At 72.6% G+C, this 56,970-nt stretch carries 45 protein-coding genes and 4 pseudogenes (1 of these 49 only partly in view); 26 read left to right on the forward strand and 23 right to left on the reverse strand.

The genetic code is table 11. The annotated features are described in order from the left end of the window. Window positions 1–42 precede the first annotated feature (42 nt). Together ACFWA7_RS14245 and ACFWA7_RS14250 are read right to left on the reverse strand one after the other, a co-directional pair. The gene (locus tag ACFWA7_RS14245) at window positions 43–1,926 is read right to left on the reverse strand and encodes an ABC transporter ATP-binding protein (RefSeq protein WP_385823056.1); all 1,884 of its coding nucleotides are present in this window, start codon (window positions 1,924–1,926) and stop codon (window positions 43–45) included. A 296-nt stretch (window positions 1,927–2,222) separates the two neighbouring features. Continuing rightward, entirely contained in the window at window positions 2,223–3,506 is a 1,284-nt protein-coding gene (locus tag ACFWA7_RS14250) for a DUF6777 domain-containing protein (RefSeq protein WP_385823059.1), read from the reverse strand. A 363-nt stretch (window positions 3,507–3,869) separates the two neighbouring features. Here ACFWA7_RS14250 and ACFWA7_RS14255 point away from each other — a divergent pair, with 363 nt between their 5' ends. After that, window positions 3,870–5,093: a streptophobe family protein gene (locus tag ACFWA7_RS14255; protein ID WP_385823121.1), complete on the forward strand. Its 1,224-nt coding sequence runs from the start codon at window positions 3,870–3,872 to the stop codon at window positions 5,091–5,093. Window positions 5,094–5,133: 40 nt separating this feature from the next. On the opposite strand, the gene ACFWA7_RS14260 is transcribed toward ACFWA7_RS14255, so the two are convergent. The 3 genes from ACFWA7_RS14260 to ACFWA7_RS14270 are packed head-to-tail and all read right to left on the reverse strand — an operon-like array spanning window position 5,134 to window position 9,143. After that, window positions 5,134–6,132 carry a serine/threonine-protein kinase gene (locus tag ACFWA7_RS14260; protein ID WP_385823061.1) on the reverse strand — a complete coding sequence of 333 codons (999 nt, stop codon included), beginning with the start codon at window positions 6,130–6,132 and terminating at the stop codon, window positions 5,134–5,136. After that, the gene (locus tag ACFWA7_RS14265) at window positions 6,132–6,782 is read right to left on the reverse strand and encodes a hypothetical protein (RefSeq protein WP_385537545.1); all 651 of its coding nucleotides are present in this window, start codon (window positions 6,780–6,782) and stop codon (window positions 6,132–6,134) included. Before ACFWA7_RS14265 ends, ACFWA7_RS14260 begins: the two co-directional genes overlap by 1 nt. Before the next feature lie 9 nt (window positions 6,783–6,791). Then, window positions 6,792–9,143, reverse strand: a complete 2,352-nt coding sequence (locus tag ACFWA7_RS14270; RefSeq protein WP_385823063.1) for an FHA domain-containing protein — start codon at window positions 9,141–9,143, stop codon at window positions 6,792–6,794. A gap of 109 nt (window positions 9,144–9,252) precedes the next feature. Between ACFWA7_RS14270 and ACFWA7_RS14275 the strand changes: the two genes are divergently transcribed. Continuing rightward, the gene (locus tag ACFWA7_RS14275; protein ID WP_385823066.1) at window positions 9,253–9,549 is read left to right on the forward strand and encodes a hypothetical protein; all 297 of its coding nucleotides are present in this window, start codon (window positions 9,253–9,255) and stop codon (window positions 9,547–9,549) included. A gap of 78 nt (window positions 9,550–9,627) precedes the next feature. On the opposite strand, the gene ACFWA7_RS14280 is transcribed toward ACFWA7_RS14275, so the two are convergent. Genes ACFWA7_RS14280 through ACFWA7_RS14290 form a run of 3 tightly spaced genes read right to left on the reverse strand, consistent with a single transcriptional unit; the run spans window position 9,628 to window position 12,048 of the window. After that, the gene (locus tag ACFWA7_RS14280) at window positions 9,628–10,413 is read right to left on the reverse strand and encodes an amino acid ABC transporter ATP-binding protein (RefSeq protein ID WP_385823068.1); all 786 of its coding nucleotides are present in this window, start codon (window positions 10,411–10,413) and stop codon (window positions 9,628–9,630) included. Window positions 10,414–10,420: 7 nt separating this feature from the next. Further along, the gene (locus ACFWA7_RS14285; protein ID WP_385537556.1) at window positions 10,421–11,221 is read right to left on the reverse strand and encodes an amino acid ABC transporter permease; all 801 of its coding nucleotides are present in this window, start codon (window positions 11,219–11,221) and stop codon (window positions 10,421–10,423) included. After that, window positions 11,218–12,048: an ABC transporter substrate-binding protein gene (locus ACFWA7_RS14290; protein WP_385823070.1), complete on the reverse strand. Its 831-nt coding sequence runs from the start codon at window positions 12,046–12,048 to the stop codon at window positions 11,218–11,220. The genes ACFWA7_RS14285 and ACFWA7_RS14290 overlap by 4 nt, the downstream gene beginning before the upstream one ends. Window positions 12,049–12,270: 222 nt before the next feature. On the opposite strand from ACFWA7_RS14290, the gene ACFWA7_RS14295 reads away from it, so the two are divergent. Continuing rightward, window positions 12,271–13,098 (forward strand): SAM-dependent methyltransferase, encoded by an 828-nt coding sequence (locus tag ACFWA7_RS14295; RefSeq protein WP_385537562.1) that lies wholly within the window; start codon window positions 12,271–12,273, stop codon window positions 13,096–13,098. A 178-nt stretch (window positions 13,099–13,276) separates the two neighbouring features. After that, the gene (locus ACFWA7_RS14300) at window positions 13,277–13,948 is read left to right on the forward strand and encodes a DUF6445 family protein (RefSeq protein ID WP_385537564.1); all 672 of its coding nucleotides are present in this window, start codon (window positions 13,277–13,279) and stop codon (window positions 13,946–13,948) included. On the opposite strand, the gene ACFWA7_RS14305 is transcribed toward ACFWA7_RS14300, so the two are convergent. After that, window positions 13,949–14,746, reverse strand: coding sequence for a putative protein N(5)-glutamine methyltransferase (locus tag ACFWA7_RS14305; RefSeq protein ID WP_385823072.1), 798 nt, complete (start codon window positions 14,744–14,746; stop codon window positions 13,949–13,951). Between the two features lie 96 nt (window positions 14,747–14,842). On the opposite strand from ACFWA7_RS14305, the gene ACFWA7_RS14310 reads away from it, so the two are divergent. From ACFWA7_RS14310 to ACFWA7_RS14320, 3 genes are all read left to right on the forward strand, one after another. Beyond that, a complete protein-coding gene (locus ACFWA7_RS14310; RefSeq protein WP_385537570.1) occupies window positions 14,843–15,166 on the forward strand; it encodes a putative quinol monooxygenase in 324 nt (107 codons plus the stop codon). A gap of 151 nt (window positions 15,167–15,317) precedes the next feature. Continuing rightward, on the forward strand, window positions 15,318–16,040 hold the full coding sequence (locus ACFWA7_RS14315) for a class I SAM-dependent DNA methyltransferase (protein ID WP_385823074.1): 723 nt from the start codon (window positions 15,318–15,320) through the stop codon (window positions 16,038–16,040). Between the two features lie 170 nt (window positions 16,041–16,210). After that, complete coding sequence (locus ACFWA7_RS14320; protein WP_385537576.1) at window positions 16,211–16,396, forward strand: DUF2304 domain-containing protein; 186 nt, start codon at window positions 16,211–16,213, stop codon at window positions 16,394–16,396. A 2-nt stretch (window positions 16,397–16,398) separates the two neighbouring features. Here ACFWA7_RS14320 and ACFWA7_RS14325 read toward each other — a convergent pair. Next, a pseudogene (locus tag ACFWA7_RS14325) lies at window positions 16,399–16,570 on the reverse strand (carotenoid oxygenase family protein); the annotation flags it as partial. Window positions 16,571–16,864: 294 nt separating this feature from the next. Here ACFWA7_RS14325 and ACFWA7_RS14330 point away from each other — a divergent pair. Continuing rightward, window positions 16,865–17,281: an SsgA family sporulation/cell division regulator gene (locus tag ACFWA7_RS14330; RefSeq protein WP_385823076.1), complete on the forward strand. Its 417-nt coding sequence runs from the start codon at window positions 16,865–16,867 to the stop codon at window positions 17,279–17,281. A gap of 12 nt (window positions 17,282–17,293) precedes the next feature. Here the strand turns inward: ACFWA7_RS14330 and araD are convergent. The 4 genes and pseudogenes from araD to xylB all read right to left on the reverse strand — a co-directional run bounded on the left by araD (window position 17,294) and on the right by xylB (window position 22,157). Beyond that, window positions 17,294–19,025 (reverse strand): annotated as a pseudogene (gene araD, locus ACFWA7_RS14335) (L-arabinonate dehydratase). Next, complete coding sequence (locus tag ACFWA7_RS14340; protein ID WP_385537584.1) at window positions 19,013–19,933, reverse strand: dihydrodipicolinate synthase family protein; 921 nt, start codon at window positions 19,931–19,933, stop codon at window positions 19,013–19,015. Before ACFWA7_RS14340 ends, araD begins: the two are co-directional and overlap by 13 nt. After that, window positions 19,930–20,577, reverse strand: a complete 648-nt coding sequence (locus tag ACFWA7_RS14345; protein ID WP_385537587.1) for a GntR family transcriptional regulator — start codon at window positions 20,575–20,577, stop codon at window positions 19,930–19,932. Before ACFWA7_RS14345 ends, ACFWA7_RS14340 begins: the two co-directional genes overlap by 4 nt. A 113-nt stretch (window positions 20,578–20,690) precedes the next feature. Beyond that, a complete protein-coding gene (gene xylB, locus ACFWA7_RS14350) occupies window positions 20,691–22,157 on the reverse strand; it encodes a xylulokinase (protein ID WP_385823078.1) in 1,467 nt (488 codons plus the stop codon). Window positions 22,158–22,356: 199 nt separating this feature from the next. Between xylB and xylA the strand changes: the two genes are divergently transcribed. Next, window positions 22,357–23,526, forward strand: a complete 1,170-nt coding sequence (gene xylA, locus ACFWA7_RS14355) for a xylose isomerase (protein WP_385823080.1) — start codon at window positions 22,357–22,359, stop codon at window positions 23,524–23,526. Window positions 23,527–23,711: 185 nt separating this feature from the next. On the opposite strand, the gene ACFWA7_RS14360 is transcribed toward xylA, so the two are convergent. Continuing rightward, window positions 23,712–24,947 carry an ROK family protein gene (locus ACFWA7_RS14360; protein ID WP_385537595.1) on the reverse strand — a complete coding sequence of 412 codons (1,236 nt, stop codon included), beginning with the start codon at window positions 24,945–24,947 and terminating at the stop codon, window positions 23,712–23,714. A gap of 96 nt (window positions 24,948–25,043) precedes the next feature. Between ACFWA7_RS14360 and ACFWA7_RS14365 the strand changes: the two genes are divergently transcribed. From ACFWA7_RS14365 to ACFWA7_RS14380, 4 genes and pseudogenes are all read left to right on the forward strand, one after another. Further along, window positions 25,044–25,688 (forward strand): LUD domain-containing protein, encoded by a 645-nt coding sequence (locus tag ACFWA7_RS14365; protein ID WP_385823082.1) that lies wholly within the window; start codon window positions 25,044–25,046, stop codon window positions 25,686–25,688. A 347-nt stretch (window positions 25,689–26,035) separates the two neighbouring features. Further along, a pseudogene (locus ACFWA7_RS14370) lies at window positions 26,036–27,457 on the forward strand (alpha-amylase family protein); the annotation flags it as partial. Between the two features lie 99 nt (window positions 27,458–27,556). Beyond that, a complete protein-coding gene (gene pulA, locus ACFWA7_RS14375; protein ID WP_385823123.1) occupies window positions 27,557–32,947 on the forward strand; it encodes a pullulanase-type alpha-1,6-glucosidase in 5,391 nt (1,796 codons plus the stop codon). Window positions 32,948–33,093: 146 nt separating this feature from the next. Then, window positions 33,094–34,953 (forward strand): cellulase family glycosylhydrolase, encoded by a 1,860-nt coding sequence (locus ACFWA7_RS14380; protein WP_385823084.1) that lies wholly within the window; start codon window positions 33,094–33,096, stop codon window positions 34,951–34,953. Window positions 34,954–34,957: 4 nt separating this feature from the next. Here the strand turns inward: ACFWA7_RS14380 and ACFWA7_RS14385 are convergent, their stop codons facing one another. Beyond that, window positions 34,958–35,263, reverse strand: coding sequence for a MazG-like family protein (locus ACFWA7_RS14385; protein WP_385537604.1), 306 nt, complete (start codon window positions 35,261–35,263; stop codon window positions 34,958–34,960). A gap of 296 nt (window positions 35,264–35,559) precedes the next feature. Here ACFWA7_RS14385 and ACFWA7_RS14390 point away from each other — a divergent pair, with 296 nt between their 5' ends. From ACFWA7_RS14390 to ACFWA7_RS14415, 6 genes are read left to right on the forward strand one after another with little or no spacing between them, the layout of a single operon-like run. Then, a complete protein-coding gene (locus tag ACFWA7_RS14390; RefSeq protein WP_385537607.1) occupies window positions 35,560–36,924 on the forward strand; it encodes an ATP-binding protein in 1,365 nt (454 codons plus the stop codon). Next, window positions 36,921–37,343, forward strand: a complete 423-nt coding sequence (locus tag ACFWA7_RS14395) for a roadblock/LC7 domain-containing protein (protein ID WP_385537610.1) — start codon at window positions 36,921–36,923, stop codon at window positions 37,341–37,343. The genes ACFWA7_RS14390 and ACFWA7_RS14395 overlap by 4 nt, the downstream gene beginning before the upstream one ends. Then, entirely contained in the window at window positions 37,340–37,699 is a 360-nt protein-coding gene (locus ACFWA7_RS14400) for a DUF742 domain-containing protein (RefSeq protein ID WP_385537613.1), read from the forward strand. Before ACFWA7_RS14395 ends, ACFWA7_RS14400 begins: the two co-directional genes overlap by 4 nt. Then, complete coding sequence (locus ACFWA7_RS14405) at window positions 37,674–38,306, forward strand: ATP/GTP-binding protein (RefSeq protein ID WP_385537616.1); 633 nt, start codon at window positions 37,674–37,676, stop codon at window positions 38,304–38,306. Before ACFWA7_RS14400 ends, ACFWA7_RS14405 begins: the two co-directional genes overlap by 26 nt. Further along, window positions 38,303–39,550 (forward strand): cytochrome P450, encoded by a 1,248-nt coding sequence (locus tag ACFWA7_RS14410; RefSeq protein WP_385537619.1) that lies wholly within the window; start codon window positions 38,303–38,305, stop codon window positions 39,548–39,550. The genes ACFWA7_RS14405 and ACFWA7_RS14410 overlap by 4 nt, the downstream gene beginning before the upstream one ends. Beyond that, entirely contained in the window at window positions 39,547–40,776 is a 1,230-nt protein-coding gene (locus ACFWA7_RS14415) for a cytochrome P450 (RefSeq protein WP_385537622.1), read from the forward strand. The genes ACFWA7_RS14410 and ACFWA7_RS14415 overlap by 4 nt, the downstream gene beginning before the upstream one ends. A 138-nt stretch (window positions 40,777–40,914) precedes the next feature. Here ACFWA7_RS14415 and ACFWA7_RS14420 read toward each other — a convergent pair whose 3' ends face one another. Both ACFWA7_RS14420 and ACFWA7_RS14425 read right to left on the reverse strand, forming a co-directional pair. After that, the gene (locus ACFWA7_RS14420) at window positions 40,915–41,631 is read right to left on the reverse strand and encodes a flavodoxin family protein (protein WP_385537625.1); all 717 of its coding nucleotides are present in this window, start codon (window positions 41,629–41,631) and stop codon (window positions 40,915–40,917) included. A gap of 109 nt (window positions 41,632–41,740) precedes the next feature. After that, a complete protein-coding gene (locus ACFWA7_RS14425) occupies window positions 41,741–42,241 on the reverse strand; it encodes an Asp23/Gls24 family envelope stress response protein (RefSeq protein ID WP_385537628.1) in 501 nt (166 codons plus the stop codon). 281 nt (window positions 42,242–42,522) lie between these two features. On the opposite strand from ACFWA7_RS14425, the gene ACFWA7_RS14430 reads away from it, so the two are divergent. The 3 genes from ACFWA7_RS14430 to ACFWA7_RS14440 all read left to right on the forward strand — a co-directional run bounded on the left by ACFWA7_RS14430 (window position 42,523) and on the right by ACFWA7_RS14440 (window position 46,675). Then, window positions 42,523–44,073, forward strand: coding sequence for an FG-GAP-like repeat-containing protein (locus tag ACFWA7_RS14430; RefSeq protein WP_385823086.1), 1,551 nt, complete (start codon window positions 42,523–42,525; stop codon window positions 44,071–44,073). Between the two features lie 224 nt (window positions 44,074–44,297). Then, window positions 44,298–45,494, forward strand: coding sequence for a glycoside hydrolase family 64 protein (locus tag ACFWA7_RS14435; RefSeq protein WP_385537634.1), 1,197 nt, complete (start codon window positions 44,298–44,300; stop codon window positions 45,492–45,494). A 131-nt stretch (window positions 45,495–45,625) separates the two neighbouring features. Next, entirely contained in the window at window positions 45,626–46,675 is a 1,050-nt protein-coding gene (locus ACFWA7_RS14440) for a glutathione S-transferase family protein (RefSeq protein WP_385823088.1), read from the forward strand. Between the two features lie 30 nt (window positions 46,676–46,705). Here ACFWA7_RS14440 and ACFWA7_RS14445 read toward each other — a convergent pair. Continuing rightward, window positions 46,706–47,067 (reverse strand): annotated as a pseudogene (locus ACFWA7_RS14445) (serine hydrolase); the annotation flags it as partial. A gap of 202 nt (window positions 47,068–47,269) precedes the next feature. Here ACFWA7_RS14445 and ACFWA7_RS14450 point away from each other — a divergent pair. Beyond that, window positions 47,270–48,793 (forward strand): beta-ketoacyl-[acyl-carrier-protein] synthase family protein, encoded by a 1,524-nt coding sequence (locus ACFWA7_RS14450; RefSeq protein WP_385823090.1) that lies wholly within the window; start codon window positions 47,270–47,272, stop codon window positions 48,791–48,793. A 30-nt stretch (window positions 48,794–48,823) separates the two neighbouring features. Here the strand turns inward: ACFWA7_RS14450 and ACFWA7_RS14455 are convergent, their stop codons facing one another. The 3 genes from ACFWA7_RS14455 to ACFWA7_RS14465 form a co-directional block, all read right to left on the reverse strand. Further along, window positions 48,824–51,148: a glycosyl hydrolase family 18 protein gene (locus tag ACFWA7_RS14455; protein ID WP_385823092.1), complete on the reverse strand. Its 2,325-nt coding sequence runs from the start codon at window positions 51,146–51,148 to the stop codon at window positions 48,824–48,826. Between the two features lie 119 nt (window positions 51,149–51,267). Beyond that, entirely contained in the window at window positions 51,268–52,116 is an 849-nt protein-coding gene (locus tag ACFWA7_RS14460; protein WP_385823094.1) for an alpha/beta fold hydrolase, read from the reverse strand. Next, complete coding sequence (locus ACFWA7_RS14465) at window positions 52,109–52,702, reverse strand: TetR/AcrR family transcriptional regulator (RefSeq protein ID WP_385823096.1); 594 nt, start codon at window positions 52,700–52,702, stop codon at window positions 52,109–52,111. The genes ACFWA7_RS14460 and ACFWA7_RS14465 overlap by 8 nt, the downstream gene beginning before the upstream one ends. Window positions 52,703–53,129: 427 nt before the next feature. Here ACFWA7_RS14465 and ACFWA7_RS14470 point away from each other — a divergent pair, with 427 nt between their 5' ends. The 3 genes from ACFWA7_RS14470 to ACFWA7_RS14480 are packed head-to-tail and all read left to right on the forward strand — an operon-like array spanning window position 53,130 to window position 56,546. Further along, window positions 53,130–53,486 (forward strand): hypothetical protein, encoded by a 357-nt coding sequence (locus tag ACFWA7_RS14470; RefSeq protein WP_371650457.1) that lies wholly within the window; start codon window positions 53,130–53,132, stop codon window positions 53,484–53,486. Between the two features lie 34 nt (window positions 53,487–53,520). Next, window positions 53,521–55,269 carry a cation acetate symporter gene (locus ACFWA7_RS14475; protein WP_385537650.1) on the forward strand — a complete coding sequence of 583 codons (1,749 nt, stop codon included), beginning with the start codon at window positions 53,521–53,523 and terminating at the stop codon, window positions 55,267–55,269. Then, complete coding sequence (locus tag ACFWA7_RS14480; RefSeq protein ID WP_385823098.1) at window positions 55,266–56,546, forward strand: sensor histidine kinase; 1,281 nt, start codon at window positions 55,266–55,268, stop codon at window positions 56,544–56,546. Before ACFWA7_RS14475 ends, ACFWA7_RS14480 begins: the two co-directional genes overlap by 4 nt. Here ACFWA7_RS14480 and ACFWA7_RS14485 read toward each other — a convergent pair. Beyond that, window positions 56,527–56,970, reverse strand: partial view of a GNAT family N-acetyltransferase gene (locus tag ACFWA7_RS14485; protein ID WP_385537656.1) — the 3' portion only. It continues 90 nt past the right edge of the window; 444 of the gene's 534 nt are visible here — the last part of the coding sequence; its start codon lies beyond the right edge, outside the window; the stop codon is at window positions 56,527–56,529. The genes ACFWA7_RS14480 and ACFWA7_RS14485 overlap by 20 nt on opposite strands.

Below are 56,970 nucleotides of genomic sequence, written 5' to 3' on the forward strand. Positions count from 1 at the left end.
ACGCCGGCCCCTCTCCGTCAGGTCGTTCACAGACCTCGTGGTCTACCGGTCCTGCGACAGCGCGTGCAACTCGCTGAACAGGCCCCCCGAGTGCAACAGGTCCTCGTACGTTCCCTGTTCGGTGATGCGGCCGTGTTCCATCACCACGATCCGGTCCGCCATGCGGGTGTTCTCGATGCGGTGGGTGACCACGATCGTGATGCGGTCGCGGGCCATGTCCTTGAGGACCGTGAACATCCGGTGCTCGCCGCGCGCGTCCATCTCCGACGTCGGCTCGTCCAGGATCAGGACCGGTGGACGGCGGTAGAGCGCGCGGGAGCAGGCGATGCGCTGCCACTGGCCGCCGGAGAGCTCGCTGCCGCCCCACAGCTCGCGCGCCAGCAGGGTGTCGAGGCCGTGCGGCAGTTCCTCCACCGCCGTGCGCATTCCGACCGCGTCCACGGCGTCCCAGACGGGGGCGTCGTGGTGCGTGCGCGGCTGGCCCAGGGTGATGTTCTCCCGTACGGCCAGCGGCCATTGGCCGAAGAACTGCGGGACCAGGCCGGTGCGGCGCCACACCGTCTCCGGGTCGGCGGCCGCCACGTCGACGCCGTCCCAGGCCACCCGGCCCTTGTCGGGCAGATAGAGGCCGGTGATCAGGCGGGTGAGGGTGGACTTTCCCGAGCCGTTCTCGCCGACCACCGCGACGACCTCGCCCCGGCGCAGGGTGAGCGAGACCCGGTTCACGGCGGGCGCCGCCTTGTTGGGGTACTGGTAGACGACCTCGTCGAGGCGGATCTCCTCGGGTCGCGCGGGCGCGGTCAACGTGCCCCTCTTGGGGGCGCGTTCGGCGGCGAAGTCGAGGAAGGTGCGCATGTCCGCCAGGTACAGGCTGGTGTGGAACATCGCCGCCCCGTAGGCGACGACCTGCGACAGGGCGCTCAGCGAGCTCTGCACCGCGACCACCGCCGTGGCCGCGACGCCCAGCTCGACCCGGCCGGTTACGGCCAGCCAGGCAAGGGTGGCCCAGGTCGCGAGGAGGAAGGCGCCGCCGAGCGCCGAGGTGGCCAGCGCGATCCGCAGCAGCCGGGGTGCCATCGCGAGGGTGCGCCGGTCGATGCGCTCGGACAGGGAGCGGTACCAGAACATCAGATAGCCGGTCATGCCGTTCGCCCGCACCTCGTCCGCGAGCTTGGGCGTCGTCGCCCACCAGCGCATCATCCCGCGCACATTGCGGTCGCCCACATTGGCGTAGTGCGTCTCGTAGTCGACCCGCGCCGACATCACGGCGCCCGCGCCCGCGGGCAGGACGGCGAGCACGAGCAGGGCGAGCATCAGCGGGTGCAGCACCGTGAGGACGCCCGCCGCGGCGGCCATGCGGATCACCGCCGCCATGAACTGCTGGGCGTCGCGCACCATCAAGTTGGTGCGCATCACGCCCATTTCGGCCGCCTCCTGGCGGTCCGCGAACCCCTCCTCACCGTACGCGGCCGCCTCCACGCGGCACACCGCCTCGACCATGTCGGCGTCGGCCGCCGTCGTCAGCGGCGGGGTGATCCTGCCCTCCGCGTACGACGCGAGCGCGGACGTCAGGCGCGCGACGCCGACCGCGACGGCGATGACCACCAGCGCCGGTAACGCCGCGTCGATGCGGTCGGCCGCCCGGCCCTCGCCCAGGATCGGCGCCATGGCCCGGGAGGTGGCGCCGAGCAGCACCGCCGCCGCGAGCCCGATCACGATCTGGCAGACCAGCAGCAGGAGGACCGAGCCCCGGTCGATCCGCCACGCCATCCGGCAGGTCTGCCCCAGCACGGACGGCAGCCGCCCGCACATCTGCCGGAACGAGGCCCCGCCGAGCGGGTTCTTCCCGTAGTGCCCCGCGAACGTGATCTCGGCGGGCGGGGGCGGCGGCACCGGGGGTGCCGACGGCGTCGCTTCGCTGCTCATGCCCGCCTCCCCAGGTCCGTCTGATCGAACACCAGATGAACGTCTACGACGTGGGTACGGGCATCCATGGCGACTCCTCGGACGGCGGTTGCGGAACCTGACGTACGTACAACGCTGCTGATCAGCGCGACGTCACGGCCGAGCCGTCGAGAAAAAGTTCGACTCCCCAGGTGAAACGTTGCGGCGGCTGGTCTGGGCGCCCGTGATCCGTAGTTCGAATCACCCGGGAGTGGGCCGGCACTCGATACGGGGATTGCCGGGCGCCCTCGACCTGCCCTATGAAGGAGGGTCCCCGGTCAGTAACCGCCCGCTGCCGAGGGCGCGGTGCTCGTCACCGGCGCGTACGGGGTCGAGGTCTCCGGCTGCGGCGCCGACATCGTCGGGGGCTGCGAGGAAGGGGGCTCGGAGCGCGTGGTCCCGCCGGTGGTGGGCGATGAGCCGTACGGCTCCGACTTCCCCGGCGGCGGGGTCTTCTTGTCGCCCGCGCCCGTGTCGCCCTTGGGGCGCGAGAACCACTCGTCGCGGTCCGGGTCGAACATGACGAACGTGTCGACCGCATGGGTGGCGGGGGCGACGACGGCCACGTTCGACGGCCGGTACGCGGGCCACGGGTCACCCGTCGGCTTGGGCGTGCCCTGCTGGGCGACCGGCGGCACCAGCGGGTTCCCGCAGGCACAGCGCACCCTCGGCACACCCCGGTCGTCCACGAGCACCGCCGTACCGGCCTGCAGAACGGCCTGGTAGGGGCTCGCGGAACCGTTTCGGTAGCCATGGTTGGTCACCCGGGTGTCGACGCGGAGCTGTACGGGGGTGAGGGAGCGCAGATACGTGGGCACGGCGTCGGGGCCGATGCCCAGGGCGGACGCGAACGCCTTGTTCTTCGCCGGCTCCGCCCCCAGTGCGCTGATCTGCTTCTCCACGTCGCAGCTCGCCTTGTTCCGCGTACCGCCGTAGAGGCCGGGCGCCGAACCGTCCACGCCCCGCGTCACATTGGCCGAGGCCGGCGCCGACGCGCTGGGCAGGGACGGCGGGGACGGTGGCGGGGAGCTGTGGCGCGCGCTCGACGGGGTGAACGGCTCCGGGCCGTCCTTGCCCGCCGCCTGGAGGAAGACCTCGCTGCCCCCGCCCTTCTTGCCGGACGAGCCGTCGGGGCGGGTGAAGACGAGGATGAGCGCCACGGCCGCCACGATCACGCCGGTGGTGAGGGCGATACGGGGGGCCGAGCGCCACCAGGGGCGGTCGGTGCCGCCGTCCTTGCCGGGGGTGGCGCCGTCGCCCGGGCCCTTGCCGGAGTCCCGGTCGCCGGGGCCGCCGCCAGGTCCGGAGGGTCCGCCTCCGCCGCCCGGGCCACCCGTACCCCCCGGGCCCGACGGCCCGCCGCCTTCGCCCGTACCGACCGCGATCGTCTCGTCGTGGCCGCCCCCGCTTTGGCCACCGCCCCCGCTTCCGTCGCCCCGGCCCGTACCGCCCTGGCCGCCGCCGCTCGGCGGGCCCGTCGGCGGGCCGGGCTGCGAGGGGCCGGAGAGGGGGCCGGTCGGGGGGCCGGCGGGGCGGCCGGACGGGGGAGGTTCGACGCTCACGAGCTCTTCTTCCCGGCGTTGGGGTCCCGCGGGGGTGCGGGGCACTCGGCCGAGGGCTCCCGCGGGACCGCGTGCCCGCCGCAGCCCGGTGGGGAGCGGCGGCGCGCGGGGCGGTCCGGATCGTCCTTCGTGCGCGAAATGCGCGACGAGTCCGGTACGTCCTCGGCCTGCCCATTGTGTGCCCGGGCCCCGGCGGGCCCGCAAGCCGACGCGGTCGGCCCCCCATGACGGGCGGACCGCCCCGGCGCTGCTTAGCGTGAGAGCGTGAGCCAGGACAAACCGCCCGATTCGCCCGCAGGGCCGCGGCGTGCGCGCCACGGCTGGGTCGAGGCCCTGGTGACGGTGCTGACCGGTCTGCTCGCCATGGCCGTCGTCGCCGCGCTCGGGCTGCTCGCGGCCGGCGCGGCCGACCTGCCCGACAACGCCTTCCCCCAGGTCGTCGCGGCCGTCGTCGTCATGGCGGTCGGCGGCTCCGTCGACATCAAGGGCGACGCCGGTGTGATCGGCGAGACCAACGCCGATCTGACCGTGCTCCCGCTCTCCGTCACGCTCGTCGGCGCGCTGCTCGTCGCGGCCGGATTCCTGCGGCCCCTGCGGCACCGGGCCGTGGCGAGCGCCCGCGAACTGGCGGCCTGGGCCGCCCGGGTGGCCGCCCTGTGGCTGCTTGCGCTCCTCGGCCTCTCGTTCCTCGCCCGCAAGCAGTTCGCCATCGGGCTCGGGAACGGGACCATCGGTGACATCGGGGATCTGCTGGGCGCCTCGCCCAAGGCCGGCTTCGAGACCGATGTGCCGCTCACCCTGCTCTTCGGGCTGCTCTGGCTCGCCGGACTGCTCTTCCTCGCCCTGGTGGTCTCCCGCAGGGCCCCGCTGCCCGCCCGGCTGCTGCGCTTCCAGGAGTCGGTACGCCCGGCCGCCTTCGCGATGGTCGTGCTGCTGCTGGCGTACGTGGCGCTGGGCATCGTGGTGGGACTCCTCGTCGCGGTGGTCAAAGGGCACACGGCCGAGACCTTCGCGGTGATCCTGCTCGGCCTGCCGAACCTCGTCTGGCTGGCTTTCACGCTCGGGCTCGGCGCCTCCTGGGAGGGCCGGGTGGACGGGCCGTTCGGGCTGCCCATGCCGCACGTACTGGACCAGGTGCTGCGTACGCCCGACCTCTCCACCCTCAATCTGAGCACCCTCGCGGACTACGACGGGCGGGTGTGGTGGCTGCTCGTGGTCGCCGCGGTGCTGGTGCTTGCCGCCGGGTTCGTCATGGCGGCGCGGTCACCGGCCCGGGTACGGGCGTGGCAGCACGCCCTGCACATGGCCCTCGCGCTCGCCCTCACCGTACTGGCCGTCAGTCTGCTCGCCCGGATCTCCGCGCACTACGGGCTTTCGCTGTTCGGCATCGGAGACATCGGCGGCGGCCTCTCCGGCCAGGTGTCCCTCAAGCCGCGCCTGTGGACGGGGCTGGGGTTCGCCGTGCTGTGGGGGCTGGTCGCGGGCTTCCTCGGCAGTCTGCTCGCCCGGCGCGTGCGGCGGCGCGGGGAGGTGGAGCCGGAGGGAGACCGGGCGTCGGCCGGCCGTCCCGAGGAGCCGTCCGGCTGACCGGCGCGAGGAGGACGGGCGTTCATCCCCCGTCCTCACCTCACCGCACCCCCGGGAACACCGGCCGCGCCCACTCCGGCGGCTCGGGCGGCGGCCGGGGCGGCTCCGGCGTGCCGATCACCCGCAGATCGACCTGGGTCGGGGGATGGCCTTCCGCCCCTGCGCCCTTGACCGCCGAGCGCAGTGCGGCCACGAACGCCAGGCACGAGTCGTACCGGTCGTCCGGGCTCTTGGCCAGCGCCTTCGCCATCACGCCGTCGATCCCGGCGGCGATGTCGGGGCGCCTCTCGGTCAGCGCCGGCGGCTGGTCGTACTGGTGGGCCCACAGCAGCGCCATGTCGTCGTCGCGCTGGAACGGCGGAGCGCCCGCCATCGTCTCGTAGACCACGCACGCGAGGCTGTAGACATCGCAGCGGCCGTCCACCGGGCGGCCGGAGATCTGTTCCGGAGCCACGTAGTCGAGCGTGCCGACGAACTGGCCGACCGAGGTGAACCCGGTCAGCGACAGCGACTTCTTCGTCAGTCCGAAGTCGGTGAGGTAGACGTGCTCGGGATGGTCGCTGTCCGTGCCCTGGGCCACCAGGATGTTGCCCGGCTTCACGTCCCGGTGTACGAGGTCGTGCGCATGGGCGGCGTCCAGCGCGGACGCCACCTGGGCCGCGATCCTGGCCGCCGTGGCGACCGGCAGCGGGCCCTCCTGGTCGAGCAGCGCCCGCAGATCGCGCCCGGCGACGTACCGCATGGCGATGTACAGGACGCCGTCGGTCTCCCCGGCCTCGAAGACCGGCACGATGTGCGGGTGGTCGATGGCGGCGGCCACCCGTGACTCGTGGGTGAAGCGCTGCCGGAAGGTGTCGTTGCGGGCGAGTTCGGGGGCGAGCAGCTTCAGCGCGACCGTCCGCTCCAGGCGCAGATCGCGGGCCCGGTACACCACGGCCATCCCGCCGCGCCCGATCTCCCCCTCGATCCGGTATCCGGCGATCTGCCGCCCGACCAGGTCGGAGGGGCGCCCGGTGGACAGGCCGCTCTCGGGTGCCATCAGGTGTCACCGGGCCAGGCGCGGGCGTCGTCGACGGCCCCGGGCTGCGGCGCCTCGCCGTTCGGGCCGACCACCCGGGTCGCGTCGGCCGGGGTCGCGCCGGAACCCCCGGCCGGGGGAAGCCCGTCGTCGGCGGATGGCACCGCGCTCGTGCGCGCACCGGACGGCGGGCCGGACGCCGCGAACGTGCTCAGCCGCGTCCCGTCGCAGTACACCCACCGCTCGTGCTCCGCGTCGTACAGCCACACCGCCTCGCCGTCGACGACCATCCCGGCCCGCAGCCCCTGGGTGTGCTGCCGGAACGTCTCGCCGTCGAGATGGCCCGCGGCCAGGTCCTCCGCCGCGCTGCGGTAGCGGTTCAGCATGTTCTGGACCCGGGAGAGGAGCGGACGGGGGTCGGCCGTACGGGCCAGGGGCGCGCCCGGCACCGGCGGCCCCTGCGGAACGGTGACCAGGAGGCGGCCGTCGACCCACGCCGACCAGGCGTTGGCGCACAGGATCCGGGCCCAGTCGCCCCGCCGGTCGATCAGCTGCACCGGCAGCAGCGCGTCCAGCGGCACCGTGGGGCGCCCGGTGTCCGGGCTCTCCCAGGCGGCGAGTCCGCCGGGAGGGACGACATGGGTGGGACGGAAGTCCACGGGAGCGCTCATCGCGGCCGCCTACTTCCGCATCACGGCGGGCTCGTGCCGCCGCAGCAGCCGGGCGACCGCGAAGCCGAAGAGCACCGAAAGGGCGACCAGCATGCCCATGTTGAGCAGCCACACACCCGTCTCGTGCTTGAACAGCGGGTCGCCCGTCAGCTCGCCCGGCACGATCCTGGAGAGCCCGATCGTGCCCGCCATCCCGCCGAGCGCCCACCGGGAGGGGATCAGCCAGGCCAGCTGCTCGATGCCAGGGACGCCGTGCAGCTTCAGCAGCGCTCCGCAGAACACCACTTGGACGATGGCGAGCAGCACCAGCAGCGGCATGGTCACCTCCTCCTTGCGTACGAGCGCCGAGACGAGCAGGCCGAGCATCATCGCCGTGAACGAGAGCAGGGCCACCGCCACCGTGATCTCCACCAGCGGCGGCATGACCACGCCCCTGCCGCCCGGCGCGTTGAGGTTCACGCCGAACAGCGCCACCAGCGTCAGGACGACGGCCTGGAGCACGGTGATCGTCCCCAGGACCACCACCTTGGACATCAGATACGCCGATCTGGACAGGCCGACGGCCCGTTCGCGCTGGTAGATCACCCGCTCCTTGACCAGCTCCCGTACGGCGTTGGCCGCGCCGGTGAGCACACCGCCGACGCACAGGATGAGCAGCGCGTTCATCGCGGTCTCCTGGGTCAGCCTGCTGCCCGCCAGGGCGCGCGCCATGGCTCCCATCACGAAGGGCAGCGCGATCATGATGGCGAGGAAGGTCCGGTCGGCGCCGAGCGCCGCCGCGTACCGGCGCACCAGGGTGCCCAGCTGGGAGCCCCAGCTCTGCGCCTTGGGCGGCGGGGCCACGATCCGGGCGGCGGCGGCCTCCTTGAGGTGCGGCTGGGCGCTTGAGCTGACCACGTACCGCTGGTGGAAGGACGAGTGGGCGTACTCGCCCGCCCAGTCCCGCTCGCGGTCCCGCTCGAAGGCCTCGAACGCCTCCGGCCACTCCCCGAAGCCGAAGAAGCCCAGGGTGTCGCGGGGCGGCCCGTAGTACGCGATGTGCCCGCCGGGGGCCAGGACGAGGATCCGGTCGCAGACGTCGAGGCTGAGGACGCTGTGGGTGACCACGATGACGGTGCGGCCGTCGTCCGCGAGGCCGCGCAGCATGTGCATCACCGAGCGGTCCATGCCCGGGTCGAGACCGGAGGTGGGCTCGTCGAGGAAGAGCAGCGACGGCTTGGTCAGCAGCTCCAGGGCGACGCTCACGCGCTTGCGCTGGCCGCCGGAGAGGCTGTGGATGGGCTGGTCCGCGCGCTGCTCCAGACCGAGCTCGCCGATCACCTCGTCGACCCGGGCGCGGCGCTCGGACTTGGCGGTGTCCTGCGGGAAGCGCAGTTCGGCGGCGTAGCCGAGGGCCCGGCGCACGGTGAGCTGGGCGTGCAGGATGTCGTCCTGGGGGACGAGCCCGATGCGCTGACGCAGCTCCGCGTAGTCCCGGTAGAGGTCGCGGCCGTCGTAGAGAACCGTGCCCCGGTCGGCGGGGCGCAGCCCGGTCAGGGCGTTGAGCAGGGTGGACTTGCCGGCGCCGCTCGGCCCCACCACGGCCAGCAGGCACTTCTCGCCGACCGGGAACGACACCTGGTCGAGGAGCGTCTTGCGGCCCCGGTCGACGGCGACCGTGAGGTCCTGGACGTCGAGCGAGACCTCGCCGGTGTCGACGTACTCCTGGAGCTCGTCCCCGACCAGGCAGAACGCCGAGTGGCCGACGCCGACGATGTCGCCGGACGCGACCGGGGCGCGGGCGACGGGCTGGCCGTTGAGGAAGGTGCCGTTGTGGCTGCCGAGGTCGACGATCTCGTGGCTGCCGTCGGGGCGGGCGCGCAGTTCGGCGTGCCGGCGCGAGACCACCAGATCGTCGACGACCAGGTCGTTTTCGGGGGCGCGGCCGATGCGTACGGTACGGGCGGGCAGCGGGCGCACCGAGGTGGGCTGCCGGAAGGCGCCGGTCGCGGACGGCATGGACACGGCGGACAGCCGCTCCGGGGCGCGGACCGGCGGCGGGGCGCGGCCCACCAGGACGGCGCGGGGGCCGTCGGCGGGGCTGCCGAACCGGATGACGCTGCCGGGGCCCACGCCCCACTCGTGGACGCGACGGCCGTCGGCGTACGTTCCGTTGGTGCTGCCCTCGTCCTCGACCGTCCAGTGGCCGCCGTCCACGCGCAGCACCGCGTGGTGCCACGAGACGCGGGCGTCGTCGATGACGATCTCGCTGAGGGGGTCGCGTCCGACGTGGTAGTCCCGGCTCGGACTCATCACCGTGGAGCCGGTGTCGGTCTCCAGGACGAGTTCGGGCGCTGTCGGCGCGGCAGACCGCTCTCCCATGGGGTGAATTCTACCGATCAGCACCTGATCGCGCCTTTCTGCGCAGAGGGGCGGGAGTGCCGGGCCGGTACCGCCAGGGTTTACCTCCCGGGGTTTCTGCGCCGCTGGGATGACGTACGGGGTCGGCCGTCGACTGGATGTGCGCGCGTGCGCGCGGACCTGGGCCGCGACGCGGCAGCAGAGCGCCACCGGCACACCCGTGAGCTTCACGGCGTCCACCGACGATCCGCACGCACCGGTCGGGACCCGCTCGTTCGCCAGCTTCAGCCAGGCCGCGCACGAGGACGCGGACAGCAGGGTCTGGCTCGGTGTGCACTGCCCGTGGGACGCGAGCGACGGCTACGCACTCGGCGACTCCATCGCCACCTGGGTGTTCACGCACAGGATGAAGGCCGCGGGCTCCTGACCCGGTAGTGGCCGGCACGACGGCGCCCGCCCCGGAGAGCTCCGGGGCGGGCGGTCCGTACGCGTCCGTACGCGTGGGTCAGGCGTCCTCGGGCGGCAGCTGCGAGGCGGGTCCCGGCTCCGCCGCCGGGTCCAGGATGCGGTTGAGGAAGTTCCTGGTCCGCTCCTCGCGCGGGGCGCCCACGACCTGCGCGGCCGGGCCCTGCTCGACGATGACGCCGCCGTCCATGAACACCACCCGGTCCGCGACCTCCCGGGCGAAGCTCATCTCATGGGTGACCACCATCATCGTCATGCCCTCGCCCGCGAGCACCCGCATCACCGCCAGGACGTCCCCGACGAGTTCGGGGTCGAGCGCCGAGGTCGGCTCGTCGAAGAGCATCACCTCGGGGCCCATGGCGAGCGCCCGGGCGATGGCGACGCGCTGCTGCTGCCCGCCGGAGAGCTGCGCGGGATACGCGTCGGCCTTCTCGGCGAGCCCGACCCGGGCCAGGTTCTCGCGGGCCACGGCGGCCGCCTTGGCCTTGCCCCGGCGCAGCACCCGGCGCTGCGGCAGGACCAGGTTCTCGGTGACCGTGATGTGCGGGAAGAGGTTGAACTGCTGGAAGACCATGCCGATACGGCGGCGCACCGCGTCGATGTCGACGTCCAGGTCGGTGACCTCGGTGCCGCCGACGAACACCTGGCCCGCGCTCGGCTCCTCCAGGAGGTTCACACAGCGCAGCAGCGTCGACTTGCCCGACCCCGAGGGGCCGATGACGCACACCACCTCGCCCCGGGCGACCTCCATGTCGATGCCGCGCAGCACCTCGTTGTCCCCGAACGACTTGCGCAGCCCGCGGATCTCGATCTCGTTCTCCGGCATCGCTTCCTCACCTCGCCCGGTCGGCGCGGGCCTCTAGGCGGCGCACGACGAAACTCAGGGGCACGGTCACCATCAGGTAGCAGAGCCCGGCGACCAGAATCGGGGTGGAGTTGGCGCTCTGACTGGCCAGGTCCCTGCCGTACTTGGTCAGCTCCCGCTCCTCCAGGGTGACCCCGAGGAACAGCACGAGCGAGGAGTCCTTGAAGAGCAGCACCAGTTCGTTGGTCAGCGGCGGGATGACGATCCGGAACGCCTGCGGGATGATCACCGACACCATGGCCCGGGCGTGCGAGAACCCCAGCGAGCGGGCCGCCTCCATCTGGCCCTTGGGCACGGCCTGGATGCCCGCCCTGATGGTCTCGGCCATATAGGCCGCGGCGACCAGACCGAGCCCGAGGGCGACCTTTCCGTACGTACCGCCGGGGATCTCCGTGCCGGGGAAGGCCAGCGGCACCGCCACGCCCACGAAGATGAAGATCAGCAGGGCGGGCAGCCCGCGGAACAGCTCGATGTAGATGCCCGCCACCCAGCGGTAGGGCGCCACGGACGAGAGCCGCATCAGCGCGATCACCAGACCGAGCACCAGGCCGAAGGCGAAGCCGGAGAGCGTGTACACCACGGTGTTGCGCAGGGCGATGGTGATGATGTCCGGGAAGAGCTTCCCGATCAGGTCGGTCTGCGCGAACTGGTTCTGCAGCCGGTCCCAGTCGGCCAGCACACCGATGGTGATCAGCACCGCCACGAAGACCGCGTACTGGATGCCCTGAGAGACGCGCCTTCGTTGACGCCTCGTCAGGCGCGAGGTCACGACTGGGCCTTGGGCAGCGGTCCGATCCACTGTTCGTAGATCTTCTTGTACGTGCCGTCCGCCTTGGCGTCGGTGACGGCCTTGTCGATTGCGGCGAGCAGCTTGGTGTTGCCCTTCTTGACCGAGAAGCCGTACTGCTCGCCGGTCGAGATGTTCTCCACCAGGGCGAACTGGTCGGCGTTGGCCTTGTCCTTGAGCCAGCCCTGGACCACCGGGTAGTCGATCACCACGGCGTCGACCTGGCCGGTGCGCAGACCGTTGATCACCGCGTCGGAGCTCTCGAAGGCGACCGGGTTGAAGCCCTTGCCGGTGGCGTAGCTCTCGCCGGTGGTCTCGGCCTGGGCGCCGAGCTTCTTGCCCTTGGCCTTGAGGTCGGCCAGCGAGGTGACGCCGCTCTTCTTGGTGGCGAGGAGCGCCTGGGTGGCGTCGAAGTAGGGGGCGGAGAAGTCGACGTTCTTCTTGCGCTCGTCGGTGATGGTCATGCCGGCGGCGGCGAGGTCGCACTCGCCGGAGTTGAGGAAGGCACCGGTCTTGAAGTTCTCGAACGGGGTGTCGAGGATCTTCTGTTCGACCTTGAGGTTCTTGGCGACGAGGTCGATCAGGGACACGTCGAACCCCACGACCTTGCCGTTCTGCTCCGACTGGAACGGCGGATAGGGCAGGTGGGTGCAGGTGGTCAGCTTGCCCTTCTTGACCACCGGCACCCCGCCCGCGGCCTCCCCGGCGCCGCCACCGCCCGACGAGCAGCCGGTGGCGACGAGCAGCAGCCCGGCCGTAGCGGCTGCGGCGGTGGTCAGATTGCGGATACGGTGAGCCGTCCTGGTCACGGTTGACCTCCATGGATACGGGGGTGGCTGAGGAGCGGAACCGTTCAGCCATGATCGTATGAGACTGGGGGTGACTTCGCCCCGGAACGCGTCAGGCGCGCCGATGGCGTCATCCGGACACCCGCCTCCCGGGCACCGGCCGACGGGCTTCCAGTACGCGGCTCAACTTGGCCATCTAGGCTGATCATTGACAGTTCCACCAGGCCCCAGGAGAAGACGCCCGTGACCGAGAACCCGGCCCACCTCGATGCTCCCGAGCACGTTCGGAGCAGAATCAACACCTCCCAGCCGCACACGGCCCGGATCTGGAACTACTGGCTCGGCGGCAAGGACAACTACGAGGTCGACCGCGCGGTCGGCGACCAGATCCGGCAGCTCCACCCCGGCATCGGCGACTACGCGCGCGCGGACCGGCTCTTCCTCGGCCGCGCAGTCCGCCACCTGGTGGCCGACCGGGGCATCCGGCAGTTCCTCGACGTCGGCACCGGTCTGCCCACCGCCGACAACACCCACGAGGTGGCGCAGCGCATCGCGCCCGAGTCGCGGATCGTCTACGTCGACAACGACCCGCTGGTGCTCGCCCACGCCCGCGCGCTGCTGACCAGCACGCCCGAGGGGCGGACCGACTACCTCGACGCCGATCTGCGCGATGTCGACAGCATCCTGGAACACGCGTCGAAGACGCTGGACTTGACGCAGCCGGTCGCGCTGATGCTGCTCGGCGTGGTCATCTTCATCGAGGACGACGCCCAGGCGTACGGCCTGGTGCACCAGCTCATGGAGAAGCTGGCCCCCGGCAGCTACCTGGTCCTCTCGCACACGGTGACCCACCCCGAGATGCCGGACGTCGACCAGGCGGTGGCGTTCTGGAACGAGCACGGCACCCCCAAGCTCACCCAGCGCACCCCCGAGCAGACCGCCCGCTTCTTCGACGGACTGGAGATCCTGGAGCCCGGCGTGGTGTCGTGCTCGCGGTGGCGGCCCGAGGATGCGGCGGACGGCGAGCCGGCCGAGGTGGCCATGTTCGGCGGCGTCGGCCGCAAGGTCTGACCTGCGCCGCCGCCGTCTCCTGGGACGAAATTGGAGCGGCCTTTGCCATTGCGGGGACCTCCCGCCGGGATGTCCCCGCAATGCGCCCTTCGTCACGAGTGCGGCTTCACCACACCTTGAAACAGGATTGACCAACTCGCGGACGGCGACGGAGGGTTGCGGAACTAGGTTCGGCCGCATGTCCGCCAACCGCTCCTCACTTCCGGTCCTCCCGTACCGCAAACCCACGCCCGGCCGGGACTACTGGGTCCTCGACGACGTCCTGCCCGACGTCGACGAGGTCCGCGCGCGCTGCCTCGCCAAGGACGACTGGGTCGAGGGGTACCCCCGCAAGCCCGAGACCTGGCCGGGGCTGCGCACCATGCCGGGCCTGGAGCCCGCGGAACTGGCCCGGGTGGAGCGGCTGGTGAAGAAGGCGACCGGCGCGCGTGAGCTGTGGCTGCAGAAGGCGCCCGGCGGCGCCAAGCTCAACCACAACTGCGTCCAGGTCGTCGGCAAGGACGAGAGCGAGCCGCGCCCGCACACCGACTCGCGCGCGCTGTGCCGGTACGCGGCCGTGCTCTACCTCAACCCGGGCGTGCCCAAGGACTGCGGCACCAGCTTCTACCGGCAGAGCCTGCCCGGCGGAGTCCTCGGCGGCAATCTGGTCGCGGCCCCGCACACCAACCTGGTCGAGGCGCTCGGCACCCGGTTCGTGCCGTCGGACTCCTTCACCGAGGACGTCCGCGTCGCCCACCGCTACAACCGGCTGCTCCTCTACAACGCCAACATGATCCACACCGCCACCGGTTACTGGGGCAGCACCATCGAGGACAGCCGGATGACGGCCGTCTTCTTCTGGATGGCGTGACTATCCGGCCGGGGCGGGCCGGGTGGCGACGACGACCGTGGCATACCGCTCCTCGCAGGTCGCCACGCGCGGGACGAGCCCGCCCCCGGTGACCGCGGCGACGGCCAGGGGCACCTGGCGCTCGCTCGTCTCGAAGAGCAGATGGCCGCCGGGCGCCAGCCAGTGGGCCGCCTCGGCGGTCACCCGGCGCAGCACGTCGAGGCCGTCGGCGCCGCCGTCGAGCGCCACCCGCGCCTCATGGACGCGCGCCTCCGAGGGGAGCAGCTCGATCTCCTCGCTCGGTACGTACGGCACATTGGCGAGCAGGACGTCCACGCGGCCCCGCAGCCCGGCGGGGAGCGCGGCGAACAGATCGCCCTGGTAGGCCCGGCCCCCGGCGGCGGCGACATTGCGCCGGGCGCACTCCACTGCGGCCGGGTCGATGTCGGCCGCGTGCAGCTCCGCCCCGCCGAGCCCCGCCACCAGCGCCGCGCCCAAGGCGCCCGAGCCGCAGCACAGGTCCACCACGACCGCGCCCGCCGGGGCGAGCGGAACGGCCTGCTCCACCAGGAACTCGGTGCGGCGCCGGGGCACGAAGACACCCGGGTCCACCGCGACCCGTACACCGTGGAACTCGGCCCATCCCAGGACATGTTCGAGCGGCAGGCCCTCGGCGCGCCGCGCCACCATGGCGTCGAGCTCGGCCGGGGTGCGGGCCGTGGAGACCAGCAACTCGGCCTCGTCCTCGGCGAAGACACAGCCCGCCGCGCGGAGCCGGGCGACGACGGCGTCGGGGGGAGGGGTGGTAATGAGTCTCACCTGCGGTTTTCATGGCCGGATCAGTGCTGGGCGCGGCCACCCTACCCTCGGCCCGGTCGGGCTGCCGAGCGATTAAAGCGTGCATAGAATGACGGAATGATCTTTATCGTCGTCAAGTTCCCCGTGAAGCCCGAATACGCCGAGGAGTGGCCCCAGCACGTCGCGGACTTCACCAGCGCGACCCGTGCCGAGCCGGGCAACCTCTGGTACGAGTGGTCGCGCAGCCTGGCGGACCCGAACACCTATGTGCTGGTCGAGGCGTTCCAGGACGACGCGGGCGAGGCGCATGTGAACTCCGACCACTTCAGGGCCGCCATGGAGACGATGCGCCCGCTCCTGCGCCACACCCCCGACATCGTGAGCACGACGATCGAGGGTGCGACGGGGTGGAGCGCGATGGGCGAGCTGAAGATCGACTAGCCCTTCGCCAACGGCGCGACCGTCTCCCCGACGGTGACCGTCACCGTGAAGTGACGTCACCCCCGAGTGGATTTCACGATGGCTTTCGCCCGTCTCCGTGGCTCCCCATCCGCTCGGTTGGTACCTTTTCTGAGGCTATAGGCTGAGGTCGATGTCCGCTTCCCAGGGTCCTACTCTGCGTGAACTCGCCGTCCAGGCGCTGTCGTCGGTCGAGCACGGCTACGACCTGCTGGCGCCGAAGTTCGACTTCACCCCGTACCGGACGCCCCAGCCGGTCCTCGACGCCGTCACGCGCACCCTCTCCGAACTCGGCCCCTTCGAACGCGGCCTCGACCTGTGCTGCGGCACCGGCGCGGGCATCCCGGTGCTGCGCGCGGTGTGCCGGGAGCGGATCGCCGGGGTCGACTTCAGCGCGGGAATGCTGGCGGTGGGACGCGCCCGTACGCCCGGGGGCGAGGCCGTCGACTGGATCCGGGCCGACGTCCGCGCCCTGCCGTTCGCACCGGCCGCCTTCGACCTCGTGGTGAGCTTCGGCGCGTTCGGCCACTTCCTGCCCGGTGAGCGGCCCGGCCTGTTCTCCCAGGTCCGCTCGGTGCTGGCGCCCGGCGGCCGCTTCGCGTTCCCGGTCGCGGCGCCCGCCCGCCCCGGCTCCCTCGGCTACTGGGCCCTGCTCGGCTTCGACGCCGCGATGCGGGTGCGCAACGCGCTGTGGCGGCCCCGATTCGTCATGTACTACCGGGACTTCGCACTCGCGGACGTGACGCGGGAACTCGCCGACGCCGGGTTCCGGATCGAGCTGTACGCGCTGGACGAGCTCGGCCGGCGCCCCGACGGCAGCCCCCGCTGCCGCCTGGTCGTCGCCACCGCCGTGTGACCCCGACCCGCCCGAGCTGCGGGAATGACGGCCGGTGACCGGCCGTGTGGCGACGGGTGAGCATCGGCCGTAGCGTGACGGAGGTGCTTTCCACCGGCCCACCGCCGTTTCAGCGCGGCGGGCCGGTGCTCGACAGACTCGGGGTCACGAGGTGAAACACCGTGCCCTCCGTGCATTTTCCCCTGATGCTCGCGCTCGCCGTGGCCGCGTTCTTCCTCTGCCGCAAGGGCGGTACCAAGGTCTCGCACGCCGTGATCTGCGCGGCGTTCGGTTTCTACTTCGCCGACACCGCCGCCGCCCCCTCACTGCACAGCGCGGTCAACTCGGTGATGGGCGTGCTCAGTCAGCTCGGCTGAGCTCACGCGTCCGCCACCCAGCTGTCGTGGAAGCCGAGCGGGACCCGGCCCGGCAGATGGATCCGGGCCCAGCGGCCTGCCGGTGAAGTCCTGCGCCGCCAGGATCAGCAGATCGGCGGCGCCGCGCTCCGGATCGTGGACGTACGCCGGCGTGCAGCCGTCGTCCTCGGCGGTCCCCGGGTCCGGGTCCGGCCCTTGTGCGGGATGACGGGCGTACTGCACGCGAAGTCGTCCTCGGGGACGGGCCCGGGGTGCGGCTCGCCGGGCTTGCCGCTGACTGCGGCCGAGCGGACCCACGGCCCCGGAGCGGGGTGGTGCCAGGCCCCTCTTTCGCGGCCCCGCCGGGCCCGGCCGCGCGGGCCGCATTCGGGTCTTTCGCACGAAATCTCAAGCAAGGTGTTGAATATGCGACTATTGAGGTGATGTGATGCGGGTCACAGATCGGGAGTGGCAGCAAGGAGCGAGCCGATGTCCACCACCGTCGAAGAATCCGTCCTGGCCCGCCTCGTCACCGACGCATCCCACGGCGTCCCCGTCCCCGTCACCCTCAGCTACGACGGCTCCGACCCCCTGGCCGTCCGCATGGTGTTCCCGCCCGAGGTCTCCCTGCACGACGGGGGCGTGACCTGGGTCTTCGCCCGCAACCTCATCGACCGGGGACTGCGCGCCCCGGCAGGCGCCGGGGATGTGCACGTGTGGCCGCTCGGGCGGGCGCAGACCATGGTGGAGCTGCGCTCCCCGGACGGCCTGGCGCTCCTCGAATTCGGCACGGCGGCACTGCGCCGCTTCCTCTTCCACACCTACGCGGCCGTCTCCGCCGAGGTCGAGAACCAGGACCTCGACATGGACAGCGCCCTGGCCGAACTGCTGCGCGAGAGCCGGTGAGTACGCGGCCCCTCAGCCCGCGTACGGATCGGGCACCCGCCCCGGCGCGGCCAGGAAGGTGAAGTCGCAGCCGGTGTCGGCCTGGGTGATCTGATCGCTGTAGAGGGCTCCGTACCCCCGCTCGTAGCGGGGCGGGGGCGGCGTCCAGGCGGCGCGGCGCCGGGCCAGCTCCTCCTCGGACACCTGGAGGCGGAGGCTGCGCGCCGCGACGTCCAGCGTGATCAGGTCGCCCGTGCGCACCAGCGCGAGCGGCCCGCCGACGTACGACTCGGGGGCGATGTGCAGCACGCACGCCCCGTAACTCGTGCCGCTCATCCGGGCGTCGGAGATCCGCAGCATGTCGCGCACGCCCCGGCGCAGCAGATAAGTCGGGGATCGGCAGCATCCCGTACTCCGGCATACCGGGGCCGCCGCGCGGGCCCGCACCGCGCAGCACCAGGACGTGGTCGGGGGTGAGTGCGAGCGCGGGGTCGTCGATGGTGCGCTGCATCGTGCGGTAGTCGTCGAAGACCACGGCCGGGCCGGTGTGCCTCAGGAGACGGGGCTCGGCCGCGATGTGCTTGATCACCGCGCCGTCGGGGCACAGGTTCCCGCGCAGCACCGCCAGACCGCCCTCGGCCGCCAGAGCCTTCTCGCGCGGCCGGATCACCTCGTCGTCGTGGACCCGGGCTCCGGCCAGCTGTTCGCGCAGGGTGGTGTGGGCGACCGTGGGGCGGTCGAGGTGGAGGAGGCCGGTGAGGCGGGAGAGCAGTCCCGGCAGGCCCCCCGCGAAGTGGAAGTCCTCCATCAGATGGCGCCCGCCGGGCCGTACGTTCGCCAGCACCGGGACCGTGCGCGCGATCCGGTCGAAGTCGTCGAGGGTCAGCCGCACCCCGGAGCGCCCGGCCATGGCGATGAGGTGGATCACGGCGTTGGTGGAGCCGCCGAGCGCCAGGACCGTGGTGACGGCGTCCTCGTACGCCTCGCGGGTCAGGATCTTCGACAGCTTCACGTCCTGGCGGACGAGTTCGACGATCCGCAGCCCGGAGGCGGCGGCCATCCGGTCGTGCCCGGAGTCGACCGCCGGGATCGAGGAGGCGCCGGGAACGGTGACGCCCAGCGCCTCGGCCGCGGCCGTCAGCGTGGAGGCCGTGCCCATGGTCATGCAGTGGCCGGGGGAGCGGGCCAAGCCGCTCTCCAGCTCGGCCAGTTCGCAGTCGCCGAGCAGCCCGGCGCGCTTGTCGTCCCAGTACTTCCACATGTCCGTGCCGGAGCCCAGGACCTGGTCGCGCCAGTGCCCCGGCAGCATCGGCCCGGCCGGTACGAACACGGCCGGCAGATCGGCGCTGGCCGCGCCCATCAGCAGCGCGGGCGTCGACTTGTCGCAGCCGCCCATCAGGACCGCGCCGTCCACCGGATACGAGCGCAGCAGCTCCTCCGTCTCCATGGCGAGGAGGTTGCGGTAGAGCATCGGCGTCGGCTTCTGGAAGGTCTCCGAGAGGGTGGCCACCGGGAATTCGAGCGGGAAGCCGCCCGCCTGCCACACCCCGCGCTTGACGGCCTGCGCGCGGTCGCGCAGATGGACGTGGCAGGGGTTGATGTCCGACCAGGTGTTGAGGATCGCGATCACCGGCTTGCCCAGGTGCTCCTCGGGCAGATAGCCGAGCTGGCGGGTGCGGGCGCGGTGGCTGAAGGAGCGCAGGCCGTCGGTGCCGTACCACTGGTGGCTGCGCAGCTGCTCGGGGCGGAGCGTCACCGCTCCCACCCGGCCACCAGGGCGGCCACCGCGGCGCGCCGCTCCTCGGGCAGGGCGCGGCTGGGCGGGCGGACATCGCGCCGGCACAGTCCGAGCGAGGCGAGCGCCTCCTTCACGACCGAGACGTTGTCGGCGGAGCGGTCGGCCGCGCGCAGCTCCTCGAACCCGCGGATCCGCTCCCAGGTCTTCATGGCGGCCGGATAGTCCCCGGCGCGCAGGGCGGCGAGCATCCCCAGCGACATCCGGGGGGCCGCGTTCACCAGACCGGAGGTGAAACCGGTGGCGCCCACGGCGAAGTACGACGGCGCGTACAGCTCGGCGAGGCCCGCCACCCACACGAAGCGGTCCAGACCCGCGTCCCGCGCGAACGCGGCGAACCGCGCCGCGTCCGGCACCGCGTACTTCACCCCCACCACATTGGGACACGACTCGCCCAGCTCCGCCAGGAGTTCGCCGTCGAGCAGGGGATCGCGGACGTACGGCACGACCCCCAGCTGCGGCACCGCCTCCGCGATCGCCCGGTGGTAGTCGAGCCAGCCGCCCGGCGAGAGGTACGGATGGACCGGCTGGTGCACCATCACCATCTGCGCGCCCGTCTCCCGGGCGTGCCGCGCCGAGGCCACGGCGGTGGGGACGTCCAGGCCCACCCCGGCCAGGACCGAGGCCCGTCCGGCCGCCTCCTCGACGGTCAGCTCCGTCACGGCTCGGCGCTCGGCGGGGGAGAGGGCGTAGAACTCGCCCGTGTTCCCGTTGGGGGTGAGGGTGCGCACACCGCCGTCGAGCAGCCGGTGGATCAGGGCGCGGTGGGCGGCTGTGTCGAGGGAGCCGTCAGCGGCGAACGGGGTGACGGGGATCGCCACGACATCGGCGAGTGCGATCCGTGCGGCGGTGAGGTCGGGGAACTCGCGTGCGGTCATACTCCGTTGTCTCCTTCGGGGAACGCGCGGCGGACGAAGGACTCGATGTGCTCGCGCAGGGCGGCGGCCGAGGCCTCCGCCTCCCCGGCCATCGCGAGCCGCAGGATCGCGCGGTGCTCGCGGGCCTCCCGCTCCCAGGACGGCTCGGTGGCCCAGACGGCCGTCGCCACCAGGGCGGCCTGGTCGCGGATGTCGTCGAGCGTCCTGGTGAGCAGGGGGTTGCCGCAGGGCAGATACAGGGCGCGGTGGAACTGCCGGTTGGCCAGCGCCCGTTCGGCGGCGTCGGCCGCCCGGTCGGCCCGGTCGAGGGCGGCCCCGGCGGCGTCCAGCGGCGCGAGGCGCTTCACGGTACGGCGCAGCGCCTCGGGTTCGAGCAGCAGGCGTACGTCGTAGACCTGGCGGGCCAGGTCCGCGTCGACGGCGCGCACGGCGACGCCCTTGTACTGGTTCATCACCACGAGCCCGGTCCCCGCCAGCGTCTTGAGCGCTTCCCTCACCGGGGTCTTGGACACGCCGAACTGCGCGGCCAGCTCGGTCTCGACGAGCGCCTGCCCCGGGGAGAGCCGGCCGGTGAGGATGGCCTGCTTGATCGCGTCGAGCACGTACTCGGTACGGGAGGGGATGGGGGCCGGGGTGAAGGCCATGGCGGGCCCACCTCTCACATATCGCGTCTCATATATGACGTATGACGAGCAACGCCTCGAAGGTAAAGGGGCGTTGGTGTCACGTCAATCGTCGCGGTGACCGTCGGAACGGTTCAGCCGAGGACCGGCGCCGCCCGGTCGAGGGCGGAGGCGATGCGCTCCCAGGCCGCGGTGTCACGGGCGACCGGCTCAAGCGCGGCGCCCTCGCCCGTGCCCCACGCGCCTGCGGTCGCCACCGGGTCCGCGCCGGAGACGGCCGCCGCGGCCAGTGCGGCGGCGCCGAGCGCGACCAGCTCGGTGGCCCGGGGGACGATCAGCGGCCGGCCGGAGAGCCGTCGTACGGTCTCGACCCAGGTACGGCCCCGGGCGCCGCCGCCGATCAGCCGCAGCGGACGGGCCGCGGCGCCGGCGGGGTCGATCCCGCAGACGCGCAGCAGGTCGTCGAGGGCGCGCAGGGCGGTGAAGACCGCGCCTTCGTATGCCGCGCCCAGGAGTTGGGGCCCGGTGGTGGTGTGGCGCAGGCCCGTGAGCAGTCCGGCGGCGGTCGGCAGGTCGGGGGTGCGCTCGCCGTCGAGGTACGGCAGGAGCACCGCCTCGCCGCCGGGTTCGGCGTCGTCGCGGCCGAGCCCGAGCAGGGCCGCGACCTTGTCGACGGCGAGTGTGCAGTTGAGGGTGCAGGCGAGCGGGAGGAAGGTGCCGTCGGTGGCGGCGAACCCGGAGAGCGCGGGCGAGCCGGGGCGGGTCCGGGTGGCGGCGAAGACCGTGCCGGAGGTGCCGAGGCTGAGGACGGGGTGGTCGAGCAGGCCCGCGCCGCCGAGCCCGAGGCCCACGGCGGCGGCCATGTTGTCGCCGGTCCCGGCGGCGACCGCGATCCCGGTGGGCAGCCCGAGCGCCTCGGCGGCCCGGGCCGTGAGGGATCCCACCCGGGTGGCCCCGCTGGCGGCGACCTCGGGCAGCAGGTGGGCGCCCAGGCCGAGGAGTTCGAGCAGTTCGGGGTCGTAGGAGCCGGTCGCCGTCGAGTACCAGCCGGTGCCCGAGGCGTCCCCGGGATCGGTCGCGGCGGTTCCGGCGAGGCGCTCGGTGAGGAAGTCGTGGGGGAGGCGGACCCCGGCGGCGCCCGAGGCGTGCGCGGGCTCGTTCTCGTACAGCCAGCGCCACTTGGCGGCGGTCACGGCGGCGACGGGCACCGAGCCGGTGCGCGCGGTCCAGGCGGCCGGCCCGCCGAGCGCCTCGGTGAGGGCGGCGGCCTGCGGGGCCGAGCGGGTGTCGTTCCAGAGCAGGGCCGGGCGCAGCGGGCGCCCGGCGCGGTCCAGGACGACCAGGCCGTGCTGCTGTCCGGCGACCGCGATACCGGTGACGGCGGACGCGGCCACCCCCGCCTCCTTCAGCCCGGCCGCGACCGCCTCGCACAGCGCCCGCCACCACAGTTCGGGGTCGCTCTCGCGGGCCCCGGCGGCGCCGTCGACCCGGTGCGGGGCGCGGCCGACGGCGAGCGGCCGCCCGGTCTCCGCGTCGGCGATCAGCGCCTTGGCGGACTGGGTGGAGCTGTCCACTCCGATGACGACCGGGGCCTGCGGCATCCGGGCACCCCTTCTCCTGCGGGCGGACCCGGTTCTTGGCCGGTCCCGATGGGTGAGCGATCATTTGAGCATGCGCGAAACAAATTAGATGAAGGCCCGGGGGTTACGGAAGCCGCAGAGATCATGTCATATTCGTAAGGTCAGCAAACAAATAGCCGTAGGGGCCCGTCGGGCGCCCCGCACCGAGGTGGACACGACGATGACGGAACGCTTCACTCCCACCCCCGAGGACAAGTTCACCTTCGGTCTGTGGACCGTGGGCTGGCAGGGGCGCGACCCGTTCGGCGACGCGACCCGGCCCGCCCTCGACCCGGTCGCGACGGTCCACCGGCTCGCGGAGCTCGGGGCGTACGGGGTGACCTTCCACGACGACGACCTGATCCCGTTCGGCTCGTCCGGCGCCGAACGCAGCGCCCACATCAAGCGGTTCCGGGCGGCCCTCGACGCCACCGGTCTCGCGGTGCCGATGGCCACCACCAACCTCTTCACCCACCCCGTCTTCAAGGACGGCGCCTTCACCGCCAACGACCGGGACGTACGCCGGTACGCGCTGCGCAAGACGATCCGCAACATCGACCTTGCCGTGGAGCTCGGCGCCCGGGTGTACGTGGCGTGGGGCGGCCGTGAGGGCGCGGAGTCCGGGGCCGCGAAGGACGTACGGGTGGCGCTCGACCGGATGAAGGAGGCCTTCGACCTGCTGGGCGAGTACGTGGTGAGCCAGGGGTACGACCTGCGGTTCGCGGTCGAGCCCAAGCCGAACGAGCCGCGCGGCGACATCCTGCTGCCGACGGTCGGGCACGCGCTCGCCTTCATCGAGCGTCTGGAGCGCCCGGAGCTGGTCGGCGTCAACCCGGAGACCGGGCACGAGCAGATGGCCGGGCTCAACTTCACCCACGGCATCGCCCAGGCGCTCTGGGCCGGAAAGCTCTTCCACATCGACCTCAACGGCCAGTCCGGCATCAAGTACGACCAGGACCTGCGGTTCGGGGCGGGGAACCTGCGGGACGCGTTCTGGCTGGTCGACCTCCTGGAGTCGGCGGGGTACGAGGGCCCGCGCCACTTCGACTTCAAGCCGCCGCGCACGGAGGACGCCGACGGGGTGTGGGCCTCGGCCGCCGGGAACATGCGCAACTACCTGATCCTGCGGGAGCGTTCGGCGGCGTTCCGCGCCGACCCCGCGGTACGGGAGGCGCTGCGGGCCTCCCGCCTCGACGACCTCGCCCGCCCGACGGCGGCGGACGGCTTGGCCGGGCTGCTCGGGGACCGCTCGGCCTTCGAGGACTTCGACGCGGAGGCGGCGGGGGCGCGCGGTATGGCGTTCGAGCAGCTGGACCAGCTGGCTATGGAGCACTTGATGGGGGTGCGCTGAGGGGTGCGTCCGAGGGCGGGTGTGTCGCCCGGGCGGCCAGTCCCGGCTGGGCGAGGCACCTCTGCGGGCAAGCTCCTGACGCCGGCGCCGGGCCGCCCGGCTCAGCCCGGCGTCCCCTGGCCAGTCCCGGCTGGGCGAGGCACCTCTGCGGGCAAGCTCCTGACGTCGACGCCGGGCCGCCCGGCTCAGCCCGGCGTCCCCTCCGTCCACCCCGCCGGATCGTCGAGCACCGCCTCCACCACCAGGGCCGCCGCGCCCCGGGCCGCGTCCCCCGCGAGGGACGAGGCGCGCAGGCGGCCGGAGTCGCGGGGCCACAGACCCGACACCACCCGGGCGGCGAGCTCGGCCTCGGCCGGGGGCGACAGCCAAGGCGCCAGTGCGCGGTAGACACCGCCGAGCACCACGGCCTCCGGGTCGACGAGGTTCACCGCGCCCGCGAGCACCCGGCCCAGCATCAGCCCGGCCGTGCCGAGCGCCGCCAGCGCGCGCTCGTCGCCCGCCCGCGCCCGGCGCTCCAGCTCGGCCACGCCCGCGGCCCCGGCGTCCTCCTCGATGCCCGCCCCGCGCAGCAGCGCCGACTGGCCCGCGTACTGCTCCAGGCAGCCCCGCGCCCCGCAGCGGCAGGCGGGGCCGGCCGGGTCCACCGGCACATGGCCGATCTCCCCGGCGAAGCCGTGCGCGCCGCGCAGGAGTTCGCCGTTGAGGACGAGGGCGCCGCCCACGCCGATCTCACCGGAGAGGTAGAGGAACGTACGGGCCTCGGCCGGGCCGCCGAACCAGAGCTCGGCGAGCGCCGCGAGGTTGGCCTCGTTCTCCGAACTCACCGGCAGGGCAAGGGTGTGGGGGCACTCCGTGAGGGCCTGTGCGAACAGGGCGTCGGCCGGGACGCCGTTCCAGCCCAGGTTCGGTGCCTGGCGGACCGCGCCGCCCGCGACCAGGCCCGGCAGGGCGAGCGTCACCCCGGCGGGCCGCAGCTCCTGCTGCCGGGCGGAGTCCAGCGCGTGCGAGGCGATCCGGGCCGCCCGGGCCAGCACCTCGGCGGGCGCCGCGACCCGGTTGTCCAGGTGCTCGGTGAGCCGCACCCGGTCGGTTCCGGTCAGATCCACCACGCACACGGTCACATAGTCGACGTTGATCTCGACGCCGACCCCGGCGGCGCCGGTCCTGGCCGGCTTGAGGACGGTGCCGGGCCGCCCCGCCTGCCCGCTGAACGTCTTGCCCGACTCCGTCAGGAAGCCGCCCTCCATGAGCTGTTCGACCAGGGAAGACACGGCTGCCCGGGTCAGCCCGACGCGCGCCGCGACGCCCGCCCGGGTCGTCTCACCCTCGTCGTGGACCGCCCGGAGCACCAGGCTGAGGTTGTGCCGCCGCACGGTGTCCTGGTCGGCCTTGGGCGCCAGCGGGGCGAGGTTGCTCTTCATGTCGTGGCCGAGCCTATGCGATGGCCGGGGCGCCGCAGTTGCCCGATCCAGCGACGCTCGAACGAGACTCGCGTCTCGGCGCTAAGTTTTCTGATCATGAGCGAGAAGACCATCACCACACTGCCCGCCGACGAGACCTTCGCGGTCGCCGCGAGCGCCGAGAGCATCGAACGGGCCGCCCAGGCCCTGCTCGGCAACGGGTTTGCCGTGCACATAGTGGACACCGCCGCCGACGCCCGCGAGCTCGTCGCCGAGGCTCTGCCGACCGACAAGGCGATCTTCGCCTCGACCAGCGAGACCCTGCGGCTCTCCGGGATCCAGGAGGACATCGACGCGTCGGGCCGGTTCAAGAGCATCCGTGCCGAGCAGGCCGACTGGGACCCGCGCGTCCGCAACGACGACGTGCGCGCCACGCGCTCCGCGCCCGACGTCGTCGTCGGCAGCGTGCACGCCGTGACCGAGGACGGCCGTCTCGTCACCGCCTCCGCGAGCGGCAGCCAGCTCGCCGCGTACGCGTTCGGCGCGGGCCGGGCGGTCTGGGTGGTCGGCGCCCAGAAGGTCGTCGCCGACCTGGACACCGCGCTGCGCCGCATCGAGACGTACTCGCTGCCCAAGGAGGACGTCCGCGCCCAGCAGGCTTACGGCAGGCGCAGCGTCGTCGCCAAGATCCTCATCAACGCCCGCGAGGTCGTTCCGCAGCGCAGCACCGTCGTGCTCGTCCGCGAGGCGATCGGCTTCTGAGGCTCTCTCCTTCCGAGGTCCCGTCCCTCTGACGTCCATGAGCCGTCGCACCCCCTGGGTGCGGCGGCTCCGGCCGTTCGGGGCGCGTCCGGGGCTGAGTTGTGGTGGAAAGTAACACCACTGCAATCTCTTGCGAAAGGCTTTGCGGAGAGAAGGCGGTGAGATTTCACAGGCATGGCGACGGTGTGTCCAAAGGGTTGACCAGGCCGTCCGGGCCGCCTACGGTCTCGACCGCAATAGCTTTCCGGTTGTTTCAGCAAGAACATTCAGAGTCCTCCTGGGGTGGCCGGGCCGCGCCGCCCGGGAGGTTGCTCCGTCCCCCGCATCCCCGCACGGAGGTCCCCCCCATGGACGCTCGTACCGCCGGCACCCCCCGCACCCGTCGCACGCGCAGATCACTGGCCGCCGCCGTCGCGCTCGTCGCGGGGGCCGCGAGCAGCGTCGTCCTCGGCGCCCCGCAGGCACAGGCCGCCGCACCCGGGCCCAAGGACGTGACCGCCGTCCTCTTCGAATGGAACTTCGCCTCGGTCGCCAAGGCCTGCACCGACGAACTCGGCCCCGACGGCTATGGATACGTCCAGGTGTCCCCGCCCCAGGAACGTATACAGGGCGACGCCTGGTGGACCGCGTACCAGCCCGTGAGCTACAAGATCGGCAGCCGGCTCGGCGACCGCGCCGCCTTCCGCTCCATGGTGGACACCTGCCACGCGGCGGGCGTCAAGGTCGTCGCCGACTCGGTGGTCAACCACATGACGAGCGGCTCCGGCACCGGATCCGCCGGATCGGCGTACACCAAGTACAACTACCCCGGCACGTACTCCGGCGCCGACCTGGACGACTGCAAGTCCGAGATCACCCACTACCAGGACCGCTGGAACGTGCAGCACTGCGAGCTCGTCGGCCTCGCCGACCTCGACACCGGCGAGGAGTACGTCCGCAACACCGTCGCCGGGTACCTGAACGACCTGCTCTCGCTCGGCGTCGACGGCTTCCGCGTCGACGCGGCCAAGCACATCCCCGAGGACGACCTCGCCGCCATCAAGTCCCGGCTGAGCAACCCGGGCGTCTACTGGAAGCAGGAGACGATCTACGGCGCGGGGGAGGCCGTACAGCCCACCGAGTACTTCAACACCGGCGACGCCCAGGAGTTCCGCTACTCCTGGGACCTCAAGCGGGTGTTCACCAACGAGAAGCTCGCGTACCTGAGGAACTTCGGCGAGGGCTGGGGCTATATGACCTCGGGCAAGGCCTCGGTCTTCGTCGACAACCACGACACCGAGCGCGGCGGCCAGACGCTCACCTACAACGACGGCGCCCGGTACACCCTGGCCCATGTCCTCATGCTGGCCTGGCCCTACGGCTCCCCGGACGTCCACTCCGGCTATGTATTCAGCGACAAGGACGCGGGCCCGCCCAACAACGGCCAGGTGAACGCCTGTTACAGCGACGGGTGGAAGTGCCAGCACGCCTGGCCCGAGGTCCGCTCCATGGTCAGATTCCGCAACACGGCCGGCACCGCGGGGGTCACCAACTGGTGGGACAACGGCGGCAACGCCATCGCCTTCGGCCGCGGCGCCAAGGCGTACGTGGCCATCAACCACGAGGGCTCCTCGCTCACCCGCGCCTTCCAGACGTCGCTGCCCGCGGGCGGCTACTGCGATGTGCAGAGCGGCCGGAGCGTCACGGTCGACGGCAGCGGGCAGTTCACCGCGACCCTCGCCCCGGACACCGCGCTCGCCCTGCACGTCGACGCCAGGACGTGCGGCGGCAAGTGACGTGAACGCCCCCTGGCGCGACTGACCGGCCTGCCCGACGCTCTCCCCGTGCCCCGCACCCCGTAGCCCCCTGTAGAAGGAGTACGTCCCGTGATCGGCTCTCCGCGCCGAACCGCCGTCACCGCCGCCGTGGCCCTCGCGCTGCTCGCGTCGGCCGCGCCCGCGGCGCATCCGGCGCCGGCGGCGCCCCCGGCCCCGCCGTCCGACGCCCGGCTCGCCGCCGAGCCCGCCCGGCACGAACTCACCCGGGAACAGCCCTACTTCGTCCTCCCGGACCGGTTCGCCGACGGCGACGGCGCCAACAACAGGGGCGGCCTGACCGGCAGCCGCTCGGTGACGGGCTACGACCCGGCCGACAAGGGCTTCTACCAGGGCGGCGACCTCAAGGGCCTGACGCAGAAGCTGGACTACATCAAGGGGCTCGGCAGCACCGCGATCTGGCTGGCGCCGATCTTCAAGAACAAGCCGGTCCAGGGCACCGGCGCCGATCAGAGCGCCGGGTACCACGGCTACTGGATCACCGACTTCACCCAGGTCGACCCGCACTTCGGCACCAACGCCGATCTGGCGCGGCTGATCGACAAGGCCCACGCCAAGGGCATGAAGGTCTTCTTCGACGTCATCACCAACCACACCGCCGACGTCATCGGCCACACCGGGCAGAGCTCCCAGTACCTCTCCAAGGGCGCGTTCCCGTATCTGACGAAGGACGGCACCCCGTTCGACGACAGCGCCTACGCGGCCGGCGGCAAGGGCTTCCCGGCAGTCGGCCCCGGCTCCTTCCCGTACACCCCGACCGTGCCCGCCGCCGAGAAGGACGCCAAGGTCCCGGCGTGGCTCAACGACCCCACGCTCTACCACAACCGGGGCGACTCGACGTTCGCCGGTGAGAGCGCGGAGTACGGGGACTTCTCGGGGCTCGACGACCTGTGGACCGAGCGGCCCGAGGTCGTGCGGGGCATGGAGAAGATCTACGAGAAGTGGGTGAAGGACTTCGACGTGGACGGCTTCCGCGTCGACACGGTCAAGCACGTCGACATGGACTTCTGGACCCAGTGGGCGACCGCCCTGGACGCCTACGCGGCGAAGCACGGGCGCGAGGACTTCTTCATCTACGGCGAGGTGTACTCCGCGGACCCGTCCGTGACCTCCCCGTACGTCACCCGGGGCAGACTCGACGCGACCCTGGACTTCCCCTACCAGCAGGCCATGCGCAGCTATGTCTCGCAGGGCGGCCCCGCGGGCGACCTGGCCGCGGCCCTCGGCCAGGACTACCGCTACACCACCGACAAGGCCAACGCCTATGAGCAGGTGACCTTCCTCGGCAACCACGACATGGGCCGGATCGGCGGCTTCCTGGTCCAGGACAACCCGCGGGCCGACGCCGCCGAACTGCTGCGGCGCGACAGGCTCGCCCACGAGCTGATGTTCCTCAGCCGGGGCAACCCCGTCGTCTACTACGGCGACGAGCAGGGCTTCACGGGCGCGGGCGGCGACAAGGACGCCCGGCAGACCATGTTCCCGTCCAGGGTCGCCGACTATCTGGACGATGCCCAGATCGGTACCACCCGTACGCATGCGAGCAGTGCCTTCGATCCGGAGCACCCGCTCTACAAGGCGATCGCCGCTCTCTCCAAGCTCCGCAGGCAGAACCCGGCGCTGGCGGACGGTGTGCAGAGCGAGCGGTACGCGGCGCAGGGCAAGGGCGTCTACGCCTTCTCCCGCACCGACGCGAAGACCGGGACCGAGTACGTCGTCGCCGTCAACAACGCGACCGAGGAGAAGACCGCCGAGTTCGCGACCGGCTCCGCGAACACCGCCTTCACGGGGATCTACGGCGCGTCCGGCACGCTCACCAGCGCCGCCGACCACCGCGTCTCGGTGCGGGTGCCCGCCCTCTCCGCCGTCGTCTACAAGGCGGCCAAGCCCCTGGGCGCCCCCGCCGCGCGGCCCTCGCTCACCCTCAAGGCCCCGGCGCCGGGCGCCACCGGTGACGTCGAGATCGCGGCGGACACCGCCGGCGGTCAGCTGAACCGGGTGGTGTTCGCCGCCCGGACCGGTACCGGCAAGTGGCAGGTCCTCGGCTCCGCCGACCACGCCCCGTACAAGGTCGTCCAGCATCTGCCCGCGACCCTCGCGGCCGGAACGCCCCTGCGCTACAAGGCCGTTGTCGTCGACTCGGCCGGGCGCACCGCGAGCGCGACCGCCGCGACCACCAGCGGCGCTCCCGCCGCAGAACCGGCGCCCACCGCGACCCGGCGCGACTACGCGGTGGTCCACTACAAGCGCCCGGCGGGCGACTACACCGACTGGCGGCTCTACGCCTGGGGCGATCTCGCCGACGGCGAGTCCACCACCTGGCCCGCGGGCCACGCCTTCACGGGCCGTGACGCCTACGGCGCCTTCGCCCACGTCAAGCTCAAGCCGGGTGCGTCGAGCGTCGGGTTCCTCGTCATCGACAAGGACGGCAACAAGGACGTCCCGGGCGACCGCACCATCGACGTCGGCCGGACCGGCGAGGTCTGGGTCGAGCAGGGCAAGGACGCGGTACTGACCGCGCCGCCCGCCGGGACCTATCCGCCGCAGGACACCGCCAAGGCCGTCATCCACTACCAGCGCGCCGACGGCGACTACAGCGGCTGGGGCATCCACACCTGGACGGGGGCCGCGACGCCCACCGACTGGTCGAGCCCGCTTCCGCCGGTGCGCACCGACGCCTTCGGCGCGGTCTTCGAGGTGCCCCTCAAGGAGGGCGCGTCGAGCCTGAGTTACATCCTGCACAAGGGCGACACCAAGGAGTTCGGCTCCGACCGCTCCCTGGAGTTCTCGGCGTACTCGCACGAGGTGTGGCTCCTGGGCGGGGTCGAGAAGTACCTTCTGCCCATGACGTCCGGCTCCGCCGCCGACCTCGACCTGTCGAAGTCGCGGGCGCAGTGGATCGACCGTGACACCGTCGCCTGGGACACGGGCGCCACGGCCGCGAGCCACCAGCTGGTGTACGCGCCGAAGGGCGGTCTCGCAGTCAAGGACGGCGTCCTCACCGGCGAAGGCCACTGGCTGCGGCTCACCCCCGTGCCGGGCGGTCTGACGGACGCGCAGAAGGCCAGGTTCCCGCACCTCAGGAAGTACGCGGCGTTCACCGTCGACCCGCGCGACCGCGCCCGGGCCGCCCAGGCTCTCACCGGGCAGATCGTCGCCACCCAGCGCCTCGCCAACGGCGCCCTGCTCGCCGCCACCGGCGTCCAGACCCAGGGTGTCCTCGACGACGTCCACGGCGGTCGGGCCACCGGGGCCGCGCTCGGCCCGGTCTTCACCGGCGGGCGTCCGACGCTCTCGCTCTGGGCCCCCACCGCCCAGCGGGTCGCCCTCGAACTCGACGGCCACACCGTCGCGATGCGCCGCGACGACGCGACCGGCGTCTGGTCGGTGACGGGTCCCAGGAGCTGGTCGGGCAAGCCGTACCGCTATGCCGTGACGGTGTGGGCGCCCAGCGTCCAGAAGGTCGTCACCAACCTGGTCACCGACCCGTACGCCACCGCCCTCACCACCGACTCGGCCCGCAGCCTCGTCGTCGACCTCGCCGACCCGAGGCTCGCCCCCAAGGGCTGGGCGACCCTGCGCAAGCCCGCCGCCGTGCCGCTGCGCGCCGCGCAGATCCAGGAGCTGCACATCCGCGACTTCTCGGTCGCGGACCCCACCTCCCGCCACCCCGGCCAGTACCTGGCGTTCACCGACACCGGCTCGGACGGCATGAAACACCTCAAGGAGCTCGCCGGCTCCGGCACTTCGTACGTCCACCTCCTCCCCGCATTCGACATCGGCACCATCCCGGAGAAGAAGTCCGACCAGGCCGTCCCCGCCTGTGACCTCAAGGTGTACGCGCCGGACTCGCCTGAGCAGCAGGCGTGCGTGGCGAAGACCGCCGCCAAGGACGCCTACAACTGGGGTTACGACCCGCTGCACTTCACCGTGCCCGAGGGGTCCTATGCCAGCGACCCCGAGGGGACCCGGCGCACGGTCGAGTTCCGGCAGATGGTCCAGGGCCTCAACGGCGCCGGGCTGCGCACGGTGATGGACGTCGTCTACAACCACACCGTGGCGAGCGGCCAGGCCGACAAGTCGGTCCTCGACAAGATCGTGCCCGGCTACTACCAGCGGCTGCTCGCCGACGGCACCGTGGCCACCTCCACCTGCTGCGCCAACACCGCGCCCGAGAACGCCATGATGGGCAAGCTCGTCGTGGACTCGGTGGTCACCTGGGCCAAGCAGTACAAGGTCGACGGCTTCCGCTTCGACCTGATGGGCCACCACCCCAAGGCCAACATCCTCGCGGTCCGCAAGGCGCTCGACGCGCTGACGCCCGACAAGGACGGCGTCGACGGCAAGAAGATCGTCCTGTACGGGGAGGGCTGGAACTTCGGCGAGGTCGCCGATGACGCCCGGTTCGTCCAGGCGACCCAGAAGAACATGGCGGGCACCGGCATCGCGACCTTCTCGGACCGGGCGCGCGACGCGGTGCGCGGCGGCGGCCCCTTCGACGAGGACCCCGGCGTCCAGGGCTTCGCCTCCGGTCTCTACACCGACCCCAACTCCTCGGCGGCCAACGGAACCCCGGCCGAACAGCGGGCCCGGCTGCTGCACTACCAGGACCTGATCAAGGTCGGCCTCTCCGGCAACCTGGCCGGATACACCTTCACCGACACCTCGGGCCGTACGGTCAAGGGCGCGGACGTCGACTACAACGGCGCCCCGGCCGGGTACGCCGAGGCTCCGGGCGACGCGCTCGCGTACACCGACGCGCACGACAACGAGTCGCTGTACGACGCGCTCGCGTTCAAGCTGCCGCGCTCCACCCCGGCGGCCGACCGGGCCAGGATGCAGGTGCTCGCGCTGGCCACCGCCGCGCTCTCGCAGGGGCCGGCGCTCTCCCAGGCCGGTACGGATCTGCTGCGCTCCAAGTCGCTGGACCGCAACTCCTTCGACAGCGGCGACTGGTTCAACGCGATCCACTGGGACTGCGCGGACGGCAACGGTTTCGGCCGCGGGTTGCCTCCGGCGGCGGACAACCAGTCCAAGTGGGCTTATGCGAAGCCCCTGTTGACGGCGTCGACGCTCGCGGTCGGGTGCCCGGAGATCACGTCCGCCTCGGCCGCCTACCGGGACCTCCTGAAGATCCGTACGACCGATCCGGCGTTCCGTCTGGCCACCGCGGCCCAGGTGCGGTCCGCGCTCTCGTTCCCGCTGTCGGGCAAGGACGAGACGCCGGGTGTGATCACGATGCGGCTCGGGGAGCTGGTGGTCGTGTTCAACGCGACCCCGGACCGGCAGGCCCAGCGGGTCGCGGATCTGACGGGCCATGGGTACGTGCTGCACCCCGTGCAGGCGACGGGCGGTGATGCCACGGTGAAGTCGGCGTCGTACGAGGCGAGTTCGGGCACGTTCACCGTACCGGCCCGGACGGTCGCGGTGTTCCGTCGTCGCTGAGGCTGTTGTGGCTGGTCGGCCGCGGACCGTGCGTGGCTGGTCGCGCCCACGCGGCGGAGCGCGAATGTCGCAGCCCCGCGCCCCTTGGGGGGTGCGGGGCTTCCGGAGGGTTGACTGTGCTCCTGGCCGCCATGATGGTAATGGGCATGCCAAAGTCGTGGACGCGTCCGTTCGGTGTCCTCGTCCTCCTCGCCGCGCTCCTCGCGGCGGGAGGCACCCCGCCCTCGGCCGCCGACGGGCTCCCCGGCGCCCAGTGGTTCGACGGGGCGAGCACGTCCACGCTCACCGTCGAGGACGGGCGCCTGGTCGACGGGCTCGGCCGCGAGGTGGTGCTGCGCGGCTACAACGTCTCCGGCGAGACCAAACTGGCCGAGCACGGCGGGCTGCCGTTCGCCTCGGTCGCCGACGCCCGCGCCTCCGCGACCGCCGTGCGCGCCCTCGGCGGCGCCAACACCGTACGGTTCCTGCTCTCCTGGGCGTCGGCCGAACCCGTACGCGGCCAGGTGGACCGCGGCTATCTCGCCGCCGTCACCGAGCAGATGCGGGCCTTCCTGGACGCCGGGATCCGGGTGCTGCCCGACTTCCACCAGGATCTGTTCTCCCGCCACCTCTTCGACGGCGGCAGCTGGTACACCGGCGACGGCGCCCCCGCCTGGGTCGTCGCGGCCGGCGGCTATCCGCACGAGTCCTGCGGGATCTGCCTGTTCTGGGGCCAGAACATCACCCAGAACGAGGCCGTGAAGCGCGCGTCGTACGACTTCTGGCACAACGCGCGCGGCATCCAGGACGCCTTCCTCGCCACCGCCGGGACCACCCTGGCCCACCTCGCCGAGCACCTCACCGCCGAGGAGTTCGCGGCCGTCGCCGGATTCGACCCGTACAACGAGCCGTACGCGGGGAGCTACGACACCGGGCAGACCAGCCGTACCTGGGAGCGGGACGTGCTCTGGCCGTTCTATACGCGCTTCCGGGCCCGGATGGACGCGGCGGGGTGGCAGGCCAAACCCGCGTATGTGGAGCCCAACCTCTTCTGGAACGCCAATCTCGACTTCCAGCGGCAGGAGGGCGGGCTCCTCGACGCGGGCGCCCTCGGACCGCGCTATGTCCTCAACACCCATTTCTACGACCAGAAGGCGATCTCCGGCGTCTTCATGTGGGGCAAGGCGGGCGACGGCCAGTACGCACGCGACCTCGGCGCCGTGCGCGACCGGGCCGCCGCCGCGAACACGGCCGCCGTCGTGAGCGAGTTCGGCCATCCGCTCACCGGAACCGTCTCCGACAAGGCGCCGAGCGTCCTCAAGGCGATGTACCAGGGCCTGGACTCCCGGCTGCCGGGGGCCACTTGGTGGTCGGACCCGCTGGCGTCCGGGCCGGTCCTTTCGGGCACCCAGTGGCAGTGGGACGTGTACAGCGGCCGCCACCACGAGCTCATGAACGGCAACCCCGGCAAGGTCCGCACCTCCGGCGACGCCTGGAACGACGAGGACCTCTCGGCCGTGCGCCTGGACGACTCCGGCGCACCGGCGCTGCGGCAGGACGCCCGGCTGCTCGACCGCCTCTACCCCGGGGCCACGGCCGGCCGCGTCCTCGCCTTCACCTACGAGGACCGCTCCCGCGACGGCTCCACCACGCTGAGCTGGAACCCCGTTCCGGCCGCGCTCCCGCATGCGGCCCAGCTCGTCGGCACCGGCCGCTACGGACTGCTCCTGTGGCGCTCGAACGGCGTGGCCGCGCCCACCGAACTCCATCTGCCGGCCTCGTTCGCCACCACCACCGTCGTCTCCGACCTCGGCGCCGCCTCCGGCCCGCCCGCCTACACGGCGCACACCCCGGTAGCCGTCGCGCCCGAGCCGGGCGGCACCGGGAGCCGCCGCCTGCTGCTCACCGCGCCCGAAGCGGGCGACGTCCACTTCGCGCTGGTCACCGACGGGGCCACCGACCCCTCCGCCGAACTGCTGAGCGCCGCCCGCGCCGAGCTCGCGGCCTGGGCTGCGGCCCACACGTAGGGCCTCAGCCCTCCTTGATCCGGATCAGGACTCCACGCTCGTCGCGTACGTAGGCGCGGCGGCGGTTCTTCTCCAGCTTGCGGGCGACCTCGTCGTCCAGGTCCACGCCGTTCATCTCCGCCAGCGCCACCAGATAGAGGAAGACGTCGGCCAGTTCCTCGCCGAAGTCCGGGAGCCGCTTGCGCCAGGCCGTGAACGCCTCGCCCACCTCGGCCGTGAGCAGGCCGAACTCCAGCGGCACGTCGGTGACGTTGAACCCCTTGTCGATCTTGTTCTCCCAGGCCTGCTCCTGAGCGGTCCGGATCTCCAAGGCTCCTCCGTGCGGTGCGGCGGTGGCGTCCGTCCAGCCTAGCGAGGGCCGAACGGTGCCCGCCCGCCGATCCGGTTCAACACCGGGGCGCCGGTGGCCGACAAGAGGGGGCGCGGAGGTGCCAGTCCCGACACGCTGACGTTTCGTACAGAATCGGACTCCCGCGTTCAGGTTCGAAAGGATCTTCGTGTAAAACAGTGCGGGACCGGTCAATGACAGTGTGTACTGGCCACGTTCGCCTCCCGGGGCGGTCGTCCTCATGCCCCTTCTCCCGATCTCCCCTGAAGGTCCATCAGATGATTGAGATACCGGACCTGGCCGCCGGAGGCCTGGCGGCCGGGACCCTGTCCGCGTTCGTGCTGGCGGGCGGGCTGCTGCGCTCCCGGCGCCGGGGAGCCCGGCAGCAGGAGGAGATCGCCGGGCTGCGCTCCCAGGGGGACGGCGCCCGCGCCGAAATGGGCCGGCTGTCCCGGGCGTACGCCGCCGAGGTGGCCCATCTCGCCCAGCGGCGCGTCCCGGCCGAGGCGACCCGGGCCGCGCATCCGCACGTGCAGGTGCCCGGCCCCCTCCACCCGGACCTCGCGGGCACCGAACTCGGCGCCGGCCTCGACGGCGTCCTGGAGGGAATCGCGGCCGCCGTGGCGCAGGAGCGCAAGCGTGTCGACGCCGCCGCCCGCGCGGGCATGCGCGGCGCCACCCGGGAGATCCAGGCCGGGCTCTACCGCCTCCAGGACCAGCTGCGCGGACTCCAGCAGCGCTACGACGACCCCGAGCTGGCCCAGACGCTCTTCGCCCTCGACCACGAGAACGAGCAGTCGCTGCGGCGCGCCCAGGTCACCGCCGTGGTCTGCGGCGCCTGGGTCGGTCTGGCCCGCGAGGAGTCGCACCTGGTGGACGCGGTGACCGGCGGCCAGTCCCGGCTCGTGGGCTACCACCGGGTGCGGGTCCACAACCATCTGGAGCCGGGCACCGCGCTCGTCTCGCACGCCGTCGAGCCCGTCGCGATCATCGTGGCCGAGCTGCTCGACAACGCGCTGCGCCACTCCGCCCCGGACACCGAGGTCGTGGTGAACCTCGAACGCGCCCACCACGGCGTCTCGGTCACCATCGACGACGCCGGGGTCGGCATGAGCCCCGACGAACGCGCCTACGCCCAGCGGATGGTGGCCGGGACCGAGCCGATCCTGCTCTCCGAGCTCGGCGACCCGCCCCGGATGGGCCTGGCCGCGATCGGCCAGCTGACCCGGCAGTTCGACCTCTCGGCGGACCTGTCCTCGCCCTCGCCGTACGGCGGTGTCCGCGCGGTGCTCCTGGTCAAGAACCATCTGCTGAGCCGGATCGACCCGGCCCGGCGGCGGCCCGCCGCTGCCGCGCCGCGCTCCACGCGCACGGCCGACGAGCAGCCCGCCCTGGAGCCTGCCGCGCCGTACGCACCCGAGGTGGCCGCCGCGTACGACACCGGCCCGATCACCCATGAGCCCGCGCCCGACGGTGACGCGCTGCCCCAGCGGCGCCGCCGCGCCCGGGCCGCGCTGCCCGCCGAGACGGCCGCGGCGCCCGCCCGTACCCCCGAGGAGTCGGCCGCCGCGCTCGGCGCACTGCAGTCCGGCACCGCCGCGGCCCGCTCCGCCGCCCCCACCGAAGGGAACGAACCGCGATGAACAGCGGCACTACCGGCGAAACGGCGTGGGTGCTCGACGCGATCCTGGAGATCCCGCACGTCCAGGCCGCCGTCCTGCTCACCCGGGACGGCCTCGTCTCCGGCTACACCAAGGCCCTCTCCCAGGCGTCGGCCGAGCGCACCGCCGCCATCATGAGCACCGTGCAGGGCGCCTGCCGCACCGCCGCGGCCGCCTTCGCGGACCAGGAGGACGCCCGTATCCGCCAGGTCGTCATCGAGTCGGACCACGGCTACATCCTGGTCGCGCCGACCGCGCACGGCACCTGTGTGGCCGCCTACGGCGACCCGGAGGTCCGGCTCGACCTGCTCGCCCACCGCGTCCACTCCCAGGTGGCCCGGCTCGGTGAGAAGACCATGGCGGCCGCGCCACGCGGAGCCGACGGCGCCACCCACGTATGACGGGCCGCCGCGGCGGCCGTCCGCTGGTTCCCGCCTATCTGTCCACCGGCGGCGTCGCGCGGCCCAGCCGCAACAGCCTGGAGCGGCTGTCCGTGCTGACCGGCGGGGGCGGGCCGGAACCCGCCGGACTGCCCGCCGCCCAGCACGCCCTGCTCGACGTGCTGGACGGCGGCTCGCTCACCGTCGTCGAGACGGCGGCGCTCCTGGAACTGCCGGTCTCCGCCGTCCGGGTGCTCGCCGCCGAGCTGATCGACCAGGGTCTGGCGAGCGCCCGCCCGCCGATCCCCGTCGCCGCACTGCCCGCCCCCGATCTGTTGAAGAGAGTGGCCGATGGCCTCCGCGCCCTCAAGCAGTAGCCCCGGCTCCACCGGCGCCGCCGGGGCCCGTGGAATCCATCTGCCCGACACCGCACGCGAGTTGGTGAAGATCCTGGTCGCTGGGCCGTTCGGGGTGGGCAAGACCACCCTGATCGACTCGGTCTCCGAGATCCGCCCGCTGCACACCGAGGAGCACCTGAGCGAGGCGTCCGCCCGGGTCGACGACCTGGCCGGCGTCCGGGACAAGACCACCACCACGGTCGCCATCGACTTCGGGCGGATCAGCCTGGGCGGGGGAGTGGTGCTCTACCTCTTCGGCACCCCCGGGCAGGAACGTTTCCGCTCCCTGTGGGCGGAGATCGCCTACGGGGCGCTCGGCGCGCTCGTCCTGGTGGACACCCGGCGCATCGACGACTCCTTCGACGTGCTCGGCCTGGTGGAGGAGACCGGACTGCCGTACGCGGTCGCGCTCAACACCTTCCCCGACTCCCGCCCGTACACCGAGGAACAGCTGCGCCGCTCGCTCGACCTGGAGGCCGGCACCCCGATGGTGACGTGCGACGCCCGCGACACCAACTCCTCCATCGACGCGCTGCTCGCGCTCGTCCAGCACCTGATCGCCCGCAACCGCCCGGAGACCCGGTGAACGCGCACCCCGCCTACCCCGCCCCCGCAGCCGCCTTCTCGCTCTCCGCCCCGGTGCGGCTGTGGGAGGACGGCTTCGCCGCCGACCCGCACGCCTACTACGCGGCGCTGCGCGCCCAGGGCCCGGTCGGCTGGGCCGAACTCGCCCCGGGCGTCCCCGCGTACGTCGTCACCGACCGGCGGGCCGCGCTCGACCTGCTGCACGACCCCGACACGTGGTCGCACGACCCCAGGCCCTGGGAGGCCACGGTCGCCGCCGACTCGCCGATCCTCGGCATGATGCGCTGGCGGCCCAACGCGCTCTTCGCGGACGGCGACGCCCACATCCGCTACCGGCGCACCCTCCTTGACGCCTTCGACCTGGTCGAGCCGCACGACCTGCGCGAGCGGGTGCACCGGGCGGTGGACATCCTGGTGGACCGGTTCGGACCGGCCGGGCGGGCCGACCTCGTCACGGAGTTCGCCCGGCCCCTGATGGCGCTGATCTTCAACAACCTGTTCGGCCTGCCCGACAGCGAGAGCGGCCGCCTCAACGACTCCCTCGGCCAGATGATGGAGGGCGGCGAGCAGGCGGCGCGGGGCGAGGCCGAGTACGGCCGCTACGTCCTGGAACTCGTCGCGGCCAAGAGCGAGCGGCGCGGTGACGACCTCACCAGCCGGCTCCTGGACCACCCGGCGGCGCTCACCCCCGAGGAGGTCGCCTGGCAGGTGTTCCTCACCCTCGGCGCGGGCCACGAGCCCACCGCCAACCTCGTCTCCAACGCGCTGTCGCGCATCCTCGGCAACCCCGCCTACTACTCGACCCTGACCAGCGGCTCGCGCCCGGTCACGGACGCCGTCGCCGAGGTGCTCCGGTACGAGACCCCGCTCTCCAACTACGGCATCCACTTCGCCCGTGAGTCGCTGAGCTTCCACGGCGTGTGGATCCAGGCCGCCGTGCCCGTGGTCGTCTCCTTCGGCGCCATCGGCCACTTCGCGGAGCACGACTTCGCGGGGGCGCACCACCCGCACGACGCCTCGCACCTGTCCTGGTCCGCCGGGAACCACGGCTGCCCGGTCAAGCAGCACACCCTGCTGATCGCCACCGAGGCCATCGAGCGGCTCACCCAGTGGCTGCCCGACCTCGACCCCACCACCGAGCGCGGGCGCCTGACCTGGCGCCCCGGCCCGTTCCACCGTTCGCTCACGTCGCTGCCCGTCCGCTTCACCCCGCGCACCCCCGACCAGCCAGGAGAACGAGCATGACCCCGTCCTCGCGTGTGCCCCTCGACCCGTTCGGCGCCGACATCCCCGCCGAGAGCGCCAAGCTGCGCGCGCTCGGCACGGTGGTGCCCGTCGAGCTGCCAGGGGGCATCCCCGCCTGGGCGCCCACCGGTTACGACACCCTCAAGTCCCTGATCCTCGACCCCCGGGTCAGCAAGGACCCGCGCCAGCACTGGGGGCTGTGGTCCGAGCTCGCCGAGCACCCCGACTGGGGCTGGATCCTGGGCTGGGTCGGCGTGATCAACATGCTCTCCACGTACGGGCCCGACCACACCCGGCTGCGCAAGCTGGTCGCCCCCAGCTTCACCGCCCGGCGCACCGAGGCGATGCGCGCCCGGGTGGAGGAGATCACCGCCGAGCTGCTCGACGAGCTGGCCGAGGCGGCCGCCTCCGGCGAGCCGGTCGACCTGAAGGCGGCCTACGCGCACCCCCTGCCGATGCGGCTGATCTGCGAACTGTTCGGCGTGCCCGGCTACTTGGTCAAGGACATGGCGCGGCTGATCGCGGCCATCATGGACACCTCGGACCCGAGCCCCGAGCACGCCGAGTCCGTCCAGAAGCAGATCGCCTATGTGCTGCCCTCGCTCATCGCGTTCAAGAGCGAGGTGCCGGGCGACGACATGACCACCGAGCTGATCAAGGTCCGGGACGAGGACGGCGACCGGCTCAGCAACGACGAGCTCGTCTACACGCTGCTGCTCGTCATAGGCGCCGGCTTCGAGACCACGGTCAACCTCATCGGCAACGCCGTCGTCGACCTGCTCCACCACCCCGACCAGCTCGCCGCCGTCCGCTCCGGCGAGATCAGCTGGGACAACGTGATCGACGAGGTCCTGCGGGTCCACCCGTCCATCGCCACCCTGCCGCTGCGGTTCGCCGTCACCGACATCACCGTCGACGGGGTCACCATCCCGGCGGGCGACGCCATCGTCACCACCTACGCGGCGGCCGGCCACGACCCGGCCCACTACGGCGAGAACGCCGGAGCCTTCGACGCCACCCGCGCCGCCGACGACCACCTGGCCTTCGGTATCGGCGTCCACCGCTGCATCGGCTCGCCGCTGGCCCGGATGGAGGCGCTGGCAGCGCTGCCCACCCTGTTCGACCGCTTCCCGGACCTGCGACTCGCCGCCGGCGTCGACGAGTTGAGCCAGGTGCCGTCGTTCATCGCCTTCGGCTACCAGGAGATCCCGGTCCGGCTCGGCTGAGTCGACAGGGGCGGCAGCTGTACGTGAAGGGCGGGGGCCGTGAGGAAACCGGCGGCCCCCGCCCGCCACGGCCGCCCCTGCGGCGCTCCACCGATGCATTTCGGACGATCTGAGTGCCCCCGGTGCCGCGGCCGGACTTCACCGGTGCTCGGGGTTGGCGAAGTCGTCCCGGCAGCCCGCGTCCCACGCCGACCGCTGGTTGCCGTGCGCGGGGATGCCGCCCGCCCGCTTGAGCATCGCCGCCAGGTGCATCAGGTTCCAGCTCATGAAGGCCGTGTTGCGGTTGGTGAAGTCGTTCTCGGGGCCGCCCGAGCCCGGCTCCAGATACGACGGGCCGGGCCCCGCCTCACCGATCCACCCCGCGTCGGCCTGCGGCGCGATGGTGTAGCCGAGATGCTGGAGGCTGTAGAGGAGGTTCATGGCGCAGTGCTTGACGCCGTCCTCGTTGCCGGTGATCAGACAGCCGCCGACCCGGCCGTAATAGGCGTACTGGCCCTGCTCGTTGAGCAGGCTGGAGCAGGCGTAGAGCCGCTCCACCACCCGTTTGGCGACGGAGCTGTTGTCGCCCAGCCAGATGGGCCCGCAGAGCACCAGGATGTCGGCCGCCATCACCTTCTCGTACAGCTCGGGCCAGGCGTCGCCCGCCCAGCCGTGCGCGGTCATGTCGGGCCAGACGCCGGTCGCGATGTCGTGGTCGACGGCGCGGATCACCTCCGTGGCGACCCCGTTCCCCTCCAGCACCGCGCGGCTGCGGTCGATCAGACCTTCGGTGTTGCTGACCTCGGGGGAGCGCTTGAGCGTGCAGTTGACGTAGAGGGCGCGCAGGTCGTCGTAGCGGTACGGGGTCGGGGCCATCGGCTCTCCTCGGGGCGGTCGGAGTCCTCCCCAGCCTCCCGGGTCCGGGGCCGCCGGGCCACCTCGGCGGCCCCGAACGAATGAGCCGGGCCCCGGCGGCCCGGTCCCGCTACTGCACGCGGCCCTCGGAGGCCTCGGAGGCGCCGTCGTCCGGCAGGTGGACGTCGTCGACCGAGATGTTGACCTCCACGACCTCCAGACCGGTCATCCGCTCCACCGCCGCGATCACGTTCTCGCGCACCTCCGCCGCGACCGCCGTGATGCTCACGCCGTACTCCACCACCACGTCCAGGTCGATGGCGGTCTGCCGCTCGCCGACCTCGACCTTCACGCCCCGGCTGACGGCCGCGCCGCGCGCCCGCGGCACCCGGTCGCGCATCGCGCCGATGGTACGGGCGAACCCGCCGCCCAGCGCGTGGATGCCCGGCACCTCGCGCGCGGCGAGCCCGGCGATCTTCTCCACCACGCCCCCGGCGATCGTCGTCCGGCCCCGGGTCGCCGGTGGCTGACCCGCACCGCTCCGCGCGGACTGCAGGGTGGTGCCCGAAGTGCCGGTGCGGTATTCGTCGGTGTCGGGTTTCTCAACGGCCGGGCTGATCGGCTCCGTCATCCGAAGCCACCTCCTGGGTTGGGGGCTGGAGCGCGCAATCCGCGCGTTCTCGTCCTGCGAGTACCGTGCGCGCGGCTTGTCATGCGGGCAAGAGGGCGTTCCACGCCCGTTGTTCTTCGTCCCGCGCGCGTCAACACGGCGCCGTCCGCTGCTCCGGCCGGGTTCTCCTGCTGTACAAGAACGCGCGAGACGGTGGTCCGGAGTGATCCCATGACTGCCGTGGCAACTGATGCCCCGTCAAGACAAGGCGTCACCGGCGCCTTTCCGGCTGGAGGAAGATCATGAGACGTATCCGGTTGACCCGCGGTCTCCTCGCCTTCGCGGGCGCGCTCTCCCTGGCGACGCTGCCCGCGAGCCCCTCGGCCGCCGACCACAAGGGCACCCCGGTGCTCCGGGTGATGCCGCTGGGTGACTCGATCACCTGGGGCGGCGGCAGCCCCACCCTCTCCTCCTACCGGCGTCCGCTGTGGCAGATCATGCGGCTCGAAAGCCGCTACACCGTACGGTTCGTGGGCTCCAAGGCCTCCGGCAGCTTCGCCGACTTCTCCAACGAGGGCCACAGCGGCTACGTCATCGACCAGCTGCGCGACGGCATCGACGGCTGGATGGCCGGTGCCCGGCCCGATGTCGTGCTGCTCCACATCGGGATCAACGACATCGCCCGGGGCATCGACCTGCCGCACGCCCCCGACCGGCTGGCGGCCCTGGTCGACCGGATCTACGCGGACAAGCCGGGCGTCACCGTCCTCGTGATGGGCCTCATCCCCACGACGAGCGGCCTGGAGGAGCCCGCCAAGGCGTTCAACGTACGGGCCGAGGCGCTGGAGGAGAGCGAGAGCCAGGCCGGGCGGAAGTTCCGCTATGTGGAGCCGCCCGCGCTCACCTCGGCCGAGTTCGTCGACCAGCTCCACCCCAACGACGCCGGATTCCGGCGGATGGCCTGGTCCTTCTTCAAGCCGCTCGACGCGGTGTGGCGGCGCGGCTGGGAGAGCGGCGGTCCCGCGCTCGGCGCCGGTACCGAGGCGGGCGGGGCGAACTCCGTGCGCTGGGCGGACTTCGACGGCGACCGCCGCACGGACCAGTTCACGCTGGACGGGCACGGCGGTGTGTCCGTCCGTCTCAACCGGGGCGGCGCGGGGCACGGCGGCTGGAAGTCGCTCGGCCGGGTCGTCCAGGGCCTGCCCGCCGCCCCGGCCCGGGTGCGGTTCGCGGACTTCGACGGCGATGGCCGCGCCGACTGCCTGGCCCTGGACACGTCCGGCGCCGTACGCGTCCACCTCAACCGGGGCGGCGACCCGCAGGGCGGCTGGCAGGCACTGGGTCAGGTCACCGAGGGCACCACGGAGGACGCGAGCCATGTGGTGTTCGCGGACTTCGACGGCGACGGCCGGACCGACTACGTCACGCTCGGCGCCACCGGCGAGGTACGGGTGCGGCTCAACGGGGGCGGCGACGGGCACGGCGGCTGGACGGACTGGGGCCGGGTCGCCACCGGGGTGACCGCCGACGCGAGCCGGGTGCGGTTCGCCGACCTCGACGACGACGGCCGCCCCGACTACAGCGTGGTGGGAGCGAACGGCGCGGTCCGCAGCTTCCTCAACCGGGGCGGTGACGGGCGGGGCAGCTGGGTCGACCTCGGCGCCACCACGACCGGCTTCACCACCGACGCCGCGCGGGTGTCGCTGGCGGACTTCAGCGGGGACGGCAACGCCGACTACATCCTGGCGGGCCCCTCGGCCACGGCGGCCTCCGTGCACGCCTGGGCGGGCGGCGACGGACACGGCGGCTGGGTGGACCGGGGCCGGGTGGTCTCGGAGGCACCCAGGCGGTAGCCCTGAGGTGACGGGGGCCTCGACATCGGACAGGGGCGGGGCCGCGACAGCAAGTGAACAATCCGGCCCCGCCAACGCCCCTTGTTCATCAAGGTAATTGACGCACGCTCATTGACACGGCTTCTTCCGGCCACGATTCTGAGAGCGCTCTCACGAGGTGGAAGAAGTGATTCCCCCTCGCGGCGCCCCCCACGTACGTCGCCGATCTGATGAGGAGTTGGAGCGTGTCCGCTCTAGGAAAACCGCTGGCGCCCCTGGCCGCCGCGTTGCTCGTCGCAGCGGGATTCACGGCCACCGGCGCGGCATCCCCGGCCACCGCCGCCGTGCCCTCGACCATCCCGCTCACCGTGACCAACAACTCCGGCCGCGGTGAGCCGGTCTACATCTACAACCTCGGAACGCAGCTCTCGACCGGCCGGCAGGGCTGGGCCGACGCCAACGGCGCCTTCCACCCCTGGCCGGCCGGGGGCAACCCGCCCACCCCGGCGCCCGACGCCTCGATCGCCGGGCCGGCGAGCGGGCAGTCGACGACCATCCGGATACCCAAGTTCTCCGGCCGCGTCTACTTCTCGTACGGCCAGAAGCTCGTCTTCAAGCTCACCACGGGCGGTCTGGTGCAGCCGGCGGTGCAGAATCCGAGCGACCCGAACCGGAACATCCTCTTCAACTGGTCCGAGTACACGCTCAACGACGCCGGACTCTGGATCAACAGCACCCAGGTCGACATGGTCTCGGCCCCGTACGCGGTCGGTGTGAAGACGGCCGACGGCACCACCAAGTCGACCGGGCATCTGAAGCCCGGCGGTTACCACGGCATCTTCACCGCGCTCAAGGGCAAGCCGGGCGGCTGGGCGAACCTGATCCAGACCCGGCCCGACGGCACGGTCCTGCGCGCACTAGCCCCCGGCCACGGCATCGAGTCGGGCGCGCCGGCGAAGACCGTCCTCGACGACTACATCAACCGTGTCTGGCAGAAGTACAGCACCTCGACGCTGACCGTCACACCCTTCGCCGACCAGCCGAACACCAAGTACTTCGGCCGCGTCTCCGGCTCCACGATGAACTTCACCAACAGCGCGGGCGCGGTCGTCACCAGCTTCCAGAAGCCCGACTCCGACAGCGTCTTCGGCTGCTACAAGCTGCTCGACGCCCCGAACGACCTGGTGCGCGGCCCGATCTCGCGCACGCTCTGCGCGGGCTACAACCGCTCCACGCTGCTGGTCAACCCCAACCAGCCCGACACCGGGTCCGCCGCCTTCTACCAGGACGCGGTGACCAACGAGTACGCCCGCGAGATCCATTCCCGGATGGCCGACGGCAAGGCGTACGCCTTCGCCTTCGACGACGTCGGCAACCACGAGTCGCTGGTGAACGACGGGGATCCGAGGCAGGCGTATCTGACGCTCGACCCGTTCAGTTAGGGCAGGCCCCAGCCCTGGGCCAGCCCCGACGGGGGACACAGGCTCGACCGGGCGGCTCATCCCGTGGGAGATCTCCCGCTTCGGGGGAAGGCTCGCAGAAAGTACGCGAGTCCAGCGGGAAGGAGACGGCGATGAGCCGCCCCGACGACAGCGACACGGCGGGCATGGAGGGCACGGACGGCAACGCGGGATACGGGAACAAGCCGTTCAAGCGCTCGCGCAGCCACTTCGTGGACCGCATCACGCGGGACGGGCGCGACGGCTGGCCCGTCGAGTACGGCCGCTACCGGCTGGTCGTCAGCCGGGCCTGCCCCTGGGCGAGCCGCGCCCTGGTCTCGCGACGGCTCCTCGGCCTGGACGACGCGCTCTCGCTGGCGGTGGCCGACCCGATCCAGGACGACCGCAGCTGGCGCTTCACCCTCCATCCGGACGGCCGGGACCCGGTGCTGGGCATCCGCTACCTCGGCGAGGCGTACGAGGCACGCGAGCCCGGCTACTCGGGCGGCGTCAGCGTCCCGGCGATCGTGGACGTGCCCAGTGGGGAGCTGGTCACCAACGACTTCCAGCGGATCACCCTGGACCTCGCCACCGAGTGGCGCGAGCTGCACCGGGCGGGCGCGCCCGCCCTGTACCCCGAGGAGCTGCGCGACGAGATCGACGAGGTGATGGACGGTGTCTACCGCGACCTCAACAACGGGGTGTACCGGGCCGGTTTCGCGACCGGGCAGCGCGAGTACGAGGACGCCCACCGCGATGTGTTCCGCCGGCTCGACCTGCTGTCCGGGCGCCTCGCGGACCGCCGCTATCTGGTCGGGGACAGCATCACCGAGGCGGACATCCGTCTGTTCACCACGCTGGTGCGCTTCGACGCCGTCTACCACGGGCACTTCAAGTGCAACCGGAACAAGCTGATCGAGGACCCGGTGCTCTGGGCCTACGCCCGGGACCTCTTCCAGACACCCGGCTTCGGCGACACCGTCGACTTCGACCACATCAAGCGGCACTACTACATCGTGCAGTCCGGCCTCAACCCGACCGGAATCGTGCCCGTCGGCCCCGATCTGTCAGGCTGGCTGACACCCCATCACCGGGAGCAGCTGGGCGGCCGGCCCTTCGGGGACGGCACCCCGCCGGAGCCGGTACGGCGCGGCGAGGCGGTCCCGGAGGCGGGCCGCCCCTGAGCGCCGTGCCCGGGGTTCACCGTGCGCTGCGGCCTCGACCAGCGCCATCCTGCGCGGGTCGTCCGCGATGTGGGAGCCCATGCGGTTCATGACGCAGCCGAGGGAGATCCCCGCCTCCGGGTCAGGCCGCCGTAGCCGTCGTGGCCGACCGCGCGCGGACCGGGGCCGTACGAGCCGCTGGGGCCGCTCAGCCACAGGCCGAGGCCGAGCTCGCTCTCGTGCGCGAAGCCCGCGCCGACCACCAGGGCGCGGCGGGCGCCCTGGCCCTCGCGGACGCGCTCGGCTGCCTCGGGCGACAGGATGCGGCGGTCGCCGCGGCGGCCCCGCCGGGCGAAGATCCCGTAGAGCGCGGCGACCGCGCGGGCGGTGCCGTGGCCGTGGACCGGCGGAACGGGCTCAGTCATGGGGGCATGCCGGGACCGTACCGACTGGTCGGACTGTACGGAAGCGGGCCGGATGCCCGGTGCGGTGCCCGGCCCGCCGAGGTGCTGGTGCGAGGTGGGACGGGCAAGATGTTCCCAGATCGCTTTATCGACTTCTTAGGGCTGAAGTGATGCCCTGGGGCCGTTCACACATGCGAATCAGGAAGCGGCGATGAGCGAAGAGCCGGTCATGGGCGGGGAGTGCTGTCTCCTCACCACCGGAGAACTCGTACCGGGCGACGTCGTCGCGACCGGCGTGGACAGCTGGCACGTCGTGACGCGCACCGCGCCCGCCAGCGAGGCCCGGACCCGGCTCGTCCTGCGCCCGGTGGGCGGCGGCCCCGACCAGGAGCGCCTCCTGGACCGGCGCGAGCGCCAGGTGGTGCGGGTGGGCCGGGTCGACCCGGCCGACGTGACCAAGCCCGAGGCCCCCGGCGCCGGCGGACGGCGGGTCGTGGTGACCGGCCTCGGCGCGCTCACCCCGCTCGGAGCGGACGTGCCCGGGCTCTGGCAGGGGCTGCTCTCGGGGCGGTCGGCGGTGCGGCTGCTGGAGGAGGGGGAGTTCGACGCGCTGCCGGTACGGCTTGCCGCCCGGGCCGCGGTGGACCCGGCCGACCTGCTGCCCAGGCCGCTGGCGCGGCGGATGAACCGGTCCGCGCAACTGGCCGTGCTCGCCGCGCGCGAGGCCTGGCGGGACGCCGGCCTGGACCTGGAGGGCGCCCGCGAGAGCGGGCTGCTGCCCGCCCGGACCGGGGTGTCACTGGGGACGATCGTCGGCGGCGCGCCGGTGCTCGTCGAGGCCCAGCGGCGCCTTGAGCAGCGGGGCCCGCGCGCGGTCTCGCCGCACACCGCGCCGATGCTGGTGCCGTCCTCGGCCGCCGCCCAGATCTCCATCGACCTCGGCATCCTGGGCGAGGCGAGCACCCTGGTGTCGGCCTGCGCCTCCGGCACCGAGGCCATCGGGCACGCCATGGACCGTATCCGTGACGGACACGTCGACCTGGTGGTGGCGGGCGGCACCGAAGCCGTGATCACCCCGGCGATCCTGGCGTCCTTCGCCGCGATGAGAGCCGTTTCCACCAGCAACGACGACCCGGAGTCCGCGTCCCGCCCGTTCGACAAGAAGCGGGACGGATTCGTCCTCGGCGAGGGCGCGGGCGTGCTGGTCCTGGAGGCCGAGGAGCACGCCCGGGCGCGGGGCGCGCGCATCTACTGCGAGGCCGCCGGATGGGGTCTCTCGGCCGACGCCTTCCACATGGCGGCCCCCGAGCCGAGCGGACGCGGCATCGAGGTGGCGCTGCGGGCGGCCCTGGCGGACGCGGACGCCACGGCCGCCGACGTGGTCCACGTCAACGCCCACGCCACCGCCACGGTCGAGGGCGACCGGGCCGAGGCGCGGGCCCTGGGCCGGGTCCTGGGCGCCCACACCCCGGATGTCCCGGTCACCGCCAACAAGGGCGCTCTCGGCCATCTCCAGGGCGGCGCGGGCGGCGTGGAGGCCATCGCCACGGTCCTGGCGCTGCGGGACGGGCTGATTCCGCCCACGGCCGGGTGCGACGACGTCGAGGACGGGATCGCCCTCGACGTCGTACGCCGCAGCCCGCGCTCACTGCCGCTGGACGGCGACATCGCGCTCAGCGACTCGTTCGGCTTCGGCGGCCACAACGCGGTGCTCGCGTTCCGGAGCATCGGCTAGGGCCTGGCTGCCAAAGCCGCGCCGGGCCCCTCAGCCGAGCCCCCCGGCCAGCGCGCTCATCAGGCTGCCGCCGGGTGTGTCGCCGGACATCTCCCAGACCATGGCGCCGAGCAGTCCCTTCGACTTGAGGTAGGCCGTCTTCCTGCCGATCGACCAGGTGTCGTCGAAGGTCCACCACTGCCCGTCGGCCCCGGTGTAGCCGTACGTGGAGACGGACTGCTCGTCGTGGTAGACGGTCAGCCCGGGCACGCCGCCGGTCATGTTGCCGTAGCCGCGCACCCCGGCCTCCTCCGCGAACTGGCCGGGCGCGGCCCCGTGGGCCGACTGCCACTCACCGTGCGCCCCGCCGTCCGCGACGCTCTGCCAGCCGCGCCCGTAGAACGGGAAGCCGACGGTGAGCTTGCGCGGGTTGACCCCGGCGTCCAGATACGTCCGCACGGCCCCGTCCACGCTGAAGTGGGTGGCGTACGGGTCCTGGGTGTCGGTGTAGAGGTTCGCCTGGTGGCCGGCGCGGTTCGGCTCCCAGGAGTTGTCGCTGCCGGCGCCGTGGAAGTCGTACCCCTGCACATTGGCGAAGTCCAGGGACGAGAAGATCTTGGTGAGGTCCCAGCCCTGCTGGATCTTCGCCGGGTCGGCGGGGGTGAACGCGGTCAGGAGCCTGTGCGGGCCGCCGAGCGCGTCGAGCTGCTTGCGGAACTCGCCGAGCAGCAGGGCGAGATCGGCCTTGTCGGCCGTGGAGTAGTGGTTGCCCGCGTGGCCGTCGGGCGAGCCGGGCCACTCCCAGTCCAGATCGATGCCGTCGAAGACCCCGGCGCCCGTGCCCGGGCCGCCCGCGCCGTTGTAGGCGGGGAGATTGCCCTTGATCCACACGTCGACGCAGGACGAGACGAACTTCTTGCGCGAGGCGTCGGTGGCGGCGGCGTCCGTGAAGAACTTCGAGTACGTCCAGCCGCCGAGCGAGACGACGACCTTCAGGTGGGGGTACTTGGCCTTGAGCTTCTTGATCTGGTTGAAGTTGCCCCGGAGTTTGGCGTAGCCGTCGTCGGCGGCGCCGTCCACCGACTGGGCGGCGCTGAACGGCCGGGCGTAGTCGGCGTCCGCGTCGCCCGCGCCGGTGCCCTGGTCGGGGTCCTGCGGGTTGGCGCCGACGCCCTTGGTGACCCCGGCCAGACAGGTCAGGCTGCCCGGATCGATGTTCTCGAAGGCGTAGTTGACGACGTCGAGCCTGGCGGCCGAGCCCGAGGTGTCGAGGTTCTTCACGAAGTACTGGCGGCCGTAGATGCCCCACTGGGCGAAGTAGCCGACCTTCAGGTACTTGCCGGTGCCGGCCTGGTCGTCGGTGGTGACGTCCAGGGGCGCGGAGGCGGGCGAGGCGTTGTCGGCCGCGTCGCGTGCCTTCACCGTGAACGTGTACGTGGTGGCGGGGGTCAGCCCGGCGACGGTCGCGGTGGGGGTGGCGGCGGAGAGCGTCTGGGAGAGCACCCCGTCGCGGTACACGTCGTACGCGGCCACGCCGACGTTGTCGCTCGACGCGTTCCAGGCCAGGCTCACGCTCGTCGACGTCCGGCCGGTGGAGCGCAGGCCGGTGGGCGCGGTCGGCGGTGTCGGGTCGGAGGCCGGGTCGGTGGTCGTCGCGGTGACCACCGCGCTCTGCGGACCGGTGTTGCCCCGGGTGTCCCTGGCCCGGACCGCGAAGCCGTAGGCGGTGGCCGGGGTGAGGCCGGTGACCGTGGCCGAGGGGGTGGCGGCGGTGGCGACGACCGTGGCGCCGCTCAGCACGTCGTACGAGGCCACGGGGTAGTCGCCGCCCGTCGCCGCGGCCCAGGCGAGCGACACGCTGTGCGCGGTGACCGAGGTGACCTTGGGGGCGCCGGGCGTGGACGGCGGCGCGTCGGGGGTGCCGTCGCACTTGTCGCCGTTGACCGTGCACACGCCGGGCGCGGCGATCGGGCCGCTCGCCACGAACCAGTAACTGTACGGCTCGGTCGTCGAGTTGGCCGCGACGGTCGCGTTGTAGTAGGCGTTCTTCACCGTCACATGGCGGCCGCTGACGGTGGCGTCACCGTTGTAGTGGCCGCTGAGGGAGACCCCGGCCGGGAGGTCGAACTCCAGGGTCCAGCCGGTGACGGGGGAGGAGGTGGTGTTGCGGATGACGTACGTCCCCTTCCACCAGGAGCCGTTGTCCTGGCTGCTGAAGGAGGCGGTGAGGCCGCTCGCCGCGTGGGCGGGGGTGGCGGCGAGGCCCGTGAGCAGGGCGACGGGGAGCAGCAGTGCGCCGAGCAGCGCGAGGAGTCTTCGGCGGGGCGAGCCCGATGAGCGCGAGGGCGAGCCCGGTAGGGACGAAGGCGAGGACATCGTTCCTCCCTGCGGTGCAGTGGGGGATGGGACAGGGCGGATCGCTGCGCAACGTAGAAGGTCTGGACCAATCGGTCAACCGTCTGGTCCAGACCTTTTTCGCGAGCCCGTCCCAGCCGCTACACCACGTCCTCGGCCATGGCCGCCGCCAGCGTCCGCCGCAGCACCTTCGCGAAACGGACCGGATGCGTGCTCAGGCCGACGTGGCCGCCCGGGAATTCGGCCAGCCCGGTGCCGAACCGCTCGGCCAGCACCGCCGCCGGGCGGGCGAGCAGCAGATCCCGGGAAGCGCGCCCGCACGCCGGGACCAGCCGCCCGGAGTGCGCCGCCAGCGCGTCCATGTCCGGCATGTGCCCGCTGAACCGGCGCAGTTCGTGCTCCAGGAACTGCGGCATGTTCTCCCGCATCCGCCGGAACCGCTCGGCGCTCGCGCTCACCGAAGTGCCTGCGTCCCGCTCGTCGTCCGGCTCGTCGGCGCCCTCCTGGCCCGCCGCCGCGCCGAGTGCGGCCATCGCCGCCTCCAGGCCGTCGCGGCCGAACGCCTCGACGACGTCCGCGAAGGCCGCCTGCCACCGGTCCGCGTCGGGCAGCAGCCCCAGCGTCGGCGGCTCGTGGGCCACGACGAGCCGCAGCCGCTCCGGGTGCCGGGCCAGCAGGTCGAGCGCGATGATCGCGCCCGAGCTGCTGCCGAAGAGGAAGGCGGGCTCACCCGGCGAGACTTCGGCGAGCAGCCGGTGCATGTCGTCGCTGTGCACCTCCACCCGCTGGTCCCGGCCCCGCTCGCCGGCGGCGCTGCGGGACTTGCCGCGCGGGTCGACGGCGACGACGGTGAACCGGTCGGCCAGGTCGGCCCCCACCAGGTCGAAGGAGGCGGCGTCCCCGCCCCCGCCGGGGATCATCAGCAGCGCCGGACCGGTGCCGCGCTTCTCGTAGTACAGGGTCGCGCCGGGTACGCGCAGCTCAGGCATGGTTCGCTTCCTCTGTGGATGAGGCCGGCCAGTGTTCGAGAAGGACGTGCAGGGCCGCGACGGCCCGCCGCCACGAGGTGTCCACGTCGCGTACGTGGTTGAAGCCGCCCTGGGCCTCGATGCTGATGTAGCCGTGGAAGGTGCTGCGCAGCAGCCGTACCGCGTCGGTCAGGTCCGGTTCGGCGAGCCCGTAGCCGCGCAGCATCCCGTAGGTGATCTCCACGGTCCGCCGCATCGCGGGCGAGTCGGCGACGGCCGCCGGGTCCACCCGGATCTGGGTCGCCGCGTACCGGCCGGGGTGGGCCAGTGCGTACGCCCGGTACGCGTCGGCGTACGCCATCAGGGCGTCCCGCCCCGACCGGCCCGCCACCGCGACGGCGATCTCGTCGATGAGCTCGCCGCCGGCCAGCAGCGCGACCCGGGTGCGCAGGTCCCGCACGCTCTTGACGTGGGAGTACAGGCTCGCGTCCTTCACGCCGAAGTGCCGTGCCAGGGCCGACAGGGTGACGTTGTCGAACCCGATCCCGTCCGCCAGATCGGCGGCCGCCGCCGTGACCCGGTCGGCTGTGAGTCCCGCACGTGCCATGCGCCCCGTACCTCCGTCGTCGCTGTTCTCCGCCCTGGAGCCGACCTTCCTAGGGCTCCTAGGTTTAAACCTAGGGTACATAGGTATGCCCGTGTGTGCCATCCATATGTGGGCGGGGTGATTCGGAACGCGTGGCACCGGGGACGGAGAGGGCACGGCGGCACTCCGTACCAGGGCGCGACGGCGGATCTGCTCGGCACGCGGGGGTCTGGCACGCCTTCCCCCAAGGCCTCAAGGGCCAGGGGGACCCCAGCGGCGTTGTCATCGGTTGCCATGGCTCCGCCATGTCGCCCTCCTCCGCCTTGCGGCATTGGGGAAGCATCAGACCCCCGCTCACCAGCACCGAAACGGCACCCCGGGCCGAAGCCGACCAGATCCGCCGGACAGGCCTTAGTCTCTGGCGACACAGAGCCTTGGGGAGGCAGCCGTGCCGCAGGATCCGACGGAACGCCGTGTCGTCGTCACCGGGGTGCCCCGGCGGACCCGCGGGCTCACCGGCTACCGCCCCCGGACCGAGATCGACGAGCAGACCACCCTGGGCCACACCTATGTGCGCTCCCTCATGCGCAGCCAACTGCTCGCCGGGCTCACCGTCTTCGCCGTCCTCGTGCTGCTCGTCGGTCCGCTGCCGCTGGTGTTCGCGGTGCGGCCGCAGAACCCCGGGCTCGTCTGGGGCGTGCTCGGCTTCGGCGTCTACCCGCCACTCGTGCTGCTCGCCCGCTGGTACGTGAAGCGCGCCGAGCGCAACGAACAGGACTTCGCCCGCCTCGTCGAGGACCGCTGACCGCCCGCCCGGCGCCGCCGAGGAACGTGAGAACGTGAACCAGAACTACGCCGTACCGGCCGTGGCCCTCGTGGTCCTCGCCACGGTCCTCGTCGGCGCGCTCGGCCTGCGCATATCCCGGACCACCTCCGACTTCTACGTGGCCTCGCGCACCGTGGGCCCCCGGCTCAACGCGGCCGCGATCAGCGGCGAGTACCTCTCCGCCGCCTCCTTCCTCGGCATCGCCGGACTCGTCCTCGTCCAGGGCCCGGACATGCTCTGGTACCCGGTGGGCTACGCCGCCGGCTATCTCGTCCTGCTGGTGTTCGTGGCGGCCCCGCTGCGCCGCTCCGGCGCGTACACCCTGCCCGACTTCGCCGAGGCCCGGCTCGAATCCCGCTCCGTGCGAAGGCTCGCGGCCGCCCTGGTCGTCGGGGTGGGCTGGCTCTATCTGCTGCCGCAGCTCCAGGGCGCGGGCCTCACCCTCCACGTGCTCACCGGGGCGCCGCGCTGGTTCGGCGGCGTCCTGGTCGCGGTGGTCGTCGTCGCGACCGTCGCCGCGGGCGGTATGCGCAGCATCACCTTCGTCCAGGCCTTCCAGTACTGGCTGAAGCTCACCGCCCTCCTCGTGCCCGCGCTCTTCCTGCTCCTCGCCTGGCAGGGCGACGGCACCCCGCGCGTCGCCTTCGACGAGCCCGCCGCCTTCCGCGAGCAGCGGGCCGTACGCGTCGACGACACCCTCGACATCAAGCTCGCCGCCCCGCTGACCGTCACCGCCACCGGCACCGTCGACGGCGCCCGCCACCACGCCGAACGCGTCCTCCTGCCCGCCGGCACCCATCGCGTCGAGCGCGGCACCCGGCTCGTGTTCGCCCCCGGCGACCCCGTCCCCAGCAGCGACGCGGGCGGCGCGGGCATGTCCACCCCGCTCGCCCACGCCCGCCAGGAACGCCCGCTGTACGCCACGTACGGCCTGATCGTCGCCACCTTCCTCGGCACCATGGGCCTGCCGCACGTGGTGGTCCGCTTCTACACCAGCCCGCACGGTGTCGCCGCCCGCCGCACCACGGTCGTCGTCCTCGGCCTGATCGGCGCCTTCTATCTGCTGCCGCCCGTCTACGGCGCCCTGGGCAGGCTGTACGCGCCCGAACTCGCCCTCACCGGACAGGCCGACGCGGCCGTGCTCGTCCTGCCGCACCTGGTGATCGGCGGGGTCGGCGGGAACCTGCTCGGGGCGCTGCTCGCGGGCGGCGCCTTCGCGGCGTTCCTGTCCACCGCCTCGGGCCTGACCCTGGCGGTCGCGGGCGTCCTCACCCAGGACGTGCTGCCGACCCGGGGCGTACGGCACTTCCGCCTCGCCACCCTGCTCGCGGTCGCGGTGCCCCTGGCGGCCAGCGCCCTGGTGGGCGGGCTTCCGGTGGCCGACGCGGTGGGCCTGGCGTTCGCGGTCTCCGCGTCCTCGTTCTGCCCGCTCCTGGTGCTGGGCATCTGGTGGCGCGGGCTCACCCCGCCGGGCGCGGCGGCCGGGATGGTGGCGGGCGGCGGCTCGGCGCTGCTCGCGGTCACCGCCACCATGGCGGGCCTGCCCGGCGGCGGACCGCTGCACGCACTGCTCGCCTGGCCCGCCCTCTGGTCGGTGCCGCTCGGCTTCCTGACGATGATCCTGGTGTCCCTCGCGACGGCGGCCCGGATCCCGGCGGGCACGGCCGCGATACTGGCCCGCTTCCACCTGCCGGAGGCGCTGTACGCGGGCCGGCGCGGCGGACCTGCCCGAGGCGCCGCACCCCGTCAGGCCCAGGCGTGAACGGCTTCCTGGCCGGGATGTTCGCGGCGGCCCTTCCACTGGTCGCGGCCGGGTTCTGGGCCGGGCGGCGCACCGCGCGCCCGCAGGGGCTCGGAGATCTGGGCACGCCCGTCGAGCACGCCACCTTCCAGACCCTGCACACCGCGTCCCTGGCCGCGCCCCCGCTGCGGGCCGGACTCACCCCCGACACCGCGCGCCGCGCCGCCCGCGGGCTGCGCACCCTGCTCGGCACCGACGCGCTGTGCCTGACCGACGGGTCATCGGTGCTGACCTGGGACGGGGCGGGGGAGCACCACAGCGCGGAGATCCTGGAGCGGCTCGGCCGCATCCGCGAGACCGGCCGGGGCGAGGCGTTCCGCATCCGCTGCGACGACGACGGCTGTGCCCTGCACTGGGCGGTGGTGGCCCCGCTCACCGTCGACGACCGGGTGCACGGCGCCCTGGTCGCCTGCGCGCCGCGAGAGTCGGCGGTCCTCGTACGGGCGGCGGGCGAGGTGGCCCGCTGGGTCTCGGTCCAGCTGGAGCTCGCCGACCTCGACCGGTCCCGTACCCGGCTGATCGAGGCCGAGATCAAGGCGCTGCGGGCGCAGATCTCCCCGCACTTCGTCTTCAACTCGCTGGCCGTGATCGCCTCGTTCGTACGGACGGACCCGGACCGGGCCCGCGAACTGCTCCTGGAGTTCGCGGACTTCACCCGCTACTCGTTCCGCCGGCACGGCGACTTCACCACCCTGGCCGACGAACTGCACGCCATCGACCAGTACTTGGCGCTGGTCCGCGCCCGCTTCGGGGAGCGGCTGTCGGTGACCCTGCAGATAGCCCCCGAAGTGCTGCCGGTGGCCCTGCCCTTCCTCTGCCTCCAGCCGCTCGTCGAGAACGCCGTCAAACACGGCCTGGAGGGCAAGACCGACAAGAGCCACATCAGCATCACCGCGCAGGACGCCGGGTCCGAGGCGCTGGTCGTCATCGAGGACAACGGCGTCGGCATGGAGCCCGGCCGGCTGCGCCGCATCCTCGCGGGCGAGGCCGGCCCGTCCGCCGGCATCGGTCTGTCCAACGTGGACGACCGGCTGCGCCAGGTGTACGGGGACGGCCACGGCCTGGTCATCGAGACGGCGGTGGGCGCCGGAATGAAGATCACGGTCCGGCTGCCCAAGTACCAGCCCGGCGTCCACTCGGCGCCGGGCCGGCTGGACGCGGACCAGGCACCGAGAACGGCGCCCCGGGCCGAAGCCGACCAGATCCGCCGGACAGGCCCTAACCCGCGTACTCGGTGAGGTCGATGGAGTGGACCGCCACCTGGTTGCCGTACCGGCGGTCGGTCGTGACCTTCTCGGGGACCATGCCCAGCTTGCGGATCACGTTCTCGGAGGCGCTGTCGCCCACGCGCGCGATGGCGAGGACCCGGTCGAGGCCGCGGTCCTGGAGGGCGAACTCCAGCGCCGCGTGCGCGGCCTCCGAGGCGTACCCCTGCCCCCAGAACTGCCGTCCCAGGCGCCAGCTGATCTCCACGGCGGGCAGCACCTCGGGCAGATAGGTGGGGACGGAGAGCCCGGTGAACCCGGCCAGCTCGCCCGAGCCGAGGAGTTCGACGGCGAAGAGCCCGAAGCCCTCCTCGTCCCAGTCCTCCTCCCAGCGCTCCATCTCGTCGGCCGTCTCCTCCAGATCGAGGACCGAGCCGTCCCCGGTCCAGCGCATGAC

Source organism: Streptomyces sp. NPDC059994 (genome assembly GCF_042737755.1).
Taxonomy (GTDB): Bacteria; Actinomycetota; Actinomycetes; order Streptomycetales; family Streptomycetaceae; genus Streptomyces.

Bases quoted from the DNA above. Each gene is read 5' to 3' on its own strand.
- ACFWA7_RS14245 (WP_385823056.1), bottom strand. From the start codon at position 1,926: ATGAGCAGCGAAGCGACGCCGTCGGCACCCCCGGTGCCGCCGCCCCCG.
- ACFWA7_RS14255 (WP_385823121.1), top strand. From the start codon at position 3,870: ATGGCCGTCGTCGCCGCGCTCGGGCTGCTCGCGGCCGGCGCGGCCGAC.
- ACFWA7_RS14260 (WP_385823061.1), bottom strand. From the start codon at position 6,132: ATGGCACCCGAGAGCGGCCTGTCCACCGGGCGCCCCTCCGACCTGGTC.
- ACFWA7_RS14265 (WP_385537545.1), bottom strand. From the start codon at position 6,782: ATGAGCGCTCCCGTGGACTTCCGTCCCACCCATGTCGTCCCTCCCGGC.
- ACFWA7_RS14270 (WP_385823063.1), bottom strand. From the start codon at position 9,143: ATGGGAGAGCGGTCTGCCGCGCCGACAGCGCCCGAACTCGTCCTGGAG.
- ACFWA7_RS14275 (WP_385823066.1), top strand. From the start codon at position 9,253: ATGACGTACGGGGTCGGCCGTCGACTGGATGTGCGCGCGTGCGCGCGG.
- ACFWA7_RS14280 (WP_385823068.1), bottom strand. From the start codon at position 10,413: ATGCCGGAGAACGAGATCGAGATCCGCGGGCTGCGCAAGTCGTTCGGG.
- ACFWA7_RS14300 (WP_385537564.1), top strand. From the start codon at position 13,277: ATGTCCGCCAACCGCTCCTCACTTCCGGTCCTCCCGTACCGCAAACCC.
- ACFWA7_RS14310 (WP_385537570.1), top strand. From the start codon at position 14,843: ATGATCTTTATCGTCGTCAAGTTCCCCGTGAAGCCCGAATACGCCGAG.
- ACFWA7_RS14315 (WP_385823074.1), top strand. From the start codon at position 15,318: ATGTCCGCTTCCCAGGGTCCTACTCTGCGTGAACTCGCCGTCCAGGCG.
- ACFWA7_RS14330 (WP_385823076.1), top strand. From the start codon at position 16,865: ATGTCCACCACCGTCGAAGAATCCGTCCTGGCCCGCCTCGTCACCGAC.
- ACFWA7_RS14340 (WP_385537584.1), bottom strand. From the start codon at position 19,933: ATGACCGCACGCGAGTTCCCCGACCTCACCGCCGCACGGATCGCACTC.
- ACFWA7_RS14345 (WP_385537587.1), bottom strand. From the start codon at position 20,577: ATGGCCTTCACCCCGGCCCCCATCCCCTCCCGTACCGAGTACGTGCTC.
- xylB (WP_385823078.1), bottom strand. From the start codon at position 22,157: ATGCCGCAGGCCCCGGTCGTCATCGGAGTGGACAGCTCCACCCAGTCC.
- xylA (WP_385823080.1), top strand. From the start codon at position 22,357: ATGACGGAACGCTTCACTCCCACCCCCGAGGACAAGTTCACCTTCGGT.
- ACFWA7_RS14360 (WP_385537595.1), bottom strand. From the start codon at position 24,947: ATGAAGAGCAACCTCGCCCCGCTGGCGCCCAAGGCCGACCAGGACACC.
- ACFWA7_RS14365 (WP_385823082.1), top strand. From the start codon at position 25,044: ATGAGCGAGAAGACCATCACCACACTGCCCGCCGACGAGACCTTCGCG.
- ACFWA7_RS14380 (WP_385823084.1), top strand. From the start codon at position 33,094: ATGCCAAAGTCGTGGACGCGTCCGTTCGGTGTCCTCGTCCTCCTCGCC.
- ACFWA7_RS14390 (WP_385537607.1), top strand. From the start codon at position 35,560: ATGATTGAGATACCGGACCTGGCCGCCGGAGGCCTGGCGGCCGGGACC.
- ACFWA7_RS14395 (WP_385537610.1), top strand. From the start codon at position 36,921: ATGAACAGCGGCACTACCGGCGAAACGGCGTGGGTGCTCGACGCGATC.
- ACFWA7_RS14400 (WP_385537613.1), top strand. From the start codon at position 37,340: ATGACGGGCCGCCGCGGCGGCCGTCCGCTGGTTCCCGCCTATCTGTCC.
- ACFWA7_RS14405 (WP_385537616.1), top strand. From the start codon at position 37,674: ATGGCCTCCGCGCCCTCAAGCAGTAGCCCCGGCTCCACCGGCGCCGCC.
- ACFWA7_RS14415 (WP_385537622.1), top strand. From the start codon at position 39,547: ATGACCCCGTCCTCGCGTGTGCCCCTCGACCCGTTCGGCGCCGACATC.
- ACFWA7_RS14420 (WP_385537625.1), bottom strand. From the start codon at position 41,631: ATGGCCCCGACCCCGTACCGCTACGACGACCTGCGCGCCCTCTACGTC.
- ACFWA7_RS14425 (WP_385537628.1), bottom strand. From the start codon at position 42,241: ATGACGGAGCCGATCAGCCCGGCCGTTGAGAAACCCGACACCGACGAA.
- ACFWA7_RS14430 (WP_385823086.1), top strand. From the start codon at position 42,523: ATGAGACGTATCCGGTTGACCCGCGGTCTCCTCGCCTTCGCGGGCGCG.
- ACFWA7_RS14440 (WP_385823088.1), top strand. From the start codon at position 45,626: ATGAGCCGCCCCGACGACAGCGACACGGCGGGCATGGAGGGCACGGAC.
- ACFWA7_RS14450 (WP_385823090.1), top strand. From the start codon at position 47,270: ATGAGCGAAGAGCCGGTCATGGGCGGGGAGTGCTGTCTCCTCACCACC.
- ACFWA7_RS14455 (WP_385823092.1), bottom strand. From the start codon at position 51,148: ATGTCCTCGCCTTCGTCCCTACCGGGCTCGCCCTCGCGCTCATCGGGC.
- ACFWA7_RS14460 (WP_385823094.1), bottom strand. From the start codon at position 52,116: ATGCCTGAGCTGCGCGTACCCGGCGCGACCCTGTACTACGAGAAGCGC.
- ACFWA7_RS14465 (WP_385823096.1), bottom strand. From the start codon at position 52,702: ATGGCACGTGCGGGACTCACAGCCGACCGGGTCACGGCGGCGGCCGCC.